The sequence below is a fragment of the Pediococcus sp. M21F004 genome (assembly GCF_051122535.1).
GTDB classification, from domain to species: domain Bacteria; phylum Bacillota; class Bacilli; order Lactobacillales; family Lactobacillaceae; genus Pediococcus; species Pediococcus inopinatus.
The window spans coordinates 230,686-285,348 of the sequence record NZ_CP177314.1; the positions used below are offsets into that span (position 1 = coordinate 230,686).

Annotated in this window: 71 protein-coding genes, 2 tRNA genes, 2 pseudogenes and 1 riboswitch (2 of these 76 cut by a window edge); of the genes and pseudogenes, 59 read left to right on the top strand and 16 right to left on the bottom strand. The window is 38.3% G+C overall.

The window, feature by feature from the left end; translation table 11 throughout:
- Together ACLHK8_RS01210 and ACLHK8_RS01215 are read left to right on the top strand one after the other, a co-directional pair.
- Positions 1-242: the end of a hypothetical protein gene (locus ACLHK8_RS01210; protein ID WP_434520347.1), read on the top strand. The gene continues 421 nt to the left of window position 1, outside the view; 242 of the gene's 663 nt are visible here — the last part of the coding sequence; its start codon lies beyond the left edge, outside the window; the stop codon is at positions 240-242.
- Complete coding sequence (locus ACLHK8_RS01215) at positions 239-490, top strand: hypothetical protein (protein WP_057775541.1); 252 nt, start codon at positions 239-241, stop codon at positions 488-490. The genes ACLHK8_RS01210 and ACLHK8_RS01215 overlap by 4 nt, the downstream gene beginning before the upstream one ends.
- A gap of 205 nt (positions 491-695) precedes the next feature.
- Here the strand turns inward: ACLHK8_RS01215 and ACLHK8_RS01220 are convergent, their stop codons facing one another.
- From ACLHK8_RS01220 to ACLHK8_RS01230, 3 genes and pseudogenes are all read right to left on the bottom strand, one after another.
- Positions 696-1,316: an alpha/beta hydrolase gene (locus tag ACLHK8_RS01220; RefSeq protein ID WP_063697237.1), complete on the bottom strand. Its 621-nt coding sequence runs from the start codon at positions 1,314-1,316 to the stop codon at positions 696-698.
- Positions 1,317-1,318: 2 nt separating this feature from the next.
- Positions 1,319-2,286: pseudogene (locus tag ACLHK8_RS01225) on the bottom strand (ring-cleaving dioxygenase).
- Positions 2,287-2,455: 169 nt separating this feature from the next.
- On the bottom strand, positions 2,456-3,091 hold the full coding sequence (locus ACLHK8_RS01230; RefSeq protein WP_057775546.1) for an NAD(P)-dependent oxidoreductase: 636 nt from the start codon (positions 3,089-3,091) through the stop codon (positions 2,456-2,458).
- 170 nt (positions 3,092-3,261) lie between these two features.
- On the opposite strand from ACLHK8_RS01230, the gene ACLHK8_RS01235 reads away from it, so the two are divergent.
- The 5 genes and pseudogenes from ACLHK8_RS01235 (at position 3,262) to ACLHK8_RS01255 (ending at position 6,890) form a co-directional block, all read left to right on the top strand.
- On the top strand, positions 3,262-3,822 hold the full coding sequence (locus ACLHK8_RS01235; RefSeq protein WP_057771976.1) for a TetR/AcrR family transcriptional regulator: 561 nt from the start codon (positions 3,262-3,264) through the stop codon (positions 3,820-3,822).
- A 49-nt stretch (positions 3,823-3,871) separates the two neighbouring features.
- Positions 3,872-4,426, top strand: coding sequence for a TetR/AcrR family transcriptional regulator (locus ACLHK8_RS01240; protein ID WP_057771978.1), 555 nt, complete (start codon positions 3,872-3,874; stop codon positions 4,424-4,426).
- Between the two features lie 105 nt (positions 4,427-4,531).
- Complete coding sequence (locus ACLHK8_RS01245) at positions 4,532-5,287, top strand: SDR family oxidoreductase (RefSeq protein WP_057771980.1); 756 nt, start codon at positions 4,532-4,534, stop codon at positions 5,285-5,287.
- A 117-nt stretch (positions 5,288-5,404) separates the two neighbouring features.
- Positions 5,405-6,253: an NAD(+) diphosphatase gene (nudC, locus tag ACLHK8_RS01250; RefSeq protein WP_057771982.1), complete on the top strand. Its 849-nt coding sequence runs from the start codon at positions 5,405-5,407 to the stop codon at positions 6,251-6,253.
- A gap of 86 nt (positions 6,254-6,339) precedes the next feature.
- A pseudogene (locus tag ACLHK8_RS01255) lies at positions 6,340-6,890 on the top strand (sugar O-acetyltransferase).
- A 78-nt stretch (positions 6,891-6,968) separates the two neighbouring features.
- On the opposite strand, the gene ACLHK8_RS01260 reads toward ACLHK8_RS01255, so the two are convergent.
- A complete protein-coding gene (locus tag ACLHK8_RS01260; protein ID WP_057771984.1) occupies positions 6,969-7,691 on the bottom strand; it encodes an SDR family NAD(P)-dependent oxidoreductase in 723 nt (240 codons plus the stop codon).
- A 94-nt stretch (positions 7,692-7,785) separates the two neighbouring features.
- Here ACLHK8_RS01260 and ACLHK8_RS01265 point away from each other — a divergent pair, with 94 nt between their 5' ends.
- Positions 7,786-8,277 (top strand): MerR family transcriptional regulator, encoded by a 492-nt coding sequence (locus ACLHK8_RS01265; RefSeq protein ID WP_082623214.1) that lies wholly within the window; start codon positions 7,786-7,788, stop codon positions 8,275-8,277.
- A 29-nt stretch (positions 8,278-8,306) separates the two neighbouring features.
- On the opposite strand, the gene ACLHK8_RS01270 is transcribed toward ACLHK8_RS01265, so the two are convergent.
- The 4 genes from ACLHK8_RS01270 to ACLHK8_RS01285 form a co-directional block, all read right to left on the bottom strand.
- Positions 8,307-9,176 carry a DegV family protein gene (locus ACLHK8_RS01270; protein ID WP_057771986.1) on the bottom strand — a complete coding sequence of 290 codons (870 nt, stop codon included), beginning with the start codon at positions 9,174-9,176 and terminating at the stop codon, positions 8,307-8,309.
- A gap of 61 nt (positions 9,177-9,237) precedes the next feature.
- Positions 9,238-9,846, bottom strand: coding sequence for a cadmium resistance transporter (locus tag ACLHK8_RS01275; protein WP_057771988.1), 609 nt, complete (start codon positions 9,844-9,846; stop codon positions 9,238-9,240).
- Positions 9,847-10,222: 376 nt separating this feature from the next.
- A tRNA-Ser gene (locus tag ACLHK8_RS01280) sits at positions 10,223-10,310 on the bottom strand.
- A 334-nt stretch (positions 10,311-10,644) separates the two neighbouring features.
- Positions 10,645-11,772, bottom strand: coding sequence for a tyrosine-type recombinase/integrase (locus ACLHK8_RS01285; RefSeq protein WP_367364930.1), 1,128 nt, complete (start codon positions 11,770-11,772; stop codon positions 10,645-10,647).
- Between the two features lie 175 nt (positions 11,773-11,947).
- Here ACLHK8_RS01285 and ACLHK8_RS01290 point away from each other — a divergent pair, with 175 nt between their 5' ends.
- Positions 11,948-12,508, top strand: coding sequence for a hypothetical protein (locus ACLHK8_RS01290; RefSeq protein WP_434520348.1), 561 nt, complete (start codon positions 11,948-11,950; stop codon positions 12,506-12,508).
- Positions 12,509-12,676: 168 nt separating this feature from the next.
- On the opposite strand, the gene ACLHK8_RS01295 is transcribed toward ACLHK8_RS01290, so the two are convergent.
- The 4 genes from ACLHK8_RS01295 to ACLHK8_RS01310 are packed head-to-tail and all read right to left on the bottom strand — an operon-like array spanning position 12,677 to position 15,030.
- Complete coding sequence (locus tag ACLHK8_RS01295) at positions 12,677-13,906, bottom strand: exonuclease domain-containing protein (protein WP_323708981.1); 1,230 nt, start codon at positions 13,904-13,906, stop codon at positions 12,677-12,679.
- A gap of 54 nt (positions 13,907-13,960) precedes the next feature.
- Positions 13,961-14,272, bottom strand: a complete 312-nt coding sequence (locus ACLHK8_RS01300) for a zinc-ribbon domain-containing protein (RefSeq protein WP_434520349.1) — start codon at positions 14,270-14,272, stop codon at positions 13,961-13,963.
- A 22-nt stretch (positions 14,273-14,294) separates the two neighbouring features.
- Complete coding sequence (locus ACLHK8_RS01305; RefSeq protein WP_434520350.1) at positions 14,295-14,729, bottom strand: ImmA/IrrE family metallo-endopeptidase; 435 nt, start codon at positions 14,727-14,729, stop codon at positions 14,295-14,297.
- The gene (locus ACLHK8_RS01310) at positions 14,683-15,030 is read right to left on the bottom strand and encodes a helix-turn-helix domain-containing protein (protein WP_434520351.1); all 348 of its coding nucleotides are present in this window, start codon (positions 15,028-15,030) and stop codon (positions 14,683-14,685) included. Before ACLHK8_RS01310 ends, ACLHK8_RS01305 begins: the two co-directional genes overlap by 47 nt.
- A 259-nt stretch (positions 15,031-15,289) precedes the next feature.
- Between ACLHK8_RS01310 and ACLHK8_RS01315 the strand changes: the two genes are divergently transcribed.
- The gene (locus ACLHK8_RS01315; RefSeq protein WP_320531857.1) at positions 15,290-15,496 is read left to right on the top strand and encodes a helix-turn-helix domain-containing protein; all 207 of its coding nucleotides are present in this window, start codon (positions 15,290-15,292) and stop codon (positions 15,494-15,496) included.
- Positions 15,497-15,515: 19 nt separating this feature from the next.
- On the top strand, positions 15,516-15,695 hold the full coding sequence (locus tag ACLHK8_RS01320; RefSeq protein ID WP_323708975.1) for a hypothetical protein: 180 nt from the start codon (positions 15,516-15,518) through the stop codon (positions 15,693-15,695).
- Here ACLHK8_RS01320 and ACLHK8_RS01325 read toward each other — a convergent pair.
- Positions 15,692-15,859: a hypothetical protein gene (locus ACLHK8_RS01325; RefSeq protein WP_434520352.1), complete on the bottom strand. Its 168-nt coding sequence runs from the start codon at positions 15,857-15,859 to the stop codon at positions 15,692-15,694. The genes ACLHK8_RS01320 and ACLHK8_RS01325 overlap by 4 nt on opposite strands.
- Before the next feature lie 58 nt (positions 15,860-15,917).
- Between ACLHK8_RS01325 and ACLHK8_RS01330 the strand changes: the two genes are divergently transcribed.
- The 5 genes from ACLHK8_RS01330 to ACLHK8_RS01350 all read left to right on the top strand — a co-directional run bounded on the left by ACLHK8_RS01330 (position 15,918) and on the right by ACLHK8_RS01350 (position 17,730).
- Positions 15,918-16,697, top strand: coding sequence for a phage antirepressor (locus ACLHK8_RS01330; protein ID WP_434520353.1), 780 nt, complete (start codon positions 15,918-15,920; stop codon positions 16,695-16,697).
- Positions 16,698-16,700: 3 nt separating this feature from the next.
- On the top strand, positions 16,701-16,925 hold the full coding sequence (locus ACLHK8_RS01335; protein WP_434520354.1) for a hypothetical protein: 225 nt from the start codon (positions 16,701-16,703) through the stop codon (positions 16,923-16,925).
- Positions 16,906-17,208, top strand: a complete 303-nt coding sequence (locus ACLHK8_RS01340; protein WP_434520355.1) for a DUF771 domain-containing protein — start codon at positions 16,906-16,908, stop codon at positions 17,206-17,208. Before ACLHK8_RS01335 ends, ACLHK8_RS01340 begins: the two co-directional genes overlap by 20 nt.
- Positions 17,209-17,210: 2 nt before the next feature.
- Positions 17,211-17,384, top strand: coding sequence for a hypothetical protein (locus tag ACLHK8_RS01345; protein ID WP_434520356.1), 174 nt, complete (start codon positions 17,211-17,213; stop codon positions 17,382-17,384).
- 79 nt (positions 17,385-17,463) lie between these two features.
- Positions 17,464-17,730: a hypothetical protein gene (locus ACLHK8_RS01350; protein ID WP_434520357.1), complete on the top strand. Its 267-nt coding sequence runs from the start codon at positions 17,464-17,466 to the stop codon at positions 17,728-17,730.
- On the opposite strand, the gene ACLHK8_RS01355 is transcribed toward ACLHK8_RS01350, so the two are convergent.
- Positions 17,727-17,954, bottom strand: a complete 228-nt coding sequence (locus tag ACLHK8_RS01355) for a hypothetical protein (RefSeq protein WP_434520358.1) — start codon at positions 17,952-17,954, stop codon at positions 17,727-17,729. The genes ACLHK8_RS01350 and ACLHK8_RS01355 overlap by 4 nt on opposite strands.
- A 126-nt stretch (positions 17,955-18,080) precedes the next feature.
- Here ACLHK8_RS01355 and ACLHK8_RS01360 point away from each other — a divergent pair, with 126 nt between their 5' ends.
- Both ACLHK8_RS01360 and ACLHK8_RS01365 read left to right on the top strand, forming a co-directional pair.
- Positions 18,081-18,275: a helix-turn-helix domain-containing protein gene (locus ACLHK8_RS01360; RefSeq protein ID WP_199875933.1), complete on the top strand. Its 195-nt coding sequence runs from the start codon at positions 18,081-18,083 to the stop codon at positions 18,273-18,275.
- A gap of 30 nt (positions 18,276-18,305) precedes the next feature.
- A complete protein-coding gene (locus ACLHK8_RS01365) occupies positions 18,306-18,488 on the top strand; it encodes a hypothetical protein (RefSeq protein WP_434520359.1) in 183 nt (60 codons plus the stop codon).
- On the opposite strand, the gene ACLHK8_RS01370 is transcribed toward ACLHK8_RS01365, so the two are convergent.
- Positions 18,464-19,174: a hypothetical protein gene (locus tag ACLHK8_RS01370; RefSeq protein ID WP_434520360.1), complete on the bottom strand. Its 711-nt coding sequence runs from the start codon at positions 19,172-19,174 to the stop codon at positions 18,464-18,466. The two genes, ACLHK8_RS01365 and ACLHK8_RS01370, sit on opposite strands and share 25 nt — an antisense overlap.
- Positions 19,175-19,372: 198 nt before the next feature.
- On the opposite strand from ACLHK8_RS01370, the gene ACLHK8_RS01375 reads away from it, so the two are divergent.
- The 11 genes from ACLHK8_RS01375 (at position 19,373) to ACLHK8_RS01425 (ending at position 24,854) form a co-directional block, all read left to right on the top strand.
- On the top strand, positions 19,373-19,504 hold the full coding sequence (locus tag ACLHK8_RS01375) for a hypothetical protein (RefSeq protein WP_323708969.1): 132 nt from the start codon (positions 19,373-19,375) through the stop codon (positions 19,502-19,504).
- Entirely contained in the window at positions 19,488-20,375 is an 888-nt protein-coding gene (locus ACLHK8_RS01380; RefSeq protein ID WP_367364917.1) for a YqaJ viral recombinase family protein, read from the top strand. Before ACLHK8_RS01375 ends, ACLHK8_RS01380 begins: the two co-directional genes overlap by 17 nt.
- Positions 20,362-21,318, top strand: coding sequence for a recombinase RecT (locus ACLHK8_RS01385; RefSeq protein ID WP_434520361.1), 957 nt, complete (start codon positions 20,362-20,364; stop codon positions 21,316-21,318). The genes ACLHK8_RS01380 and ACLHK8_RS01385 overlap by 14 nt, the downstream gene beginning before the upstream one ends.
- 10 nt (positions 21,319-21,328) lie before the next feature.
- Positions 21,329-21,760 (top strand): single-stranded DNA-binding protein, encoded by a 432-nt coding sequence (gene ssb / locus ACLHK8_RS01390; protein ID WP_434520362.1) that lies wholly within the window; start codon positions 21,329-21,331, stop codon positions 21,758-21,760.
- A gap of 16 nt (positions 21,761-21,776) precedes the next feature.
- Positions 21,777-22,652, top strand: a complete 876-nt coding sequence (locus tag ACLHK8_RS01395; protein WP_434520363.1) for a DnaD domain protein — start codon at positions 21,777-21,779, stop codon at positions 22,650-22,652.
- A 103-nt stretch (positions 22,653-22,755) separates the two neighbouring features.
- Positions 22,756-22,962, top strand: a complete 207-nt coding sequence (locus ACLHK8_RS01400) for a helix-turn-helix domain-containing protein (protein WP_434520485.1) — start codon at positions 22,756-22,758, stop codon at positions 22,960-22,962.
- A complete protein-coding gene (locus ACLHK8_RS01405) occupies positions 22,959-23,414 on the top strand; it encodes a DUF1064 domain-containing protein (protein WP_434520364.1) in 456 nt (151 codons plus the stop codon). The genes ACLHK8_RS01400 and ACLHK8_RS01405 overlap by 4 nt, the downstream gene beginning before the upstream one ends.
- Before the next feature lie 217 nt (positions 23,415-23,631).
- Positions 23,632-23,868 (top strand): hypothetical protein, encoded by a 237-nt coding sequence (locus ACLHK8_RS01410; protein ID WP_367364911.1) that lies wholly within the window; start codon positions 23,632-23,634, stop codon positions 23,866-23,868.
- A complete protein-coding gene (locus tag ACLHK8_RS01415; protein ID WP_434520365.1) occupies positions 23,869-24,132 on the top strand; it encodes a hypothetical protein in 264 nt (87 codons plus the stop codon).
- An 89-nt stretch (positions 24,133-24,221) separates the two neighbouring features.
- A complete protein-coding gene (locus tag ACLHK8_RS01420) occupies positions 24,222-24,611 on the top strand; it encodes an ArpU family phage packaging/lysis transcriptional regulator (protein WP_434520366.1) in 390 nt (129 codons plus the stop codon).
- Positions 24,612-24,797: 186 nt separating this feature from the next.
- Positions 24,798-24,854, top strand: a tRNA-OTHER gene (locus ACLHK8_RS01425).
- Positions 24,855-25,209: 355 nt separating this feature from the next.
- Here ACLHK8_RS01425 and ACLHK8_RS01430 read toward each other — a convergent pair.
- Positions 25,210-26,439 (bottom strand): IS110 family transposase, encoded by a 1,230-nt coding sequence (locus ACLHK8_RS01430; protein ID WP_057775612.1) that lies wholly within the window; start codon positions 26,437-26,439, stop codon positions 25,210-25,212.
- 428 nt (positions 26,440-26,867) lie between these two features.
- Here ACLHK8_RS01430 and ACLHK8_RS01435 point away from each other — a divergent pair, with 428 nt between their 5' ends.
- The 30 genes from ACLHK8_RS01435 (at position 26,868) to eno (ending at position 54,428) form a co-directional block, all read left to right on the top strand.
- Positions 26,868-27,128, top strand: a complete 261-nt coding sequence (locus ACLHK8_RS01435) for a hypothetical protein (protein ID WP_434520367.1) — start codon at positions 26,868-26,870, stop codon at positions 27,126-27,128.
- A gap of 2 nt (positions 27,129-27,130) precedes the next feature.
- Positions 27,131-27,457, top strand: coding sequence for an HNH endonuclease (locus ACLHK8_RS01440; protein WP_434520368.1), 327 nt, complete (start codon positions 27,131-27,133; stop codon positions 27,455-27,457).
- A 132-nt stretch (positions 27,458-27,589) separates the two neighbouring features.
- Positions 27,590-27,814, top strand: a complete 225-nt coding sequence (locus tag ACLHK8_RS01445; RefSeq protein WP_434520369.1) for a hypothetical protein — start codon at positions 27,590-27,592, stop codon at positions 27,812-27,814.
- A gap of 116 nt (positions 27,815-27,930) precedes the next feature.
- Positions 27,931-28,263, top strand: a complete 333-nt coding sequence (locus ACLHK8_RS01450; RefSeq protein ID WP_323708957.1) for a P27 family phage terminase small subunit — start codon at positions 27,931-27,933, stop codon at positions 28,261-28,263.
- Positions 28,260-29,942 carry a terminase TerL endonuclease subunit gene (locus tag ACLHK8_RS01455; protein WP_434520370.1) on the top strand — a complete coding sequence of 561 codons (1,683 nt, stop codon included), beginning with the start codon at positions 28,260-28,262 and terminating at the stop codon, positions 29,940-29,942. Before ACLHK8_RS01450 ends, ACLHK8_RS01455 begins: the two co-directional genes overlap by 4 nt.
- Before the next feature lie 23 nt (positions 29,943-29,965).
- On the top strand, positions 29,966-31,120 hold the full coding sequence (locus tag ACLHK8_RS01460; protein WP_434520371.1) for a phage portal protein: 1,155 nt from the start codon (positions 29,966-29,968) through the stop codon (positions 31,118-31,120).
- The gene (locus tag ACLHK8_RS01465) at positions 31,098-31,859 is read left to right on the top strand and encodes a head maturation protease, ClpP-related (protein WP_434520486.1); all 762 of its coding nucleotides are present in this window, start codon (positions 31,098-31,100) and stop codon (positions 31,857-31,859) included. Before ACLHK8_RS01460 ends, ACLHK8_RS01465 begins: the two co-directional genes overlap by 23 nt.
- 22 nt (positions 31,860-31,881) lie before the next feature.
- Positions 31,882-33,201: a phage major capsid protein gene (locus tag ACLHK8_RS01470; RefSeq protein WP_434520372.1), complete on the top strand. Its 1,320-nt coding sequence runs from the start codon at positions 31,882-31,884 to the stop codon at positions 33,199-33,201.
- A gap of 11 nt (positions 33,202-33,212) precedes the next feature.
- A complete protein-coding gene (locus ACLHK8_RS01475; protein ID WP_323708953.1) occupies positions 33,213-33,506 on the top strand; it encodes a phage gp6-like head-tail connector protein in 294 nt (97 codons plus the stop codon).
- Positions 33,493-33,879, top strand: a complete 387-nt coding sequence (locus ACLHK8_RS01480; protein WP_323708952.1) for a phage head-tail adapter protein — start codon at positions 33,493-33,495, stop codon at positions 33,877-33,879. Before ACLHK8_RS01475 ends, ACLHK8_RS01480 begins: the two co-directional genes overlap by 14 nt.
- Positions 33,876-34,280 carry a hypothetical protein gene (locus ACLHK8_RS01485; protein WP_323708951.1) on the top strand — a complete coding sequence of 135 codons (405 nt, stop codon included), beginning with the start codon at positions 33,876-33,878 and terminating at the stop codon, positions 34,278-34,280. Before ACLHK8_RS01480 ends, ACLHK8_RS01485 begins: the two co-directional genes overlap by 4 nt.
- On the top strand, positions 34,277-34,687 hold the full coding sequence (locus ACLHK8_RS01490) for a hypothetical protein (protein WP_323708950.1): 411 nt from the start codon (positions 34,277-34,279) through the stop codon (positions 34,685-34,687). The genes ACLHK8_RS01485 and ACLHK8_RS01490 overlap by 4 nt, the downstream gene beginning before the upstream one ends.
- A 15-nt stretch (positions 34,688-34,702) precedes the next feature.
- Entirely contained in the window at positions 34,703-35,374 is a 672-nt protein-coding gene (locus tag ACLHK8_RS01495) for a major tail protein (protein ID WP_323708949.1), read from the top strand.
- 69 nt (positions 35,375-35,443) lie between these two features.
- Positions 35,444-35,788, top strand: coding sequence for a phage tail assembly chaperone G (gene gpG, locus ACLHK8_RS01500; protein ID WP_323708948.1), 345 nt, complete (start codon positions 35,444-35,446; stop codon positions 35,786-35,788).
- 77 nt (positions 35,789-35,865) lie between these two features.
- Complete coding sequence (locus ACLHK8_RS01505; RefSeq protein WP_323708947.1) at positions 35,866-36,003, top strand: hypothetical protein; 138 nt, start codon at positions 35,866-35,868, stop codon at positions 36,001-36,003.
- 22 nt (positions 36,004-36,025) lie between these two features.
- Entirely contained in the window at positions 36,026-40,618 is a 4,593-nt protein-coding gene (locus ACLHK8_RS01510) for a phage tail tape measure protein (protein WP_434520373.1), read from the top strand.
- Complete coding sequence (locus ACLHK8_RS01515) at positions 40,615-42,363, top strand: distal tail protein Dit (protein ID WP_434520374.1); 1,749 nt, start codon at positions 40,615-40,617, stop codon at positions 42,361-42,363. Before ACLHK8_RS01510 ends, ACLHK8_RS01515 begins: the two co-directional genes overlap by 4 nt.
- A 17-nt stretch (positions 42,364-42,380) precedes the next feature.
- Positions 42,381-44,924: a phage tail spike protein gene (locus tag ACLHK8_RS01520; protein ID WP_434520375.1), complete on the top strand. Its 2,544-nt coding sequence runs from the start codon at positions 42,381-42,383 to the stop codon at positions 44,922-44,924.
- On the top strand, positions 44,924-47,935 hold the full coding sequence (locus ACLHK8_RS01525) for a hypothetical protein (protein ID WP_434520376.1): 3,012 nt from the start codon (positions 44,924-44,926) through the stop codon (positions 47,933-47,935). Before ACLHK8_RS01520 ends, ACLHK8_RS01525 begins: the two co-directional genes overlap by 1 nt.
- Positions 47,935-48,168, top strand: a complete 234-nt coding sequence (locus ACLHK8_RS01530) for a hypothetical protein (protein WP_367364894.1) — start codon at positions 47,935-47,937, stop codon at positions 48,166-48,168. The genes ACLHK8_RS01525 and ACLHK8_RS01530 overlap by 1 nt, the downstream gene beginning before the upstream one ends.
- Entirely contained in the window at positions 48,161-48,382 is a 222-nt protein-coding gene (locus tag ACLHK8_RS01535) for a hypothetical protein (RefSeq protein WP_367364893.1), read from the top strand. The genes ACLHK8_RS01530 and ACLHK8_RS01535 overlap by 8 nt, the downstream gene beginning before the upstream one ends.
- Positions 48,383-48,421: 39 nt before the next feature.
- Entirely contained in the window at positions 48,422-48,721 is a 300-nt protein-coding gene (locus tag ACLHK8_RS01540) for a hypothetical protein (RefSeq protein ID WP_367364892.1), read from the top strand.
- Between the two features lie 18 nt (positions 48,722-48,739).
- On the top strand, positions 48,740-49,048 hold the full coding sequence (locus ACLHK8_RS01545; RefSeq protein WP_434520377.1) for a hypothetical protein: 309 nt from the start codon (positions 48,740-48,742) through the stop codon (positions 49,046-49,048).
- A 2-nt stretch (positions 49,049-49,050) separates the two neighbouring features.
- A complete protein-coding gene (locus ACLHK8_RS01550; protein ID WP_367364891.1) occupies positions 49,051-49,335 on the top strand; it encodes a phage holin in 285 nt (94 codons plus the stop codon).
- Between the two features lie 11 nt (positions 49,336-49,346).
- Complete coding sequence (locus ACLHK8_RS01555) at positions 49,347-50,669, top strand: GH25 family lysozyme (RefSeq protein ID WP_434520378.1); 1,323 nt, start codon at positions 49,347-49,349, stop codon at positions 50,667-50,669.
- 188 nt (positions 50,670-50,857) lie between these two features.
- Positions 50,858-51,304: a Panacea domain-containing protein gene (locus ACLHK8_RS01560; RefSeq protein WP_434520379.1), complete on the top strand. Its 447-nt coding sequence runs from the start codon at positions 50,858-50,860 to the stop codon at positions 51,302-51,304.
- Entirely contained in the window at positions 51,294-51,746 is a 453-nt protein-coding gene (locus ACLHK8_RS01565) for an MAG6450 family protein (RefSeq protein WP_434520380.1), read from the top strand. Before ACLHK8_RS01560 ends, ACLHK8_RS01565 begins: the two co-directional genes overlap by 11 nt.
- Positions 51,747-52,234: 488 nt before the next feature.
- A complete protein-coding gene (locus tag ACLHK8_RS01570) occupies positions 52,235-52,627 on the top strand; it encodes a fluoride efflux transporter FluC (RefSeq protein WP_057771990.1) in 393 nt (130 codons plus the stop codon).
- Positions 52,621-52,980 (top strand): fluoride efflux transporter CrcB, encoded by a 360-nt coding sequence (gene crcB / locus ACLHK8_RS01575; RefSeq protein WP_057771992.1) that lies wholly within the window; start codon positions 52,621-52,623, stop codon positions 52,978-52,980. The genes ACLHK8_RS01570 and crcB overlap by 7 nt, the downstream gene beginning before the upstream one ends.
- Before the next feature lie 164 nt (positions 52,981-53,144).
- Positions 53,145-54,428, top strand: a complete 1,284-nt coding sequence (gene eno / locus ACLHK8_RS01580) for a phosphopyruvate hydratase (RefSeq protein ID WP_057771994.1) — start codon at positions 53,145-53,147, stop codon at positions 54,426-54,428.
- Positions 54,429-54,645: 217 nt separating this feature from the next.
- Positions 54,646-54,663: riboswitch (Fluoride riboswitch) on the top strand (it continues 50 nt past the right edge of the window).

The window sequence follows — 54,663 nt, forward strand, 5'->3', positions numbered from 1 at the left end:
ATTATATTGTGAATAGGTTTTATAGTCATGCTGAAACTCTTACTGGACTTGGAATTGTAAGTACTGTGTTGTCTTCTGGAGTTGCGACCGCCGTTGCAGGATCAGGAGCACTATATTTTCAGCATGTAGCCCGGCGACTAAATGCTTATAATAATTCACACCGCAAGAAACATATTTACATGGATATGAATTATCACGGTGGCGTATCTTTCACACCTTCTAAGGAGGTAAATAAGATATGAATATTGAAACAATCGTAAGTGTTGGGTTACCCGTACTTTTGATTATCAGTAGTTTTATTCCTGGAAAATATAAAAAATGGGTTTTTCTTAAATTTGGCATGTATAGATATATTATCATCGTTCCCGTGTTTGGCATCGTTTTGGCAATGTTCTGGATGGATTTACGTGCGCTCTTTCCTATGGTGATGATTTTTTCGCTGCTTGCACTTTTTTGGGATTGGCGTACGTTGAAAAGAATGAAAGGCTAATTAATAAGGTCTAAAATAGTGGTTATCAATAAAATAATAATGAATCTATACTATCACATTCGAAGTAAAGACCTTTTTTAACGGTTATATTGATCAAAATGTCACGTATGCAAGATTTTAAGAATGAATTATATTTAAAAAGTTATTAAACAAAAAACTCAGCAAACCTAAATTCACAATAGGTTTGCTGAGTTTTTATGTGCATTTAATTTAAATGGGCGGTTACCCATGCCTTAGCACTGACTAATTCAGGTTCGTTAATGTTGTGTGATTGCTCATGTTCAAAAATGGAAATATCAGCATGTGCTGTATCAAGAGTTTGCATCAGTTCATCGAAGTTTGTTTTAGAGACGATCGGATCCTGTGCACCATGTGATGCCCACAAACTAACGTTAGAAAGATCGGGTAGTGTCGTGACTTGGGTCAACACCATCGGATGAAATAACACGGACTTCTTGAAAAGAGGGTGTTTTGCTAACCAAGCATACGCGGCCACATTGGCACCATTGGAGTAACCAACCACAATCATTTTTTCCTGGTTGAGATGATACTGTTCAGAGTAGGTGTCGATAGCTTCCAACAACCAATCGGTTTCAGAATCTAAACTTTCTAGATCAAAACCGCCATCTTCAGTATGGTTGAAATAACGGGTTTGTCCGTTTTCAATCAAGTGTCCGCGAATCCCTAATTGCGGACTAGATGGGGAAAGATAACTGGCAATTTTTGAGAGATCCTCTTCATCACCACCGGTACCATGAAGCATCAGAATAGGGGCGACAGCAGGGTCTCCTGATTTGAAGAAAACATGGGCTTGTTCGTTAGCCATTGTTAATCCTCCGTTTTTTGTTCCGTATTAAAATCTACAAGGTGTCCTTCAATATCTTCACGTTGATCTTCCAAGAAAGGTGGTAATTCCAAATGAACGCCAGCTTCTTCATAAGTTTCATCTAGTAAGAATCCAGGGCCATCGGTAGCAATTTCAAAGAGTACGCCACGACCAGGACGGAAGTATTCTGACTTGAAGTAGAATCGATCCACTAACCCAGATTGGGCAAGGCGTGCTCCTTGAATCCGTTTGATCCACCAATTCAGACTTTCGGCATCCTCAGTTCGAAACGCCATGTGATGCACAGTTCCGAAACCTTGGAATTGATCTGGTAGCACAACGCTTGTTTCTGTGACAATTTGGGCGCCATGGCCGCTGTCGTGTAATTCATAAAGAGTTTTGCCATCTTCAGTATCCAATTTTGTGAAGCCCATCACTTCAGTTAAGACCTTATTTAATTGTTCGGGATAGTCAACCGTGACAAAGGAAGGTCCTAAGCCGCTGATGGCGTATTCTGCAGGTACGGGACTGTGACGATATGGATCGCCAGCCGGAACCCCATGATTAATTTCATCTGATACAAGTTGATATTGCTGATCGTCAAAATCATAGAAATAAAGGTACTTGGCTCCAAAACGCGTTTTAATTTCTTTGTGACGAACATCAAATTCGTCAAAGCGGTCTTGCCACCAGTCAAGGGCCTTGTCATTTGGAACACGGAATCCAATCCGAGTAATACCGTTTTTTCCTTGTTTACCCTTGGAATACCAGGAAAATCAAAGAATGTCAAATCTGTTCCGGCTTTTCCCATATCATCTGTAAAGTATAAATGATAGGTACGAACGTCGTCTTGATTAACCGTTTTTTTGATTAGATGTAACCCAAGAATCTCGGTCATAAATTTAAAGATCTTTGGTGAGCTAGAAGTAATCGCGGTGATGTGGTGAAGTCCCAGTAAATTTGTATTCATAATGATTGCCTCCCTTGGCTAGTGCTTTTATATTTGTTGAGCATAGTATACCAGCTTACAAAAAGTAAGTAAACTATATTTTACTTTTTTTGCCTTATTTTTTGATTTGTATAAAAAAACGCGCCAACCACCGGTGAGGGGGATTAGCGTGTTGTCCGTGATGGAGAGATTAATCATCAACGACGGTGAACTGTTGTTGAACGTGTTTAGGTGTTTCTAACTCATCAACTAAAGCTGCGGCAAAATTACCAAATGAAACTTGAGATTTGCCATTTTTATCGGTCATAATTTCGTTAGTTCCAAGGCGATACTTAGTCTTATCACCAGCAATAAAGTCACTTTGTGGGGTCATAACAGTCCATTTCACATTATCAATCCATTGTAGAAATTGTAGTTCATGAACTTGTTGCAGGGGAGTATCGATCCAAGGTTGTCCAGCAAATGTTTTTAAAATGTCGTTGATCTGGATCGTACCATCAGCTTTGATTAAGGAACTTGCTCCAGAGATGAATAATAAGTGGGTATGCTCATCCTCACGGAAGAAGCTAACTAGTTTTGTTGCAAGATCCAAGTTTAGATAGGCTGGTTGGATCGCAGATGCGTTAACAATCGCATCAAAACCGCTCAGGTCCGCTTTGGTAAGTGAGAGGGCGTCTTTTTCGATGACCTTTATATCATCACCAAGCATTTTTTTAGCCTTAGCTGCATTCCGAACAATGGCCGTGACTTCATGACCACGATCCTGTGCTTCATTAAAAACAACGTTACCAAAGTTACCGGTGGCACCAATAATTCCAATTTTCATAATAGTTCTCCTTATAAGTTTGATATCTCAGTCACAATCGGAAACTCGTTATAATTATATTGATTGATGAATATCAAGATTTTATGATAAACTTAGTTATTAAGTTTAACAAGAATTATAAACTTAGTGACTAAGTTTAGCAAGCCATTCAGCTCGAATTGGAGAAAATAATGAAAAAAAGAATTTTAAATGAAGAACGTGTTGTGGAGGCTGCTACCGAACTTGCAGCAAAAAGCGGTTTTGAAACAGTTACTTTAAGTCGGGTTGCGAAACGTCTAGATATTCAGCCTCAATCCATGTATCGCTATACAAAAAATACCGAAGACCTGCGAGCTAAGGTTTTTGCGAAAAGCATGCAAGAATTGGTGGACCAGCTTTATCAATCTTTAATTGGATTAAGTGGAGCAGCGGCACTTATCCAATTAACATACACTGTGGCATTTGATAAATATAGTGATGTCATTCCCCATGATTTTGCGGCGGTATCCAAGTATTTAAAGTACGTAGATGTCGCGACACAATATCACCGCTTATATGACATGTTACCTTTATACCTGGGACAACTTACGCGTGATGCTGAGACGATTCGGCGTGGGACCGCATTGCTTTCTGACTTCATGCTCGGAGAATCAGTCAATTCGCATGATAATGATGGAAATAGTATTGAAGTGAGACAGGCTGATTTTAAAAAGAGCGTAGCACAAATCTTGATGATGTTAGAAGAATCATAAACAAAGGAGATTAAGAGCTGTCAAAGCAGGAGATGGCTCACTACATAATATGGCAAAAATGTTTTTAGATGCGCAATTTAAAATTGATAAACGCAAACAACAAACGGAATCAAAATTAATTCAAACACTCAAGCAAAAATGGCAAGAGGGCATCGGTTTTGATCAAATTGAAATCAAAGCATTATGTGAAAGTGCAGGAGTTTCAAGAGCGACATTTTACCGACATCATCAAGGAATTGAAGATGTTGTGATGGTTCAGTTTCTAATGGCCATTTCTGAATTTGAACAGAAGATAGATGCGTTAAATCGGGTGAATTTTGAGAACGGCAGTATCACAGTTATTGATGTGATATATGCAAATCTAGATTTGATTAAAATGGTTAAATGGAGTCATATGCAAGCTAAGATTCAGGATTTATTTGGCGGAACAGCGTTGAAAATCCTAATTTCACGTGATTATTCAAAAGAAGCTAAGAATTTTATTAGTGAATATTTGGGTACGGCAATCTTCAATTTTGCGCAACAAATTGCTGACGCAAAAGAACCCATGCCCAAAGCAGAGGCCTTGCGATTGTATCGATTACTATTACCCAACAGGTTGTGAGACATAGGCCCCTTATTTGTTTTATTACACTGGTTATTAAATTCTAAAAATGTGTTAGGATATTTTTGAAAGAATTTTGATTTTAAAAATGGAGGATTTTTAAAGATGGCTGATAACGAAGAAGTATTAACTTTAATTACCGGGGCCGATAAGGGCGTTGGTTTTGAAACGGCTAAGGAACTCGGACAAAAAGGTCAACACATTTTGCTGGGTTCACGCAATATTGAACGTGGAGAAAAAGCAGTAAAAAAGTTGACTGATCTGGGCGTTAAAGCTGATCTCATTCAACTTGATGTGACTGATCAAGAGAGTATCAAAAAAGCAGCAGACAAAATTCAGGCTGAATATGGTCGGTTAAATGTTTTAATTAATAATGCGGGAATGACCAATGATGCCCATCAAAAAGCTTCAGAAATCTCAACAGCAACAATTCGTGAAGAGTTCGATGTTAACTTCTTTGGCTTAATTGATACTACGCAAGCAATGGTGCCACTATTGAAAAAATCTACCTGGGCTAAGATTATTAATCTTTCAAGCAACATGGGCTCTTTGGGATTGGCTAGTGATCCGCAGTCCCGTTTTTATCAAGTTAGTTCAGTCGGTTATCAATCTTCTAAGGCAGCCGTAAACTTTGTAACAATTGACCTCAGCAAAGAATTAAAAGAATTTGGAATCACCGTGAATTCTGTTAATCCTGGTTGGACGGCTACGGGATTTGGTGGTCGTTCAATTGATAGCCCTAAGATACCGGGGATGCAAGATGTTGAAGAAGGGGCAGCTCGCGTTGTTAAACTTGCCTCTGACCCAGATGATAAAACTACCGGTACCTTTACTGAAAACGAAGGAACTTTACCCTGGTAGCTTTGAAGTAGCAATAGCTTATCAAACATGTTTCGATGCTGAAAGATGTTTGATGGCTATTTTTTTAGTTTAGATTTATTATGAAAAGACAAACAATTCTGAAAAGAGGCAACCTAAATGTTTCAAGAGATTCAACCACATATTTTAGATATTCAATATCTGCCTAAAGAAATTACTCCGTTGGATTACGTGGTAATTTTAAATAAAAATAAAATTCTAATGCGGGATGTCGACGGTGTTGCTCAGGTACCGACATTTCAGAAAATACAAGAAAACTATGGCAAAGAGTTCACGCAGGCAGACTACTTGTTATCAATTGAAGGCCGCAGCTTCTTCTTTTTTGATATAGAACTCAAAGAGAAAACCGATTTTAGGTTCCAAAATTTGAATGTGTTGAGAACACTGCAACCCAAATGGTTAGCTTTTGCCACCGCCACAGCAGCCCATTTGGCAAATTGGTATTTACAAACTCGTTTTTGTGGGCATTGTGGGCATCGCTTAGTTAAAGGAACCAATGAGAGAAAGTTAGTTTGTCCATCATGTCACGCAGAAATCTTTCCGAGAATTTCGCCAGCCATTATTGTGGGTGTAAAGAAAAACGACCAATTGTTATTAACTAAATATGCTGTTGGCTATAAACGATACGCGCTAATCGCAGGATTCGTTGAAGTTGGGGAGACCCTTGAAGACACGATCAGACGAGAAGTTTTTGAAGAAACAGGGTTACAAGTTAATCACATTCAATACTATAAAAGTCAGCCGTGGGCATTTTCCCAATCTGTTTTAATGGGATTTTTTGCCGATAATGTGGGTCCGGATGCTTATACAACCGAAGAATACCATTCTGATGAAGCAGAATTGGCAATGGCAAAGTGGTTCGATCGTGATAAGCTTCCGCAAGATGATACAACCCTTAGCTTGACGAAAACGATGATTGAAGCGTTTCGTAAGGGTGAAATTAAGTAATAGTTAAAGCTAATGAGAAAAACAATCCCTTAATTGCTGGACTTAAACCAGAGTCTAAGTGCTAACATGGAATATGAGGTGATATGATGACTGAATTGGAAAAGTTAGAGGCTGGCGAGGAATATTATTTTTTAGACAGTGAGGTAGCTAAGCGAAAGGCACGTGCTGCTCATCTATGCGAGGAGTTTAACCAAATTTCTGCAAATAATCCCGAAGCGCAAACTAAAAAATTAAAGAAATTTTTGGCTCAACTGGTAAGCGAGTGTCAGTCCAAGCAAATTTTAATTGTGACAATGGCAAAAATATTCATGTGGGTGAAGATTTTCTAAGTAATTATAATTTAACGATTTTGGATATTGCACCGGTCACGATGGGTCATAACGTGATGATTGGACCAAATGTAGATATTTACACGGTTAATCATCCCATGACTCCAGAAGGGCGCCGTAAATATTTGGCCCAGGCTTCACCAGTCACAATTGGTAATGATGTGTGGATCGGTGGCAAAGTGTCCATTATGCCGGGGGTGACAATCGGCAATAACGTGGTGATTGCTGCCGGAGCAGTCGTTACGAAAGATATTTCAGATAACACATTAGTTGGTGGTGTACCGGCCCGTAAAATTAAGTCTTTATAGATAGAAAAGTAGCAAACTCCAGATTTGAGTTTGCTACTTTTTTTGCAAATTAATATTTAACGTTATTGGAGGCAAGCCTCAGTTCAACGATCCGAGAGTTCTTTGTTTGTGTACAAACACTGCCGCTGCTTCTGGATCACCGGCTTCGTGATGGGCGCCTTCAGTATTAGCGACAATAAATTGTTTGAATTGCTCGTAGTCTTTAATTTCAGGTAGTACTTTTTCTGAGGAGCGACCGGCCCAGTCGGTTCTAAAACCACTTGGTTCGACCAACATTACTTTGATACCAGAATTTGCAACCTCTTTGGCGATTGCCTCGCTAATGCCTTCAACTGCATACTTGCTTCCATGATAAAACGAAAGGGTAGGAAAAGAGAACAGGCCACCAATTGATGAAAAATTTACAATCACACCCGATTTTTGTTTACGCATGGTGGCTAATACACTACGCGTCATATCCACTAGTCCCCATACGTTGACGTCAAACATATATTTGACGGCATCGCGATTACTTTCTTCAAAAGTCCCAAAATACCCAATACCAGCATTATTAACTAAAACATCAATGGAACCAAAAGATTTTAAAGTTTGTTTGACAACTTCTTCAATTTCCGCTGGCTTGGTGACGTCTAAAGTTAGCTTTTTGATCTGACCCTGGTTAAACTTGTCTAAATAGGCTAGCTTATCAACATTTCGGGCAGTGGCTACTAAGTTTATATTTGGTTTTTTTGCCAGTAAAGTTGCTAAGTTTCGACCAAAGCCTGTTGATGTTCCTGTGATTAACCATGTTTTATTTGCCATAAAAATTATCTCCTCATATTTATAATTTCTTAATTCTCTGTTATCATACGACTTGAACCCGGGTTTAAGTCAAACATGAAATGGAGATAATATTTTGAATTATTCAATTGGAGAAGCAGCAGAAAAAATGGGAACCACCACATCGGCACTTAGGTATTATGATAAAAAAGGATTGCTTCCTTTTGTAGATCGAGATGCCGCTGGCAGACGTAAATTTAAAGATAATGATTTTAATTTTCTTGAAGTGATTAATTGTTTAAAAAAGAGTGGCGTACCTATCAAAGACATCGGGAACTTCATTAGTTTATGTTTGCAAGGGGATGGGACACTCCAGGAGCGATATGATTATTTAGATCAAGAAGAGGGCGCTTTAGAGGATAAAGTTCATGAAATGCAAAGCCAATTGGATTTTTTGAGATTTAAAAAATGGTACTACAAAACTTCTGTAGAAGCAGGAACCGAAGATATTCACTTTACGCCCGGAACAAAATTTGTGGATCCAACCACGCATGATCAGTATCGGGCAAAATTGAAAAATTCTAGTGATATTCGGGAATTAATTGACCTAAGATCAAAAAAAGACTAGCAATATGCTAGTCTGGATAATCGTTAAATTTATTTACGTTCTGAATTACCTAAGGAGAAGACTGCCACACATCCTAAACCAGTGTGGCTAGCAATGGTTGGTCCGATATGCTCAATTAAGACCTGAGCTTCAGGGATGCTTTCATGAATATGATCGCTAACTAGTTGAGCAGCCTCATCAGCTTGACTAGTTGCAATGACGATGCGGGGATTATCCCGGTTTGCCAACGTTTCAAGCGTATTGTCTGCCAGTGCTTTTAGTGATTTTCGTCGCGAGCGGGCTTTGCTAACCACTCGCAAGTAACCCATCGTATCTACATCCATTACTGGTTTGATATGGAGGAGCGACCCAACAGCAGCTGATGCCCGTGAGACTCTACCACCGTGATACAGATAATTCAGATCATCAACTGTAAACCACTGGCGATAACGCAGGCGGTTTGTTTCTAACCAGTCAGCTAGTTCAGTAATGTCCATGCCAGCTTTTTTCTTGTCAATTGCATCAAGTACCATTAATCCTTCGCCACAGCTAGCGGCAAGAGAATCCACTAAAAATATTTGAGCATCGGGATACTCTTGTACTAGCATTTTTTTAGCATTTTTAGCGTTATTAAAGGTGCCACTTAAACCAGATGAGAAACCTAGGTATAAAATAGGAATTTGTTTTTTTACATAAGGCTTGAAAAACTCAACAAACTGACCAATGTTAATTTGGGCTGTTGAAGGCATAACGCCCTTATCAATTTGTTGGTAAAAATGATTAAGATCAAATTTATGTTCTAAATCATCAGTATAGTCCTGGCCGTCGATATCCACATGCATTGATACGAAGCCAACATGATTATCTGCAAGAAGTTGGTAGGGTAAGTCAACGCCTGAATCTGTTAGTAATTGATACATGATATACTCCCTTGTTTTACGTTTATGATTTTCATTTTACGCCAATCCGGATTACTTAGCATTATATTAATGATAGAAATTTAGTTAAAGTGCCGCTTTCTACCATAATGTACAGGCCAATTAAAATATAAACTGCCGCCGTCAACCAACGACCATATTTTTCCAGAATGCCCGCAATTATCGGGACTTTTACTAGGCTGTACCCAGCAATAAAGAATAGGGTTAGCATGACTAAAAAGGTAAGCAATACAATGACTATGGCAGATGGGGAAAGGGTCACAAAAAATGGGACATAAATCCCAATATTGTCTGCACCACAAGTTGCAATTGTAATCGTAGCGACGTTCAACATTAAGCCCCGGTGACTGGATAGGGTTTCATGAACAATGTCATCCGTATCTTCTTCACCTTTTATTAAGAGCTTAAGCCCCATAAGAATTGGAATGATACCCAGTATTCCGAGTACCCATTCGGCTGGTACAAGGTGGAGAATGAAGGCCAATATCAAAGCGGCCAAAACTAAGGTCCCGGTTCCCAACAGATCGCCTAAGTAAACGGCCCATCGCTGTTTGTGAGATCGTACCTGGCTAAAAATAAGCATTAAGATGATCAAGTAATCGATACTTGTCGATATGTAGGCTGTGGCACCAGATAAAATGATTTTTCCCATTGTGGAGATTCCTTTCGTTTGAAGCAGAAAATGATAACAGTATTTCCATTGTAACTTACTTGTGAGAAATTTTTAAATTTGCTTTTTATGGACTTATCAAAAAAACTTTGACAGTTTAAACTGAATTGGAGCCTTTAGTTCTAAATTTAGCTGCAGACTGTGCGATTGCCCGATTGGTCAGAAATCTTTTTTTTAAGTGTGGCCACATATGTGGTAAGTTTGATCAACGAGCCATCTTTTGATACTAGGGCAAGTGGCGGTTTAGATAAAACAGGCAGTGAAGGGAACAAGCCCAGTTTTATTAAAGTAAGTAAAAAAATGTTGTCATAAGATGTCCAATCAGGACAAATTATGGCAACACTTTTCTATTATTTTAAGGAGAGTACAGGAATTGAACCTGCGCGCCGGTATAAGCCGGTTCGCCGGATTTCGAGTCCGGTGCATTACCACTCTGCCAACTCTCCAGAATTTACTAAATAAGTATACCAAAAATCTGGCATATTGGCAAAAAGCGTTTTTTTTAAATCTTCATTTCAAGCTTGTCTTCATACAGGCAACAGCTGCTTAGGTTCAATTCCTGTACTCTCCTTTATAGAATGATATAGAAACTTTTTAAAAATCAGAAATGCCTTTATACCAGCGTTTCTGATTTTTTATTATCATAAGAAAGTACTAGAAAACACTAGAAATTAAAAACATTTTGCACAAATTTTGCACAAGCTGAAACTCTGTAAGGCAGATGGGTGTGCAAGTTTAGCAATTAAAATTTTTGTGTTTTGCACAAAACGGGTATTTTCGTTAATTGATGTCTTTTTTTATTGCTTTTTCTAACGGTAGGATATCTTGAAGAGAGTTAACGATTTGAGTATCCGTTTTAGCTTTGTACTCATCAATCAAATATGCATATATTCGTCCCGTGACTACCATATCGGCATGGCCTAGTCGTTTAGATATGGCGTACAAATCAATGCCTTGTGAGAGCAAGTACGCCACATGTGAGTGACGACATGAGTGGAAATGAAACCCTTGACGCTCAATGTTATTTTCAACCAACGCTTTTTTTAATACAGTGTTGACAGCATTCGAAGTTGGTATGGTGTGATATTGATTTGCAAAGACACGTCCTAACTTGTCATCCTTTGGTAGTTCATTCAGTAAGCCTATTAACCAGTCAGCAATACGAATAGTTCTGTAGGAAGTAGCATTTTTTAACGGCTCAAAATTCTTAGAAGTTTCGTTCCATGACTGTTTTAAAGTAAGAGTTCTAAAATTGAAATTAATATCTTCCCATTTCAAGCCACCAACTTCACCTGGTCGCATGCCTGTTAACAACGCAGTTATAATCATATATTTAGATGTAAAATGAAAATTACGAGTTGTATATAAATATTGCATTAAACGTTTTAGTTCTTCCACGTTTAGATATTGAATTTTGCGTGTACGCTTTTTATCAAAAACTATTGATGTGTGTTCTACAAAATCTTTTTCAATTAATCCATCGTAGACAGCATCTTTAATGCTGGCATGATAGAGTGAATTCATCTTAGAAACTGTTGATTTTGCATGCTTCTTACCATAGTTTTTCATAAATTTTTGATAAATACGACGATCTAACTCATCTAATCGAATGCCAGGTAAGTACTGCTTAAGAATGTTGTATGCTTGCACGTAGGTTGCTCTAGTTCGTTCACGCACACTTGATTCCTTGTATGTTTCGAACCAATCCCAAAAGTAAGTTGTGAAGTAAGGCGAGATATTACCAGTTAGTTCGTCTCGTCCAGACTTGAGCTCATATTCATTTGCAAAATCAATTGCCTCAGCTTTCGTGCGTGACCGTTGCGTTTTTGTTCTATATTTTCCACTGGCGTCCTTATACGAAACCCTAGTTAACCATTTACCATTTTTATCTTTTTTAATACTTGCCATATTGAGAACCTCCGTTCGCTTTAACCGTCTGTCCTCAAGTGCTAAAATGAATAGCGAAAGAGGACTACAGAAATGTAATCTTTGGGTTAAGCACATTCGACTTCTTGGCGGGAGAGAATGTGCTTTTTTAATGTTATAATTGTTAGTGAAAGTAATTCATCAAAGGAGAAATAAAATGAATAATATTATCTATATAGTCCCGGGTTTCATCTCGTACATTTTATTACGCCCATTTGGCTTGTTTAATTTTTATAACGAAACTGATAGACAATTAACGTTGATCATTCTTTCCGTCATTAATTCTGCACTGAGTACAGTAATTAGCAAGTTCTTGTTTAAAGGTAATAGCATTTGGATATTACTGCTAACTTCTCTTGTAATCACCATTTTTTATTTTGGAATATTTACGTTATACAATAAATTTTCACAGGCTATTGCGAACAAGTTAAACATGAGTCTTTACGATAATCAAGGAACAATGGAACATATACTTTCCGAAAATTTCAAAGACGGAAAAGAATTGTTTTTAATTTCTTTTGATTTTGAAGGCAACTTTATTTCATCAGGATATGTTAAGAATATTGACGACAAAGGGAATCATCAAGTTGCTTTAAACGGCCAGGACGAAACAATATACTCCGTAGATGAAGCACGTGATTTATATAAAGAAAATGATTTGAATTCAATCATTGTTGATTATAAAGACAGAGTGAAGTCGTATGTAATTATTTCTTAGGCTTAGGGCTAGGTTTAACCGACTTCGTTTGTGGTTTACTAATGGATCTGTTTTCTGCGTTTGGGACATCTTTTATAGGCATCACACGAGTTTCTTTTTCACTCATTAATATCACTTCCTTTCGTAGCACATCCTTTAAACTTGCCGGCAGGGGATGTGCTTTTTTTATTATGCAGTTTCTTGTTTAGATTTATTTAATGCCATTTTTTCAAAATCATCTAGTGAAATAATTTTAGTCACATCAGATGTCATAGCTTTTAGTTCAGAACTGCTATGTTTGCCATCCACTAAGTTAGTGGCAATTTGAGTTCCGTCTATCAAATAATTAGTTAGCTTAGTGACTGTTTTAGTGTATTTACCACCATGCTCAATTATTTCCTCTGCAATTTCATCACGACCTTTTTCTATAAATTGTCCAGTAATAGAAAAGCGTAACCCAACAAGTGTTTTTTCAAATTTAGAATAATCAGGCTCAACTTGATCCAATCTATCATCACGTAAATTTTGATAAACTATAGCATTAGTCTCACAGTCATTTAACGAATTATGAGATCTATTTACGATTCCATAATATTCTTTTAAAGTTGGCAATTTATGATTTTTTAATTTCGGTAACTTGTTGTTTGACAGCGGGTAAGTATCCAATGCATAAATGTCCTGAACTGAAAATCCTTTAGCTATTAAAAATGGAATATCAAATCTATAGATGTTATGACCGACAAGTGGTAGGTCTTCAATGAAGTCTGTAAATTGTTGAATTACTGTTTCAGTTTCTGGAGCATTTGTGACCATTTCATTTGTTATACCTGTTAAAAAAGTAATATTCTTATCAAGCATTTGGTGAGGATTTACATAAGTATTAAACTTTTCAACTAGTTTATCGTTACGATATTTTACTGCTGAAACTTGTGTAAGTTCATTTTCGTAACGATTTAAACCAGTAGTTTCAATATCAAATACCACAAAGTCAGTTAATTTACGACGTAGTTTGTGCACTGTTGGCACAACTCTTTCTCTGACTGGAATTGAGACAGTATTCTCAGTTTCAGTGTTATTTGATTTTGGAACTTCAATTTTGCTTAAATTATTATCAGTTATTACCTGGTCTTCAGTAGGTTCCTGACTTGAAGAATTAACATCCGGTTGATGAACTTCTTCAAAATTGGCATCCTGTGTTTTATGTACTTCAGGTTTAGAAACATTCGGTTTATTACTCATTTTTTTATCGTATCCATACCAGACAGCAGTTCCTATTGCAACAACAGCAATAAGCCACCAGTATTTCACAGCTAAAGTTATTGCATAGATAATAGCAATAGCTGGTATTACGAATTTTGCCAATCCTCCCAATAATTTATATGCAGCGTAAATCAATATAATAGCAACCAATAAACCCATGTCATAATTCCTCCAAAACATTTTATTTTTAATGGCTTTGAGATTGGCTTTTTTTTAAAAATATCTAGCTAATCCAATAACGCCACAAACGATTCCAACCACTAATAAAGCAAAGCCACTATCTTTGGTAGACTTATATTTATATAGTTGATATCCACAAATAATGCTACCAGCTATAGCAATAGGGCCACCTAAAATTGAAATGGCAGCACAAACATAGCCAACGATTATATATGACCATTTACCATGTTCAGTATAAGTATCATTTTCAAAATCTATTTTTGCTCCACAATTGGGACAGACTTTAGTTGATGGCTCCACAGGTTCGTGGCATTGCGGACATAAATAACTTACTTGTTGTTTCATAATAAACTCCTCCAAATTACATTTAAAATTGACTAACTACATAATCTCCCAGCCAAGCAGGGACACGGTAGAAATCCATGAAATTAATGACACTGGTTGGTTGCTCGATATTTAAAAGTAATTTAACTGCATTATGATGTGCTTTTAATTCTTCACCACGCTTGCCAAGCTCTGAAAAGTTGTAAACACCTTGAAGCTCTTTATCCCCATACAAGATATGACTAATTTCGTGTGCTAATCTATATAAGTAACTAGAACGAGTGTCAAAGTTCGTATTCATAATAATCACATTAATACTGGTAATTGCAGTATCGGGAGTAGCACTTTCTAAATCATCAGCCTTACAGATATCAATACTATTATTTGTAGCTAAGTTAGTTAGATAATCTTCGATTTCATTTTCATCTGAATTATTTATTTTTCTTCGCCTCTCTTTGTGCAAGGACATAGCGGGCATAATCCAATATCTTCTCTTTCTCGCTTTCAGGGATGTCCTTACCATCAAAGGCAAGAATTATATCTTTATCTAATAGATCTGCATGCTTAGCTGTTTTGGTGGAAGCATCATTCGTTTTACCCAATAAGTAATCGACAGACACGTCTAAAACTTTTGCTACTGCCTGCAAGTTATTAAAACTAGGCTCTTTAGTTTTCCATGAATAAATTGTGTTTGTACCTAAATGAGCTTTATTATTCACTTCAGTTAATGAAAAACCTCTTTTTTTAGAAATTTTTTTAATCCTGTCTAACGGCGTCATATCAAGGATTCTCCTTTGGCTGACGAAGCTAAATATTAGACTAAGTATAAAAATCTATTGACTATTTTTAGACTAAGGCTTATATTTAATTCATCAAGTAATTAAGCAATAAAAAACAAGCCTTCAAAAACATTACTTTGGCGAGCAAATGTTGATAGATAAGGGTTTTACTTGCTTATTTATTATGCCTTCATATTAGACTAAGTCTAATTAGTTGTCAATAACTTGATGAATAAATAACAGAAAGGGATGAAATTAAATGACAGAAGAGGCAATGGTGGCAGGTGCTAAAGCAATTAAAAGCAAAATTAAAGTTGCTTTGATCGAACGAGATATGACACAAGTTGAGCTTTCAAATTTGCTTAACGAAAATCAACAAGTGGTCAATCGGGCAATTGCTGGGGATCCAACGCCAAAATCATTAAGTATTAGAAAACGTATTTACAAAATTTTGGATATCAAGTAGCTAGGAAGGGATGAAATAAATGAAGTTAACAATTGAAGGAACACCAGAAGACATAAAAAAAGTACTCAACACTATTAGTGGTAGTGAAGAGCACAAAGAGCTAACTGCTAAAGAAATTTATGAAGCATCCATTAGTCAACGACTTTCAAAAATGAATGATCAGCAGATCAAAGAATGGTTTCAACAAAACGTACTTTAAAAGTTTTGTTTTTCAACCCATTTTAAAGCCTCTGTATAAATCACTTTATATGAATCTAGTAAAGATGGTTTAGCACCAATTTCTTCTCCATAAGATTTAAGACTAGAAAATTTGTCTTTAAGAATTAGCAGAGTTAAATCATGTGCACGTTGTTCATTAGTCATTATTATCACCTCAAATATATTGGAATATTTAAATTATAAACGAAAGAAGGTATAAAAGATGAACGAATTACAACAATTTACAAATGGATCGATTAGTTTACCAGTACGTGTAACTATTGATGGAAATATTGAATTTGATGCTGAACAAGCCGCTGTTGGGCTGGGAATTACTACTTTTGCCACAAGTGGCAAAAAGTATGTTAGATGGGAAAGGGTCAGAAAATACCTATCGTGCCCACAATTGGGCACGGGTGATTTCATCACTGAGCCACAGTTTTACAAATTGGCAATCAAAGCAAACAACGAAACGGCCGAGAAATTTCAGGATTGGGTAACACAAGAGGTTTTACCATCAATTCGTAAACATGGTGCATATATGACCGATGAAAAAATTGAGGAAGCATTGCTTAATCCAGATACAATCATCGAATTGGCCACAAAGTTAAAAACGGAGCGCTCTGGGCGTTTGATCGCTGAACAGCAGGTAAAAGAATTACAGCCTAAGGCCGATTACTATGATCAAATTTTAGCAAATAAAGGTTTAGTAACGACAACTTCAATTGCTAAGAATTATGGAATGACGGCAAATGAGTTAAACAAATTATTGCATGATTTCAAAGTTCAGTTTAATCAATCAGGAAGCTGGTATTTGTACAGCAAGCATCAAAGCAATGGATATACTCATACAATTCCAGTGCCATATACACACAAGGACGGTCGCAAAGATATCAAGCCCCAAACTAAGTGGACACAAAAAGGACATATCTTCATTTACGAGTTGCTTAAAACGCACGATATCTTGCCAATGATTGAACAAGAAACTATCAAGGAGGACTGAAGCATGGAATTTGAGAATGTAAAGGCAGCGTTAAAAGATGCAATTGATATTGCTAGTGGAACGGACCTAAAAGTAAAAACTGATGACGGCGAGTTTCGTGTGGCAACAGTTAAGGATGTTCAGGAATTAATGAATGAACGGCTGTATAACATTGCTGATTTGTTAGGCATGAGTGATCTATATTTGGACGATAAAGTTGGTGATAGTTATGACCGAGCTAACAGTTAAAATCCCAATTCCTGATTTTACCAAGGTGTTGTATGACCAGGCACAACAGTCAATCATTGGTCAGTCCTGGACGATTACCGACTTGCGTAAATGGCTAGGTGGCAAGTCGGTTACATGGATTAAATCAAGCATCTTATACAACCCCAAATATAGCCATGAGATAGCTTCCATGGAGGCTAAGGGACAAATACATGGAAGTAGTGGAAAAGGCAATGCGTGGCGTTTTAAGGCTACTGCAATGGCCGAATTTATTGAAAAGCATTATGAAGAATTGGAGTGGTAATAATGGCAATTTTAGGATGGGTAGTGTTTTGGATGATGATTGTGACCAGCGTTGTAGGTATTAGTTACCGAATTGGTAAGGACGCGGGGATTCAAGCTGAGAAGGATCGACACAATCAAGTGTTTTTCAGTAATAATGAAAAATTCCAGTATGAACAACGAATGAGGTTGAAGTAATGACAATTTGGTTATACGGCATAGTTGTTTTAATTGGGTACATTGCTTTGATTTGTGTGCTGAAGGGAGGTGACAAGAAATGAAATTAGTAAAAATTGAAAATAAATGGATTAATCCGGATGCAATTGAAGTGATTGATAAGCTTGATGGCATAACAGTCCTCGTTATGCGCAGTAACAATACCATTACTATACAACAGCCTATAGAAAAAGTGCTCCAAGCTATTGAAGGTAGCCAGGAACACTTAGATGATAAGCAATATTTACAACTTAAATCTGAAATTGATGAAGCAAAAGGATACATTGCATCCCTTCAAACAGCAATTAACAGTTTTAAAAGTAACTAATGAAATACGAGATGTATACCATCTGCATGCGTTTTAACGTTGTAACCATTTTTAGTGCCTTCATCAATTATTTCTTGAACGCTCATTTCATACTCGTTTGGATTAATTGTTGCACTTGGCTGTTCACCCTTTATCTGAACTTTAAAGGCTGATTGTAAAACATTGTCAAGATCTTTCCAATTTTTTAAATTGTTTTGCTGATTTGATTTTGGACTTAATCCCATTTTATATCACCTCGGTTAATTGAAATTGATTCTTAATACAACCTAATTTTACTATAAAAGCAGATAATACACAACATAATGTGTATTTTAAAAGTTAGTGTCACATATGTAGTAGTGGAGGGAACCATGTGGAAGAAAATTGAACAGGTATTAAACGACAAAGGAATTAGTGCTAACCAACTATCTAAGTTAGCTGGATTTAAAAATAATTCAACAATTTACGCGATTAAAAATGAGCAAATTAAGAATCCAAGTTTTGAATTAATGGAAAGAATAGCTGACGCACTTGATGTTAGTTTAGATGAATTTCGAAGTAAATAAAAAGATGCGATACATGAGGAGAACAAAAAAATGAACAGACCAGGCAAAGAAGAAGTAATGAAAAAATTGCAAAATAAAAATCCCTACAACGTAGAGATTGAAAAAGTGATTCATATTACCACTAGAGCTGGAGACGGATCAGATGAAAATAGGGTTCGGCTAGTTGAACACTACTATGATAAAAACGGTCACTTACTCTTTGAAACCGAATGATGGCCACGTCCGGCCGGTGGATTTGCAATTTTGAGTTGGAGATAAACCGAGTTAATTAATATGTTTAGGTAAATTTTTACTTCATCAAGATTTTGTCGAGCATCAAAATCATCGGGACGGTTCCAGTGAGTGAAATCATTTCCAAATTCTCTAACAACATCAGATGAATTAAATGCTGCAACGTCATTTTTAAAAAAATGAGCAATCGCGTCGTTCAATTTATATCTGGCAATTTTTTCTTTTGATTCGTGAGGATCTGAATATGCCAATGCCCAATCCTTAATAAGCACCTCTAAGGCGCCACGATAGCCCATGCCAGCCAAATCAAAAAAGCCGTTTTGTTCAGCGTTAGATGCGCTGTTGTAGAGCTCTATAAACTTTGGAGAAACATCTTTGATAAGCTTATCAAACTTGTGTTTTGAATTTTGGGGATATGAAGAAAGTAATTTCCAACTGCTAGAATTGCTCGACTCTTTTTTGATTAGAACATAAGACCATCCACCACAAGATGGGCACGTACAAGCGATCATAGCGACATGTTTTCCGTCAGTGTACGTCTGCTTACATTCTAATCTAAATGTTGGATTATTACCTACACTACAAAACGGACACAAGCCGGGAATTTCTATTTTAGATTGATGGCTCCCAAGTTGAGGATTAAAGTAGTTTGCAAATCTCGTTTCCATAAAATTTACCCGCTTTCTTATATTTAATTTAATTGTACTTTAAATGTTTTTAAATGAAAGCTTGAAATTAGATAAATTTCGTGAAGGAAAAGGGATGATTAAATGTTCCGAGCAAAATAAAAAAGTCCGTACTGGCATACGGACTAAGGCAAATAAAATACAACCGAATTATAACACAAAGTGCGAGGAGGACTAACAATGAATAATGTGACACAAGCAGAACGGGATGCTATCCAGCGTATGGACGACCAAGTTTATGGCGACGAAGCTGAATCACACTTCGAAGATGAAGAACGGGAAGAGGACGATGCTGATGAAGATTCCATTTGAATATACTGGTGGCATGGGCAAGGAAGAGTGGTTGTTGCACCGCCGTAAAGGTATTGGTGGTTCGGATGTAGCAGCAATTCTAGGCCTGTCGCCATGGGTATCACCCTATCAAGTCTGGGCGGACAAGACTGGTAGAGTTCCGATTGATCTGAATAGTAACGAGTTTGAGCATTGGGGCACAATTATGGAGCCAATTCTGGCTAATGAATTTGAAGAACAATCTCACAAAAAGGTATTTCGTCAGAATAAGACATTCTACGATCCTAAGCATCCGTTTCTTCGAGCTGATATTGATCGTGATGTGACTGGTGAAGAGGGCTTCCTAGAGATCAAAACGGCCATGGAATATAAATCGGATGCCTGGGCAGATGACCAGATTCCGGCGCCTTATCGATTGCAGGTTCAGCACTATATGTACGTTTTAAATCGACCATATTGTTATTTTGCATATTTGATTGGTGGTCACCGTTTCGGAATTAAGCGGTACGAACGCGATGATGAGCTGATTAATCAGGTTGAACCGCAATTAATCGAATGGTGGGATAAACATATCATTCAGGACGAGGCACCTGATCCAGATGGTAGTAAATCCACTACGGAAATTTTAAAGCTTATCTATCCCAAATCAGAACAAATTCAGGTTGAACTTCCAAGTGGTTGGAATGCAAAACTACAACGACGTCAGGAATTAAAAGACAATATCAAAATTATTGATGAAAACACTAAGAGAACAGAAAACGAGTTGAGAGTGGCAATGGGTGTTGGTGACACTGCTGATACAAAGAATTACCACATCACTTATCGTTCAAACAAGAATGGTAACCGCATGCTACGAATTACTGAAAGGAAGAACTACGATGGCAAACAATAACGATTTAATGAACGCAACCAATGGATCAAGACAGGTACAAAAGGGCAATGTTCAATCTGCAACGATTAAAGGTCTAATGGAATCGCCAGCAATGCAAAAAAAGTTTGGTGAAGTTCTAAAAGGAAAAGCCAAGGGATTTACTACCTCCGTTTTAAATCTGGTTAATTCTGATTCATATCTGGCCGATGCACAACCAATGTCAATCATTACCGGGGCAATGGTAGCTGCTACTTTGGATTTACAAATTGATAAGAATCTTGGTTATGCCTATCTAGTTCCATTTAACACTAAGAATAAGGCAACTGGTAAATGGGAGAAGAAAGCTAATTTTGTACTTGGGTACAAGGGCTACATTCAGTTGGCACAACGTTCCGGACAATACAAATCAATTAACTTGGTTACGGTATACGAAGGACAAGTTAAGTCTTGGAATCCACTCACCGAAGAGCTAGATTATGATCCGGAGGGAAAGGTTAGTGACAAAGTAGTTGGTTATGTGGGTAGATTCCAGCTACTTAATGGTTTTACCAAAACAACCTATTGGACATGGGATGAAGTGGAAGCACACCGAATTGCCAATAATAAAGAACGTGATAAGCAAAAATTGTCTGGCGTTTGGAAAACCAATTATGATGCTATGGCACAAAAAACAGTCCTACGGTCATTACTTTCTAAGTGGGGAATCCTTTCCATTGATATGCAAACGGCAGTTAAAAGTGATGAAACAGCTAGTGTCATTGATGATTCTGATGAATTAGTAAAGGACCCAACGGTTCTAGATAATGTTGAGGAAGAGGATGAACCTGCGAAACAAGAGGATGAGTCAAAAGATGTTCCAGATAATGTCAATGCTGAAACTGGTGAGATTAAGGACGACAAAACTTCTGCTAATTCTACTGTACTAGATGGATTCAACGAAGCAATGAAAGATACTGCAAAGTAGGTGATTGATTATGATAAATCGAACAGTTCTTGTTGGACGCTTAACCAAGGATCCAGATTTACGGTACACCAATAGTGGTACTGCAGTTGCTAGTTTTACATTGGCAGTCAATCGTCAATTTACGAACTCAAAAGGAGAACATGAAGCTGATTTCATTAACTGCGTGATCTGGCAAAAGGCAGCAGAAAACTTCTCAAACTTTACGCATAAAGGCTCATTGGTTGGAATTGATGGACGGATTCAAACTCGTTCTTACGAAAACCAACAAGGTCAACGTGTCTATGTGACTGAAGTTGTAATTGAAAACTTTTCACTGTTGGAACCTAGGTCGCAATCTGACAAAAGCCAACAAGCTAGTAAGAAAAAAACTCCGTCAGCTAATCAAGATCCGTTTGCCGGTAGCAATCCAATTGATATTGATGAAGACGACTTGCCATTCTAAGGATGAGGTGAATTAAATGTCTGACGGAGGTTGGATTAAGCTTTATCGGAAAATTCGTAAGTCCTTCGTTTGGACTAATTCCGATCAATTAAAGCTTTGGCTATTAGTTTTGATGAAGGCAAATCATGAACCAAATAAATTTTTGTTTAATGGAAAAGAAGTGGCAGTGGACAGCGGACAAATGGTCACGGGGCGCGACACATTAACGATTGAGTTCAATGAAGGGGTTCGACGTGGACAACGAATTTCTGCCACTACGCTATGGAGGTGGATAAATGATTTTAAGAATGCTCAAATGTTGGACATCAAATCAAGTCCCCAATATAGCGTCATAACAGTATCGAACTGGACAACCTACCAACAAAGTGAACAACAAGTGGACAACACTTGGACATCAAGTGGACATCAAGTGGACACAAACAAGAATGAGAAGAAGGAAAAGAATGATAAGAATGTAGTAGTAGGTGACTCAAACAATCCAGTCAATATCTGGACAGACCTTTGGGGATTCCCTAATGCAATTGCTCAGCAAGACTTAACAGAATGGCGTAATCAGTTTGGTGATGAATTAGTGAATTATGCTATAAATTATGCGGCCAGAAGGAACGTTCAAAGTTATGGAGCTGATAAATATTTGTTCAAAGTATTTGATGGATGGTCTGACTTAAAAATTACGACAGTAGAACAGGCTAAGAAAGAAGCTGAAAAACATGAACAGCAGCAGTCAAATCGTCGCGGTGGATTTATAAAAAATCAGATTCGAGAAAAAGAATCGTTACCGGATTGGGCTGAGAACCAACCGACTGAAACTAAACCAATGGATCCAGATGCTCAGGCTAAATTGCAAAAACGTTTGGAAGTTTTACGGAGGAGAAATGATGAAAGAACGTAAAGAAATTGGGATTGGTGAACCGGTTATTGTTGATCATGAACTTTGGTTGGCCGTCTCTATTCAAGGGTCACATATGAATCTAGTAAAGATGGAGGAAGAACAGATGAAAATTAACTTAAATGACGAAGATTACATGGAAAGTCATGAAGCAAGTATCATGTGGGGGAAGCAAAAAGATTACGTGCGTACCATTTATAACAAATATCCTCAACGGTTTCCAAAGGGCACAATTCGTAAGTTTGGCAAACAATTGATTGTGACACGTGAAGGTATGGAAGCTGTCACTGGTGTGAAACGGAGTGAGTTATGAAGGGACAAATGTCGGCAATTAACCGAAAAGGACGCAAAGTTGAGATTGATGGCTATAAATTTGATTCTCAATGCGAAGCGGATTTTTATAGTCGCTATGTAAAGAATTGTGGGTTAGATTTTGATGTTCACCCCAGGTTTGATTTAGTAAAGCCGTTTGCATTGAACAGTATGAAGTTTCGAAAAGTGGTGTACACACCGGACTTTGTTGTTTATGACAAAACAGGAAGCATTTTACATGTGTATGATGTTAAGAACGGGTTTTCGGTTTACGACCTAGATACCGGAGTGCAACTTAGATTCAAAATGTTTGCGAAACACTATCGGTTTCCAGTAGAAGTTGTAGTGCCTCGCGTTCATTATTTCAGAACTAAAATTTTTGGAATTACTAAGCAGCATAATGAACCTGTAGAGAAGACAAATCTGAATTACACGGTAGGTGATTTAATTTGACTAAAGATCAAATAACATTTAGAACCGCATTTATTAAGCAATTTGAAGAACATAACAGTGATTTATTTGGCACCATTCTATGGTGGCGTAATCATGGTAAGTATATCTATATGCATCAGAGAGAAGCGTTTGATGCGTACAAGAATCTAAGCGTTAAGGAGATTAATCAAGTAATCCGCGAAATTTTATTACCGTTTTAAAATGGGAGGAATTTAAAATGAATGAGCTAAAAGATAATAGTTTTAATTTGTTTGCCAAGGTCAAGAAGGTAGGATTTGATGACAAAGGTGCACAAGTCACCTTAACGATTGACGAGGAAGATTACTTAGACGTAGTCAATCAGTTAGTTATGACGTCTGGCACTAGTGTAATGGTCAAATTCACGCCTAACCAAACCGAGCTTGATACAGACGGCGAATCCGACGGACAAACGGAATTAATTGAGGGTGAGTAAATGACAGAGAAAATGAATGATAAAAATGCAGTAAAACCTATGAACCGGCAATTGGATGCCGCCACGATAGGAGAAGAAAAAATGTATGTATTAAAAATCAAAAGTAGTGGTGGTTATTATGGTCAAGACAGCTATAATGCCAAAAAAAAGGAAGCCGATCGGTTTTATACAAAAGAAGCCGCTTTGAAAAAAGGGACGTTGCTAGCAGCTAGCTTAGCACCAATGGGTGTACCGTTTGAGTATGCCGCTGAAAAGGTCGATTAGATGGCACAAAAAAGCATCCCTAATATTTAGGCATGCCAATACTCTCACTTAATTATCCAACATCTAATTATATCACGGGAGTTGATGGCATGGGGAAAGTGGAGCAGATTGCTGAAAACAAATTGAAGCAGTGTAGAAGGCTAATGCGTATCGCTGGTAAGCGACTAACCGATTTACAGTCACCAACTATCAGTGATATGCCAAGTACGCCGTCTTATGGCAATCGAGTTGAAGAACGGATTATTGAGCAGACAAATGCACAGTACGAACTGGACGAGATATACAGAGCTATCACGTGGCTTTCCGACACCGAGCAGCAGTTACTAGTGGCCAAATATCTTGACAGAAATAAACCGACAGATCGCATGATTATGATTGATATGAGAATTGATGAGCGAACGTTTTACAGGCTACATAATACGGCATTGAGAGAGTTCTCAGAATCGTATCGAGCCGGTTCGTTATTCAAATGTTTGTAAAAAGTGTCAGTTTTTTGTCAGTAAATTGTCAGACTTTTGTCAGTATTTTGGCAGGGAAGTACAGATTTTACGTAGTATATTGGTATTATCGAAAAGATTAAGAGATGTGCATGAGATAAGTTCATTGGCTAAGTAAACCTCCTTTCTAAATAATTTACAATTTTAAGTTGCTTAATCTTTTCGGGCGCTGTCGTCGTTTAATTGGTAAGACAGAAGATGCGGGTTCGAATCCCGTCGGCAGCATAAATAATTTAAAGGAGTGATGCCGATGAAGAAAGGCAACCATTTTTACGTTAGTTAAATACATTTGAGACCAGGTGGTAATTGTCGAGTATATTGGCCGTATGCTACAGTTGCCTGGTCTTAATTATATCGAGTGGCGGAATAGGTAGACGCAGAGAAAGCGCGGTGCCGCATCATGAAGTTTCGTACTAGGTGACTTGGCTACTGATCATGATAAGCCTTGTGGTAATAAGTCAAGTATGTAAAAAGCTTTGTTTTTATTATTTAATCAGTTCTTGAGAGTATAGCTTCCCCAGCCCACTAAAACAGTTAATTTAGCGGGTTAAGAAGGGACTCAGTATCGTAAACTCGAAAGCTATACCACTTTGGGTGGTATATAAAATTGATGGTTTCTAAGCAAGACTTCCACCAATCTTACAAGCTTTCGTGCCGTCAAGACAATAGCTCGACGATGACGATACTTGGGTACCTCTTCATATTTTTTGTGGTAATAGCGTTGGTAAGTAACATCATAACGTCTTATCGAGTTGGCAGCTTCAACTAGATAATAACGAAGATATTGATTACCCTTACGAGTTCGTGGTGTAGCTTGACGAACGCTTGTGCCTGATTCATGTGGTAACCAAGCCAGGCCAGCATACTTGGCAATATGACTTTCATCGGGAAAACGTTCAATTTGACCAATTTCTGCCACAATACCAGCCGCATAAACTGGGCCAATACCGGGAACACTAGTTAAACAATTGATATCTGTGATTTGAGTAGATATCTGTGTAATTGTTTTATCCAAAACTTGGATTTGTTTTTTTAACATCCGAATTTCATTCGCATAGACCGCCAAAATTTCATCAACAGAATCTGTTACGACTTTTGATAGGCGATAAGAAGAACGGGTTGCTTTCTTAATAGCTTTAGCAACGGCTTCGGCATCACCAAACTTACCGTGAGCTAACTGTTGAAGATGGGTGACTAATTCATCAAGAGGTAGCGCCGCTGCCTCGTCCAAGGTTAACTCTTCATCAGTAATTAGGGTCATCATAGTTGAACCAAAAACGGATGTTGGCAGCTCCCGTTCTAACGTATTACAACGATAATAAAGATTATTCAAAAAATGATTTTTAGAATCAGTCATTTGTTTAACCAAGTGATAACGTTCCCGTGTTAGACGTTGCAAAGCCACATAGTTTTCTTGGCGAGCAACTGAAGTTCCCAGTGGTTTGATCCGTAACAAATCAGCTAATTGTTTGGCATCAATCGCATCCGTCTTACCATCATCAAATAACTGGCTAAAATGATGTGACGTATAGGGGTTAATGGTGATAACCGATAAGCCTAAGGCTTGTAACTCGCTATCTTCGGCGAAAAAAGTCATCGGATGAAAATTATAGACCGAGGTGGCTTCCATACCAACAGTTATCTTTTCATAATGGTGGGTTTTAGTCTCAGTTAAGATTACCTGTTTAATTTTAACGGCACCATTAAGATCATTAGTAGTTTCATCTTGAAAACGGCAATGTTGATCAGAATCTAAAGCACAAAAGTCTAATTTATTTTTACCAACATCAATACCTAAATATAAATTCATAGGATAGGACCTCCTTTCACTTTGAATTAATTGGATAAGCTTAGGTGCTGCGTGATGTTCCCTAATTCCAACTCTAACGGGCATCCTCGCAATATAAGAAGACTAGATTAAAAGATTCAGCTGCGTGTCACGCGAGTGAACACGAATCAAATTAATCGCTACAGCTTGTGGTTTGCGGTGTTTCGAATTGTCTGGGCGGCGCGCTTATAACGTAGATAATCTACAGGAGATGAAAGCCTATACCAGTTGGACCTAAATCCAATGAACAATTAGAGAATATCACGCAACATCTAAGTAGGGAATAGTAAATAACAAAGTTTCAAATTATATAATACGAGTAGTATGTGTGGTGCAAATCCACACCTCGATATCGGTTTAAGACATACAATCATTTGATTGTGTGTCTATTTTATTTGGAGGCAATTGATATGAGAAAATATGCAAGAAGAAATTACAATCATTTGCGAGCAAAAGAAAGTAAACATGTTCAAATTAGCATTGATGACATTAATGAGCCACCTAAAATATTTGTAGATGGCAAAAATATTAGGGGAGCACTCATTTCTATTGATTATAAATATAGGACCAATGATGAAAACATTCAGCCTCATTCTTTCGAAGTAGCTTACTACAAACATGGTGATGATACTTATACTAAGCGAACTATTGTTGAATCGAATTTATATTAATCATGCAAACTAAATTATCGTGGCAAGAACGGCGTGACTTTTACAACTCTGTCAGATGGAAGCAGATGCATGATTACATCTTGGACAGGGATAACCATGAGTGTCAGTGGTGTAAAGCAGATGGCAAGGTAACGACTGATGCAGATAGTATCTTGGAAGTAGACCATATAAAAGAACTTGAGTACTATCCAGAGCTTAGACTTGAGCCAAGTAACTTACGGACACTATGCAAGAACTGTCATAACAAGCGACATCACAGGTTTAATTACTCAAGTCATAAGCATAAGGCCAAACCAAACAAGTGGAGTAAAGATGAGAGGTGGGATTAGTTTGAATGGAATGCTGTGTTTGCTACTACATCATAACTATTTCTATGTTGGCATGATGGGTAAGAATGGCAAGCGGTATAGATGCTATCACTGTGGTAGATGTGGCAAACAAATGATTAAGGAAGTGCTGTTATGAAACTTAAAACAGATAAGACTAAGCAGGTAGTTGTGTACGTGGTCATGAGAGACCAACAAGCCAACGTGCTGTTCGCTCATAGAGTGTACTTTAACGAGAGACGTGCAAAAGCTTATTGTAAACGCATGAATGCAGACGCAACGTTCACCGGTTTCTACTACATTAACAAAGCAATTTTCTTTGATTGGCAAAGTTTTTTAGAAAAATTTTCCAAAAAATAATTTTAAAATGGCCCCCGGGGTCAAAAATTTCCCAAAAAAATTAAAAATGGGAACCGGTGGGTAGGACTCGACTCCGGAAAAAGTGTTAAAAATTTATCTCACGAGGGGGTGGGTGTGTGACGCAGTCAAAAATGGAACAATATTTTAAGGAAAATAGCGATAAGAATAATTTATTTCAGCAAGAAAAAATCAGTCGATATTTGGATTTGCGAAAACTTTATAACAAGCTGAACAAGTCGATAAAAGCCGATGGCGCTGTGATTTCTGTGGAAAATGGCAAACAAAAATTTGTGAAAGTTAATCCGGCGGTTTCCGAGAAAGAAAAATTGAATACGCAATTATTAAATCTCGAAAAAGAACTATATTCATCAATCGAAATGAGCAAAATAAAAGCTAGAAAAAGCGTCCATAAAACGCCCCCTAAGGAAGATAAAGGTGGTCTAGTATGATTCATCAAAAGTATGTTGATGATTACGTTAGCGCCTACCGGAGCGGTCAAATAAGGCTCAATAAAGAACGAATCATGCTGATTGATTATCTAAAGAAATATGTGCTTAGTAATGACGACTTATTTTTTAATGAAGAAAAAATTCATGACTGCATTGCCTTTACAGAAAAATGGTTTTTCCCAACTGTTGCTTACCAGAGATTTTTAATAGCATTCGTTTTTTTATATGATTCAAACACGGATGATGTTTATTATGATGAACATTTTTGGGTTCTCGGTCGTGGTGCTGGTAAGAATGGAACGATTAGTTCACTTAGTGCATTTCTTATCAGTCAGTTAAACGGCATTTCTGGTTACAATGGTTCGATCGTGGCTAATTCAGAAGAGCAAGCTAAAACTTCGATTAACGAGATCTACAATGTTATTCAATCAAACGAAAAAATGCAGGAATCATTCAATGCTAATAAGTCCCAGATTGAGGTACCACTTACGCATTCAGTTGTGACTTATCAGACATCGAATGGAAAAACTAAGGATGGATTGCGTGACGGCTTCGATGTTTTTGATGAAATTCATATGTATCCAGATGACAAGGGTGTACAAGTCTATGAATCAGGACTTGGTAAAGTTCCAGAATCAAGACAGTTTGAAATTGGTTCTGACGGTTATGTGCGAGATGGCTATTTAGACGCTAAAAAAGAAATTGCACTGCAGGTTATGCGTGGAGAGCTTCCACCAGATACAATGTTTCCATTTTGGTGCAAATTGGATAATGAAGATGAGATTGATAACCCAGATATGTGGGAAAAAGCCAATCCTATGCTAGCCAAACCCTTGACATCATATGGAAAAACATTGTTTCGAAAAATTAAAAAGCAATATATTAAAATGCAATCTGAACCTAGTATGCGTGAAGAGTTCTTGACCAAGCGAATGGATCTGCCATTGAAAGATCCAGAAAAATCAGTGGCGCCTTATGAGCAGATAAAAGCAACGAATGCTCCCATTCCGTTCGACAAATTAGAAGGACACGAAGCAATTGGATCGGTAGACTTCGCAAGCATTCGCGATTTTACCGCCAATGGCTTAACTTTTAAATTACAAGGTAAACAATATTTTCTATCGCATCAATTTGCACGAAAAGGTTTCGTAGACAAGTATTATGGCTATTCTGCCAATCCTAATGATCGTCCTCGTTCTGCTGCTCCTATTGCTGATTGGGAAAAGCAAGGATGGATAACCGTGTTAAACGAATCAACAATTGATCCACAAAAGGTGGTTGATTGGTTTGTTAAGCAACGAGAAAAATACATCATTAAAAAAATAGTAATTGATAACTTCCGGGCTGATTTGCTTCGGAAGTTTTTTGAAGATGCAGGTTTTGAAGTTGTCATTGTTCGTAATCCAACTGCTATTGATGGTTTGTTAGCACCAAGGATTGAGAACGGTTTTGCTAGCGGAATGTATGTGTGGGGAGATGACGCCCCATTACGTTGGAATATGCAGAATGTCCTGGTTACCATTGATTCTAATGGCAATAAGAAATTCGGAAAGAAAGAAGAAATCAGACGTAAAACGGATGGCTTTAAAGCCTTTGAGTATGGTCAATATCTTGTTGATCAGTTGCCAGATTATGATATCAATGAATCTTTAAACATGCTGGATTCAGTTAATTTCTAGCAAGAAGGGAGGTGTGAAAATATATGAGTATAATTTCAAGCTTCATGGATCTGTTTACTAGGCGTAAAGATTCTAGCTTTATTTATGATATTGATCTATTTCAAGATACGGCGAATCGGGCGTACATGAAACGACTCGCAATTGACGAGGTTTTAAACTTTGTTGCACGTGCAGCGAGCCAAACTGAATTTCAAGTTATTCAAAACAAAGTGCCAGTCAAAAATGATATTTATTATCATTTAAATGTTCGGCCAAACACAGACCAATCAGCCACTGATTTTTGGAAAGATGTTGTTTACAAATTACTTCGTGATAATGAAGTTCTAATTATTCAAGATGACAGTAAGGATTTGCTGGTTGCTGATTATTTTAGTCGTACTGAACGAGCTGTTTATCCAGACACATTTAGCGATGTTCTTGTTAAGGATTACCAGTTTAAACGAACATTTAGCATGGATGAAGTAATTTATCTGACCTATTCAAACGACAAACTGGATAACTACATTACTGGGCTGTGGGGCGATTACGGTAAGCTGATTGGTCGCTTGTACGATATTGAAATGCGTAATAATCAGGTTCGAGCAACGGTGGCAGTTGATACTACTACTGGTACGCAAGAGGAGCAAACGCAAAAGCTTCAAAGCTTTATTAACAAGATCTATAAATCTTTTAACGAAAATTCGGTGGCTATTGTGCCGACCACACGAGGCTTTGAGTATAAGGAAGTTTCAGGCGGCACGGGTGTTAAGAACTTGGCATTCTCGGAAACTGACAGTGTTAAGAATGCGTTCATTGATGATGTTGCTAGTTTGGTTGGTGTTCCATCTGCATTAATTCATGGAAGCAATGTAGAAAATAAGGAAAATATGCAGCTGTTTAATACCTATTGTTTACGATATATTCTCAAAATTATCAGGGATGAATTGAACGCTAAATTTGTTGAACCGGAAGATTTGATGAATGAAAAAATGCATATTAAATCTGTCGGGATTGATCGGCCAAGCATTGTGGATATGGCTGAATCAATTGACAAACTTGGATCATCTGGAATGGTCACACAAAATGAAGTTCGTGAAGCAATCGGATTACCGCCAAGAGCTGACGGAGATCAAATTGTGATGACTAAGAATTATACAACGAAGGGAGGTGAGAATGATGACAATGAAAATCAACGTTAAAGGCCCAATTATTAGCAATAATGACAAGTGGATTTATGACATGTTGGGGATGGATAGTACTGCACCCAAAGATGTTTTAGATAATTTACCCGAAGACGGAACAGATGTTGAAGTCGATATAAATTCTGGCGGTGGTTTAGTAGATTCTGGAAATGAAATCTATACGGCGCTTAAAGCATATACTGGTAAAGTGACAGTTAACATTGTTGGTATGGCCGCTAGTGCTGCATCACTGATTGCAATGGCTGGTAACCCAACACGAATTAGTCCAGTCGGTCAAATCATGATTCACAACGTGGCTGGCGGTTGGGTTGGTGACTATCGTGACCAGGCCAAGCTGTCTGAAATTTTAAAGCAGTCCAGCGAAGCGATTGCGAATGCTTATCAATTGAAAACGGGATTATCAATGGAAGACTTGCAAGAAAAGATGGATTACGAAACATACTTAAATGCTGATCAAGCAAAAGAACTAGGCTTTGTAGATGAAATTATGTTTGAAGATCAGGTTCAGTTGGTGGCAGATGGTGGCTCTGGATTATTGCCAAAAACCGCAGTTGATAAAATCAAAGAATTGATTTCTGATAATGCCAAAATTGCAATGGATCAGGCTAACAACACTTTACAAGCAAGCGAGGAAACGTCCAATACAGTTGCACTGGTTAAACGTGTGAATGAATTAGAAAATTTAATCAAGGAAAAAGATAGCGAGCAGCCAACATTTAAGCCGTTCGCTTTTTAAATACAGAAAAGAGGAAGAATTTATGACTATGAATTTTAATAATGATGCGATGACTAATTTTACTGAAAAGCGAAAAGCTTATGCTGAATTGGTTAAATCAAACGCATCTGCTAGCGAACAGCAACAAGGTTTTACAGATATGATGGACGCTTTAAGTACTGATACTTTAGCTGAAATCAAGAAACAAGTGAATGTTCAAACAGAGGATTACTTAAACGCTAAACAGCAAGATCCAAAAATGTCTATGGAGGAAACGAAATTCTTCAATGAAATCTCCACAGATACCGGTTTTAAAGAACCTAAGATTCTACCGCAAACTACAGTTACAGAAGTATTTGATGATATGGTTCAAGATCATCCATTCTTGAAAGCGATTGGTTTGGTAAACCAAGGGGTTAGTTTGAAGATTATTCAATCTGATGCTTCCGGTGTCATTGCTTGGGGCAAGATTTTTGGTGAAATTACCAGTCAATTGGACGCTAAATTTACTGAAACAGAGGCGACTCAATCTAAGGCAACAGCCTTTATGGTATTACCAAAAGATCTTGAGGAATTCGGCCCTGCATGGATCAAGCAATACGTTGTTACTCAGATTTCAGAAGCATTCGCTGTAGGTGCTGAACAAGCATTTCTAACAGGGGATGGTAATGACAAACCAATTGGTTTAAATCGTCAAGTTCAAGAAGGAGTAACCGTTACTGGTGGTGTTTATCCTGAAAAAGCTTCTGCGGGGACTTTGACTTTTGCTAACACCAAAACAGCTGCTAAAGAATTAGCCGGTGTGATTAAGAAATTGTCTGTTAAGGAAAATGGACATCCAGTTGTCGCTAAAGGCAAGACAGTTCTTGTTATGGCTCCTGGAGATTCATTAGATGTTGAAGCACAGTTCATGGTTCAGAATTTAGCTGGTCAATTTGTAACTGCAATGCCTTTTGGCTTAACAACAGTTGAATCTGAATTTGCGCCCGATGGTAAAGTGATTGCATTCTTACCTGATCGTTATGATGCATTTCAAGCTGGTCCATTAAAGATTATGCCATATGACCAAACATTAGCTATTGAAGATATGGACTTATTTACCGCTAAGCAATTCTTCTATGGAAAAGCTAAGGATAATAATGCAGCTGCTGTTTATGATTTGTCACTTACCGGTTCAGGCTCTGGCACTAATCAAACAACAACTGGTGGTAACACAGAAAGTACATTCGATCCTAAAGGCAATGTAAAACCAACTGATACGAATACTATTGCCGAAATCACTGCATGGTTAGACGCACATTCAATTGATCACACAGGTAAGACAGCTAAAGCAGACTTGTTAGCATTAGTTCCTGCTGAATAGGGAGTGATTTGATGAGTGAAGAAACTGGACTACTTGATGAATTTAAAGCACGAAATCATATTTTTCACGATTCAGAAAACGACAACCTAAATGATATTCTTAGCAAGTCACAAGTGGCGATTAAACGGCTTGTTGGCTCTGATGATCTTGCTAAACCACAAATTGCTGAATTAGTCCTGGAGCGTTCACGATATGTTTACAACGATGCTTTGGAATATTTTAACGATAATTTTCAATCCGAATTGATTGGTGTTTCGTTGGATAATTATTCACCAGAAAGCGGTGATGATAATGTTTCAGACTAGCTATAAACGGCCGAGTACAGGTAGTGGAGATTTGAGAACGCCTGTTGGCTTTTATCGTAATGCTCCTAATGATGGACCAGAACCAGGTGAAACAGTTCTAAAGCAACTCTATGAATGCTATGCACAAGTTTATGCGCCAAGTAATAAGGATCGTCAAATCTTAAATGATCATGATACCAGCCGAGCTGTCACTGTTAAGATTCGTGATTCACGTGGTCAGTATGTAGCTGACAATGATGATGTCTGTGTGATTGATGACTATCGTTATATCGACAGTAAAGGCAGCAATATTGTTTGGAATGTCATTGATGTACGTCCTGATTTTGAAGACGACAAATTTGTTGTGATTGTTTTGGGGGTGGTTACGTCTTGAGTGTGGAAATTAAGGGCATGGATGAAGTGCTCAACAAACTATCTGAAAAACTTAGCGATCGTGCTTTAAGCCGTGCCGAAAACGCTGCTTTGAAGCCAGCTGGGGAACTTGTCGAAAAAGAAGTTAAAGGCGCTGTTTCTGCCTTCGCAGATACGGGTGCTGAAACTGATGAAGTTGTTGTGGGTAAGGCGCATAAAGTAGCTGGCGAAAACATCATTCGTGTTGGTTGGAATGGTCCAAAGAAACGCTATGCCATTGTGCATTTGAATGAGTTTGGATACACAAGGAATGGTAAGCATTTTACACCACGTGGTTTTGGTGTTTTGCAAAAGACTTATGATGCCGTTAAGCCACAATATAAATTGGTTATTATGGATGGATTGAGGTCGAAACTGCTATGAATAATAAAGACATGCTATCCATTATTTATAATCAGTTGCTATCAAATGATGAGATTAACAAGATGACGCTTGAAACGAGCGGTCAGCACCGGATCAAATATTATGATTACCCGGACACTGCCAACCAAAATCAAGCGTTTATTGTTATTGAACCGTTAGAGCCACCACAATCAGCTAAGAGCGGTAGTGATCAAGAATTATCTTTGAAATTTACGATTCAAATTAATTGTGAATCTAAGGTTAGATCAGAGGTTAAGCAATTACAGTATTTGATTAAACAAGAAATGAAAAAATTAAATTATGGTCAGATGACCGGTGGACTGGATGAATATTTTCCAGATACCGGTCGTTTTGTAGACGCAAGAAGATACCGTGGGACAACTAGTCTTTACGATGTGAATTATTAGAAAGAAGGAAAATATATGTTTGTTGGATATAAACGATTGAAAATTACACCATTTGATGAAACCGGTAAGGCCGGCACAACCATCATTGTGCAAGGTGATCCACATAAAGGTGCCACTGTTACTGCTGAAATCAGTGGATTAGCAAAAGATCCGGTTAAAGTTGCTGGTTCTGACATTGATTATTACTTGTCTCGTCAAGGTTTAGGGGATGCAAAAGTTGCATTAGGAATTCTTGATTTACCAGAAGAAACAGCTGATTTATTATCTGGATTCAAAACTGATGAAAATAAAATCAGTTATGGTGGTGCAGATACTTTACCACCCTATTGCTCTGTTGAAATGGAATCTGTCGAAGATACTGGAGAAACTGCATTAGTTGGCTTCTATCGTAGTACATTCACACGTGACAAGATTGACATGAATACACTTGATAGTTCTAAATCGTTCACACCAGAAGCAGACTCTTGGACTCTCACTCCAATCAGTTCTACCAGTGAAGGTGTGACTAATGGTGAAGTTATGCAGAAATATGTTGGTAAAGATGCTGCCGCAATTACAGCATTTGAAAAACAGTTGTCAATCACAACGGAGAATTCATCAACCACTAACTCTGGCGCTTCAAGTTCTGCACCTGCATCATCAGGTGCTAGCAGTGCGGCTTCAAGCGCAGCGTCTGGAGCTGAATAGGTAAAGCATTATTAGGCAAGGTTAGGGCCGTTCGTCCAGGCCTTGCCTTTTTTATTTGGAGGGAAAATTATGGCTAAAGAAATTACGATACAAATTCTCAATGAAAAGGGAAATAAACAGACATTTAAGCAGAACTTTATTCCTGCGTCTAAGGTTATTCGAGCTCTGGATTTGATTGAACAAAATAATTCAGAGCGACCAATGAGAGATGTTATCGCAGAACGACTTAACTTTATGGTTGAAGTTTTTGATAATCCAAAAATTACCGAAGAGACGTTGCTGGATGGAATTAACGGTATTGATTTGATGAACACTTTATTCGATTTTATTTGTAACGTTGCAGGTGTGGACCCAAAAGCGATGCTGGCGATGGAAACGGAGTCACAATCCAAGAAGCAAGACGACAAGTCTTAGCGGCAATTGATGCGATTGTTGAAACTCGCCAGGGATATACATTAAGCAGCGTTTTAAACGACGTTGATTTTGACACATTGTCAGAAATTATTGGGGCAAGCCAGACTGATAAGTCACAGCAAACCAAACACGGTGTGTCTGTACGTCCTGGTCATTTTGGAGTTGACCCAGGTAACGCACCAGTAATGAGTTTAAAAGATTTTGCAAAACAATAATTAATGAAAGGAGGATAAAAATATGGCAGATGAACCATTAGGAAGAATGGTTATTGAGTTAGGACTTGATCATTCTGATTTTGGTAAAGGACTACAAGGGGCTAAGAGTGAAGTTAAATATGCCATGGCTGACATGAAGTCAGCTATGTCCGTGATTGGACAATCTGGGAATAAGCTAGATGTTTTGGGTGCCAAAGCTAAGGGCTTAACGTCTGTGATGAGTGCACAGCAGAACGTTGTTCAGAAATTAGGCAAGTCGTATAACGATTCGTTTGTGAATGGTAAAGCTACTGCACAGACAGGAAAATTAGCTACACAGTTGCAAAATGCGAATGCCAAGTTAGCTTCTTTGGCTACTCAATATAAAAACAATGCTGCCGCCATGGCTAAGGCACGAGTTGAAACGACTGGTTTCACAGGTGGTTTAAATAAGATTAGTAAATCCGCAATCACCGTTGGAACGTCAATGAGTAACATTGGTTCTAAGATGACCAGTAAAGTGTCAGTTCCAGTAGTTGCTGGATTGGCACTTGCGACTAAGGCAGCTGTTGACTTTGATTCACAGATTCAACAGATAGGGCCACTACTAACAAATGGTGGTGCTGTTACTGCTAAATTCAAAGCACAATTAGACGAGATGTCGACGGCGTCTAAGAATTGGTCTAAGACTTATGGTGTTTCAACAACCGAAATTAATAACGGCATGGCTGAATTAGTTCGTCGTGGGTATACAACTGCACAGGTACTTGGCTCTATGCCAGCAATTCTTAATGCTACTAAGGCTTCTGGTGAAGACATGGGAACTGTCATGAATGCGACGGCCTCTATTGTTGAACAATTTGGGCTTAAATCTAGTTCAACAGCTGCGACATTGAAGAACACCACTATGGTTACTGATGCATTAACCTATGCTGCTAATGCAACGGCTAGTGGTTTTGGTGATATGTCTGATGCTATGAAGTATGCTGGCCCAGTTGCTTCTAGTTTAGGACTATCTGTTCAACAAACTGCCGCTGCTATTGGTATCTTAAGCAACCGTGGTATTGAAGGGCAGAAAGCTGGTACTGGTTTACGTGGAATTTTAACATCATTGGTTAAACCAACTGCTATGGCTCAAGATGCTTTTAAGAAAATGGGGATCAGCACAAAAGAATTGCAAAACGATTCTCATGATTTGCCACAATTAATTTCTGATATTACTAAAGGAACCAATGGTTGGAGCAAGGCTGAACGTGGTAAAGCTTTAGCACAGGCTTTTGGCAAAGAAAATCAAACAGCTATGAATGCACTGGTTTCAGCTGGTTCGAAGTCACTGCAGGACTTAACTGACAAAACTAATGCCGCTGGTGGTGCAACCAAAAAAGTTGCCGATCAAATGAACAATACATCGGCAAATAACGTTAAGAAATTAACAGCTTCGTTGCAGGTGTTAGGAATTGAGATTGGCGAGAAACTAGTTCCAAAGTTATTACCACTTGTTAATGACGTAACTAAAGCTGTAGATGGATTCTCTAATCTTGATGATTCAACCCAAGACACAATTATTAAGTTTGCGTTGTTAGCTGCAGCTGCCGGACCAGTTTTAAATGTAGTTGGAAAATTAACTTCTGGGTTCGGTTTAGTTGGTAAAGGAATCGTTGGAACTGTAAGTAAGTTTGAACAAATGCGTGCTAAGTCCCAAGCCGCTAATGAAGTGATGACATTGCTACAAGGTGGTACCAAGAGCCTAGGCGGTGAATTAAAACTTGTTCAAGGAAGTGCAGCGAGTGCTACTAGTTCATTGAGTGCTGTAAATGGCACAGTCTCAAGTGTCAACGGGACAGTTGCAACCGCTAAGACTGGAATGAGTTTGTTTGGTACAGCTTTGACAACAACCGAAGCGGGAGCTGGTGTACTTGGCAGTTCATTGACAGTTGCAGGTGCAGCACTTGCTGGTGTTGGAGTAGCTGCTGTCGCTGGTGCTGCAATCTGGTATGGCTATGGAAAATCAGCAAGTGAATCAGCACAAAGAACTAAAGAATGGGGTTCTGATATCGGTGCTACAGCTTCTGATGCTGCCAATGATTTCGGTAGTTTTGAAACTAAAGCTTCTACTGCTTTGACAGATTTTGGGAATGATGCCAAGAGTACAGCTAAAACTGTGCAGACTGCATTTAAAGGCATGGTTACTTCTGCAAGTAAAAATGTAGATAAAACATACAGTAATGCAAAAAAAGAAGCTGATAAAGTTGGTGGTGTTGCTGGTGCGGCTATCTTGAAACAGGCCGAAAAAGAGCATAGTGCTAACGAAAAACGCATTACTGATATGCAAAAAACGGCAAAACAGGTTGATACAATTACTTCTGAATCTGCAAAGACAGGTGTCAAACTGACTTCTGATCAGGTCACCACAATTGGTAATTTGCAACGTAAGATGGCTCAAGATGAAATTGAAACTCTTAATCTTAAGTCAAAGCAAAAGAAAGCCGTGTTAGCTGCTGAACTTGGTGAAACAACCACTATGACCAAGAAACAGCTTGCAAGTACTGAAAAGGCAATTGGTGATGCGTCATATAAAGAAATGGATGCTTATAACAAGCAAACTGGAGAACTTCACAAAGCCCAGAAAAAAGGCAACATTTCAACAGCAGCAATGAATGCCGGCCTAGAAGTCTTACAAAAGAAACATAACGCCACCATGACACAGCTTGGTGAAGATTATATTCGTACAGGTAAAGCTCAAGGCAAGAGCATGTCGCAAATTGTTGAGGATATGGCACAGAATGGCTTCACAGATGTACAAGCACAAAAGTCTATGAAAGCTTATCTTGCTAGTTTGAAGCAAACAGCAGGATCAGCAATTAGGATTACTGGCGATATGAGTAAATCTACTAGATCTGCAGCTGAATCATGGAACAAGATGGTTCTTGATCCTAAGACCGGGAAGGTTAAAACCAATGCACAAGAAGAAGTAGATAAAGCTGCCAAGTCCAAAGACAAATGGAACTCCATGATGTTGCTTCTTAAAAAAGGAGAAATGAGTTCTAACGCAGCTGCTATGGTTGGAGTTGCTGCAGTCCAAACGGGTAAGTGGAATGGCTTAAGTCTCAAGGAAAAGCAAGCGATGATTCGTTCTAAAGGCGGGGACGACCTTGCTAAACTTATCACTGACGGTAAGCAATGGAACAAATTTACACCAACCGAAAAGAAAGCAATCATTAGCGCTAAAGGCGGATCTGAATTACTCCAAGTAATGACTAGTGCCAAAACTTGGAATAAATTAACGCTTACTGAAAAGAAAGCTGTTATTAAAGATAACGCCACGGCAGTCATGAAACAGGCCAATATCAATCTTCAAAAATGGAATGATTTAACGCCACGTATGAAGACGGTTATGGCAACTGCTAAAGGCACCTCTGATGTTGCTAAAGGCATAAAGAGCGTTGAGAATTGGAATAGTCTTCCAACTAAAGAAAAGAGACTGCTAGCTAATGATTCAAATGCAACCGAAGCACTCAAAAGGGCTGGAGTTAATTACAAACAATATCAAAACTTGCCTAAGAATGTCACTAAGAATTTGTTGGCAAAGGACAGTGCGTCCAAAAATGCCAGTAAGGCAAAAATCTCTGTTGGTAAGTATGGTCAGTTAAAGGTTTCTAGCAAGAGTCTTAAAGCGATTGATAAGGCTAGTGGGCCATCAAACAAGGCAACTAATGCTGTTAAAACATTTAGTGGATCGAAAGTAACAACTAAGAGCTTGACTTCTAAAGATAAGACCTCTTCGCCAGTCAATACTGCTCGGGGAAGTTTAACTCGTTTTAATGGAACAAAAGTTTTATCCAAAACTGCTACTGGTCATGATAAAACATCATCACCATTGACGAGTGCTAGAAATTCGCTGACCAGATTTAATGGTACTGGAATGACAGCTAAAACGGCTCTTGGTCATGATAGTGCCAGTCAGTCAATGGGAACAGCACGTACTAGTGTGACACGATTTAATGGAACTCCAATTTCAAGTAAAACTGCTCGTGGTGTTAATGCGGCTAGTGGTCCAATTGGAAGTGCAATTAGTGCAGTAAAGAATTTTATGTCATTGCCTAGTCTAATTTCTAAAACCGTTCAAGTTATTCACAAGGTGATTACTGGTAAAGCTACCGGTTCAATGGGAACTGATGGGAATCCAATCATGGTTAATGACCAGGAAGGACCAGTTTTCCGTGAATTAGTTAAGTATCCGGGAGCTGCTCCCTTTATTCCTCACGGCAGAAATGTAATCCTGAATGCTCCTAAGAATACGAAAGTTATTCCTGCTGGGTTGACGGCGCAAATGTATAAGATACCACAGTATGCGAAAGGAACGATCAGTCCTAGCTCGTCTGTCTTACAAGCAGCTCAATTGGTTAACGACGCAACATCAGTTACTCCAGTTAGCAATCCTGTTTCGATAGATAATGGTAATTTATTGCAGCAGATTATCGCCAGTTCACAACAGCAAAGCGAGTTATTAAAAACTCTGATTAATGCTGTTGGCAGCATTCGCCTAACAGACAAGATGATTGCAAATGCAAATCAAAGGTATACAGCCACAAATTTAAAATTAAGTAATTACGGAAAGGGGATAACCGGTTTATGATAACAGGTCAAGGCGAGTTTATTTTTGATGGGATTAATTCCCGAACCGATTTAAATATTGTTACGGCTCAAATATCAAAGCCGATAAGTCCAGAAATAACTAATTCTTCACAGCCAGTGCCAGCCAGATATGGTGTGATTAATTTAGGTAATTCATATGGAGCCAAGACGGTAAATATCACAATAACAGTGATGGCCAACACTAGAGAAGAATTAGCGGAAAAGTCACACAATTTGGCTAATGCATTTATCAGACCGAACGATGAAGGCGCTGTGTATTCTATGATTTTTCCGGATGAACCAGATGTTGAGTACTATGGAATATTTACAGAAATTCCAGAGTTAACGCCGGTGCAAAAGGGTGTGTGGGATTCCACCACAACACTCAAGTTCTACATGCCTGATCCACGTGGCTATATGCCACAACAGACGGTTCAAGTAACCGAGAATCCATTTGTATTTACACCAGATGGAACGGGAAAAACTGCACCAGTTTATAGATTTACGCTTCACAAAGACATAAACGAAATGGGAATGGCATTATCATCTGATGACAATGAATATGTTGATGTTGGTATGGATCAGTCTGTAGATGACGATGGTAATATTGCTGACAATGAGCCTTTAATGGTTAATGATCCTTGTAATACGTTATCGCAAACTAGCTGGGTAGCAGTTTCAACTGCACCGTTTCCAATTTCTGGAACAGTAGCTGGCAGTTTTATGTCCAATGCAGAATCAATATCCGTCAAACGTAGCCCTAACAATACGAGTGCTATGTTTGATTATGGCAATGTTGCTTACAATGGGTGGACAGGACCAATGATGGTTCATCAGTCGTTAACGAATACGTTAAACGATTTTGATCATGTGTTTCGAATGCACCACGAAAAAAACTATTATCGTGGAATGTCCAAATCAGAAGTGTATTGGATGAACGGTGACCAGAAAAGTGTGGCACGTTTTTTGATTCAAGATCAACAACAAGGAGATGCCACAAAATTATATATTTATTTTGGTCCATCCAATCATGAGAAGAAAATATATGCAGGAACTCTGGAATTAAAAAACAAGAAGAATAAAAAAGATACTGTAACAGTAACTAAAAAAGGAAAAAAGGTCACATATACTGGTAAAGGTAAAAAGAGAAAAAAGAAAACTACGACTATTTATTATCCAAAGAAAATAAAAATTACTGACTATGAAAACACTGATTACTACAATAAGTGTGAATTGCAATTTCATACAAGAAAAATTGGTAGAAGAATTGTCTTGGATGTAAATAAAGTGGATATTAAGACTGGCAAGACCGGTAGTTATATTATCAAACATAAGGTAATCAACTTACCAGCTGACAGTAATTTCAATTATTCAACTATGGCTTATCATCCAGCTAAACATAATATTACAGAGGATAGCACTAACCCTAAGACTAATAAGCCAAATAAATTATATAACTATGGCTGGAATTCAATTAGTTCTTACACGGTCCATGCTATTAATAATGGCGGAAACACTAAAGCCGTACCACATGTGATTGCACATAAAGATGACCAGATAGTGATTGATTGTGAAGAAAATCAAACATATTTGATCAGTGGCGCAAGTGTTACATCTTTAAACAAAGAAATTTCTTGGGGATCAACATACCCGTTATTACAAGGCGGAAAAGCTGAGAGCATTGGTTTCAGTCCTGGAATTGAAGATGCAGATATAGAATTCGACTATAGGCCAACCTATAGATAGGAAAGGAGGTCTATTTTTTGTATGTAATTTTAGACAAAAATTTAAATAGGGTTGGCATGCTGACTGTTAGTGGCGGCTTTGGAACATGTCCTTTTTGGGGGGATTCTGTCGAAGTTCAAATTGCTGATCAGAGTAATAGTCCAACATTAGATGATCAAAGTGAATCTTTCAATACCGTTGATCCCAACGCAAATACAAAGAATTGGAATCACACACTGTCATCAATTTACGTGCCATATGGATATCCAGAAACCGAGGAAATTGTCCAAGGAGCTCATCTTGCTTATAAGGATAAAACCAATAATCATTGGTATGTAATGAGATTGACCGACATTAAAGACGTTATTGACGCTTCTGGTACACATTACAAATCTTGTGTTGGCGTCAATTTGGCGATTTGGGATTTAATCCACACTAAATTAGATGATCTTAAGGCGCCAATGGCAAGCTGTGAAGATGCTTTCCGAGCATTGCTTGCCAAGACAAGCTGGACGATTGGCACAGTTGAAGAGACCGGTGGTACAGCCTCGATTACATTTTCAAAGTCAGAGAACGCACAGGCAAAATTACAGGCATTATGTCAAACATATGACTGTGAAATTGACGCATATATGGAGTTTGATTCTGCTGGGCAACCAACAACTAAAACTTTCGACATCGTGCATGAGCTAGGCGTTGATGATGGTGTTCCGGTAACATATGGCGATGAACTAGTAAGTATGGAGCGAGTAAGCACAGATGAGAACTTGTTTACACGGCTATATCCATATAATTCAAATGGTGATGGTATTGAAGATGTGAATAACGGTGTTCCATATGTAGAAAATGTTGAAGCTAATGATGAATACAATACTCGAATTGTAGGCGTCGATGGCCCGAAATTCCTTGAAGGTTCCATAACTTCTAAGTCGATCGAAAACCATAGTGCTTTAAGAGATTGGGCGAAAGGTATTCTTGCAAAGTTTGATCATCCAAGGATTAATTACTCAATTCAAATTAGCAGTAATTTTCAAGCGGGATTAGGCGATCACATTAGAATTAAAGATATGGAGATGTTACCTAAAGCAGCTGTTGATGCACGTGTTATTCAGAAGACAGTCTCGCAAGCCGACCCAACACAAAATCAAGTGATTGTTGGTGAGTTTGCAACAGTCAATGTCATAACACCGAATCTCATTGCTCGATTGCAAAATCAGATTAATAGTCGGATGCAGAATCTAATTAATGACATTAAAGATGGGAAGAAGGTTGCCGTTATCCATCTGGTCACACCAACCGGTGCTAACTGGACAATGGCAGAGGACTCTAAGACGGTCATTGCTAAGGTGTTTGTGGATTCGACTAACCTGAATGCCTATCTGTCACCGTCTGCATTCATCTGGCAAAAAACTGATCCAATAACTGGTGTGCATGATACGGCATGGGAAGATAAGCATGTTAACGATGGTGCACAGATCACGTTAGATGATGGTGATGTGGGGACAATCACTTGCAAGATTGATGGTGAATTTCTTAAAGCTGAGGCCGAAATAGTAATCGAAGAAAACTATACACAGGTTTGGTCGTATAATTTTAAAAACAGTTTTAAGGATCCATGGGGTGAAGGCATCTATAAAGCACCCCAGTATGTCCACATTGATAATGACAATGGTTTTATGATTTTCTCGTCTGGTTATGACAATGATGCAGCTAGTACAAAACAACGTGGTCCAACGTCTGATACTAAGTATCACCGTTTTAAACTTGATGGTACGTATATGGATTCAATGGTATTACAAGGTGGCGGTCATGGTAGCAGTTTTGGTTATCGTTTTGTGGACGGCATGCCTGAAATATGGACAACCATTCAAACTAAGAGTGACGGCGATTTCTTGGGACGTGTTAAATATCAGCCAAACACGGTTGTTAAACTTGGTGATAAATCAGTCATTAATATGTGTAAACTCAAAAACTTTAAACGAATTTCTGTAGATTTTGAACATGGCTGGGTGCTTGCAGTAGCTGCTTCAAATGGGGCTGTAGAAGTTACATCTATGGATAACGTTAAAGCTAGAAAATGGACACCAACATACAAGTTCAACACATCTGACTATGACTTCAAACAATGGAATGGCGACTATGTTGACGGTGATCATGAATTGCAAAGTAATGATATTTATTTTCCTTATGTATTCCTCAATGCTGGACATTATAACAATAGGGATAAGCGACTATCAATCTGTGTCAATGTGGTTACCGAATCACTAGTCTTTAGGCATACTGACACACCAAAAATGTTACCAGACGGCTTGATTGTTGATCCGGTTACTGATGCATCAATGCCGTTCGAGCCAGAAACAATTGCTTACTATCCGAATAATGGCAGTCCATATTTGTTGCAGGGGTTTGATTATCACAGAACTAATGATACTGGATCAGGAACTAGCGATAGTCTAGCCACACTATGGAAGACGGACTTAATTATGCGTGATGATTCCGGTGATGTTACGGATATAGACGAGACAGCCAATGATGATACCGCTGATGGTGCTGATAGCGTTGATGAAGGAGGTGAGACTTAATGAGTAACCAAATTATTGCCGAGGCTAGTATCGATGTTAATAAAGCACCACGACAAGCTGAAAATGCACAGCAAACCGCTGATAAGGCGTTTTCTGGCGTTGGTAAAATTAACGATCCTAATCAATTGGGCCCAGCTGAAAAGCAAACACTAAGACGCAAGTACCAAACTGATAAGCTTGCCTACGATATGGACATTAAGGTGCTAATGGACGCTGGATTACCAACAGCCGGACTACAGAACACTATGAACGCCTTGGATAGCTTTATCACACCTTACTTTAAAGATATGGGTAAAACAGAAACGGTAGATAGAGACCGGCTTAATCAGGTCTTTAATGACTTTGATACGGCGGATAAAAACTCAAGCAACGCCTTTAACAGCATGGTTTCTAACGCCGCTAAGGGTGCGAAAGAAGCTGGAGCACAAGCAAGTGCTGCTGCTAGTGATGCTAGTGTCCAAGCTAGCGTAGCGGTAAGCAATGCCAATGCCGCACAATCAAGTGCTATGGCAGCAGCTAATCAAGCCGGTTTTGCCAGCGATACAAGTGTACAAGCAAGCCAAGCTGCAAGTAGTGCAGTAGCTAGTGCAATGAATGCTCAAAGTGATGCTAGTTCTGCAGTAACCCAGGCATCGTCCGCCGCAGCTGACTCTAAAGATGCCAAGCAAATTGCTGGAGCAGTTAGTCAGAGTTATAAGATATTAACAGACGGATCGACTATGACCATTGCTGAGTTACAGGGTGGTCTAGCTGCTAAGTTGACTAAGACTGATTTGGATGGATATTCTACCCAGACGTGGACTCAAAATCAGATTAAAATGACTGCCGATGGAATTAATGGCACTATGTCCAGTATTAAGGGTACTGTTGACGGGCAGACAACCAGTATTAATACCTTGCAAGCTGACTCCAATGGGTTTAAAGATCAATTTACGACAGTCAACGATACTATCGGTCAACACACAACTGATATTGGTACTTTGCAAGCATCATCTAAAGAATTGAGTTCTAATTTTAGTTCTTTGAATACTGACAACAACACTAACAAGAATGATATTAGTCAACTCAAGCAGACTGCCACGAAAGTCAGTAGCACTTTAGAAACTGTTCAGACACAGGTACAAGATAGTTCAGTCGGAACTAACTTGCTAGTTGGAACAAGTAGAGATTTAAAGACCGCACCAGATTCATCTGGTAGCACTTGGGGTGGTAGTCTTCACAATTTTAGTTCAGACGAGCTAAGCATTTTAGCAAGTAACCAAGTCACGGCAAGAGTTTTTATTCACAACACAACGACTCACACTGTTAATTTGGTGATATGGACTGATAAGGGTAACTTTGGCGTCGGAACAGGTGTCCCTGCTGGTACCGATGGATATTCAACAATAACTGCCTATAACGCTACCTCTAGTAGTACATGCGGAGATATTGATATTAGAGCCTATGCAGAAAACGCCGCAATTAGCGGGGTACAATACAAGGAACTTAAATTAGAAAAAGGCAGTTTAGCTACTGATTGGTGTCCTAATCCGGCAGACAATGCAACTGTCACGGCTCTTACGCAGGTTAAACAGACGGCTGACAGTGCACAAACACTAGCAACCAACAACCATGACGATATCACCAAATTACAAGTTACGGCCAAAGGTCTACAATCTACCGTTAGCGACAAGGTATCTAGTGACCAACTAACGCAGCTTAGCGGCCAACTGACCAATAAAATCACCACAGCTAGCAATGACGCCAGCAGTAAGATGGTACAGACGATCAACAGCGCCGGAGTTGGTTTCAAGAATCCGGATGGCACTACGTATACTTTTAGCCTGTCGGCTGGTGGCACGGCTTTACTAGACTTCAACAAAATCATGTTAAATGGCCAGACCAACATCAAGGCCGGTACGATTGGTACCGCCCAGATTGCGGACGCCACCATTACTAACGCTAAGATTGCTAACTTTGATGCCAGCAAGGTTACTACTGGTATCCTAGATGCTAGTCACATCAATGTTGACCAGTTAATTGCTAATGGCATTAATGGTAAAACTATCACTGGTATAACCGTTAATACGCCAACATTAAATCTCGGCTTAAACGGTCAATTCACTGAATCTTATAACTACACACAAGATACCAGTTGGTTTTTACCCAAAAAGGCTAGTGGCGATGTAACATTTAATCATGGCGTCATTGAAGATCAAGGCACTATGCAAAGTTATGTAAATGGTACTTGGGGAGCTATTAATGATAGTTCCGTGTTCACGTCTGGCATGACAAATAATGTTTGGACAGAATATGCGCCGGGTTATTATAAAATTGATATGTATAAGCAAGGTAGTACAAGCAACGTTCTGCAAAGAACCTATGCAGATCCAACTGGATATTACTATACCGACGCTGCTGGAGACAAGTCTTATCTGGGTAATGTTTTACAAACACCTCAGGTCCAAACTGGCAGCTTATTTTCCACAACTTTAAATCAAATGCCAGGTGATTTACGTATGCGTGTTGTTGCTAATGGAAGCGACTGGGGTTTGCAGGTTGGCTCGTATTCAGGCTCCGAAGCCGTTTTAAGTGATTTTATTTACAATTTCACATCGTCACGATCATCTAACGTCTATATCACTGCAAACGGTCATTTATCTAGGTCAACATCTGCAAGCAAATATAAATACAATATTAAGCATGCTATTGATGAGGATAGTTTGGCCGATAAGCTGTTAACTATGCACGTCTCAACTTGGAACGACAAACACGCCGTTGATAGTTATGCACAAACCCTAACAGACAATACCAAAAGTGAAGACATTTCAATCAAGGACAACTATGGTTTGATTGCAGAGGACTTACGTGATGCTGGGCTTGACATGTTTGTTGAGTATGGCAATAACCATACGATCGAAGGAATTGAGTATGATCGTGCATGGCTTCCTTTATTACCAAAGATGCGACAAATGAACGATAAAATTAATGAATACGAGCTAAGAATTTCTAAATTGGAGGCAAAAAAATAATGAATGATTTACAAATTGGTACTATCTCTATTGCAGATAATAATGACCTAGGCAATAGCGGTGTTACTATGCGCCAAATTAATTATCTAGCAACATATGATGATCACACACATCTGGAAGGCTTTATTCTAATCAATGATAATGACTTCACGGCTATGTCAATGAATGATGTTAAAGCTCAAATTAAAAAATCAATTGTCACAAATTTAGGAGGTACCGTAGCCAATGGCTAATAAAAATAATCATGAGCAAATTAAGCAAGAGAACGAGTCACTTAAGCAACAGGTTGCACAGTATCAAAATAAGGAACAGGTTACCAATGTTGAAATCTACAATTTAAATCAGCATATTATGGAGCTTGAACGAACCAAAGCTGATTTACAGGTCACCATTACTATGGCTCAACAGCAACTTAAACAAGCACATGAAACGTCAACTAACAAATAGCTGGCGTTTTTAATACACAAAAATTAGGAGGAAAATATTATGAGTTTAAAAACATCTCAATCAATTCAATTTACAGGCGCTTCCACTGTTGGCGATAAACAGGTTGCTACGTTTGCTACGAATATTGCCGCCGGTCAAACATGCTCAAATGTATCTATGAACATTTCTGATCAGGCAACTTATGATGCCAACAAAGCTGAGGTACGTAGCGATCGTGACGACTTCCAAGATCAAGCTGATAAGTTACAGGATAATTTATATTTGCCTGATGGCACAAATGATTCTAGTGCAGCAACTAGTTCCAGCGCTGCATCATCTGCTAGTTCTGCTGCTGAATAATATATAGGAAGTGACAATATGGGACCACATTATTTTTTCGGACTTTCGTGGGGTGAGTTAAGTGCCATCATTGGCATTATTGTAATCTTAATCGGCTTGTTTATATGGCTAGCCAATATCGCGATAACTAAGCCTATGCAGTGGTCCAATAAGCTGCTACAGAATTCCATTGATCAGTTAACCAAGCAGGTCGAAGGAATTGGGAGCAATGCCAAGAATGTGCACAGGGAGCACGATAGACGGCTGAATGACCAGGATAAGCACTTAACCAGACATGACGAAGAAATCAAAACACTATTCAAAAATCAGAAACTACGGAGGAAATAAGCATGAAGAAAATTAATTGGCGTGATGGAAAATTATGGGCTAGTCTGATCAGCCTGGGAATCGTATTGATTCAACAGTTATTTGTGGCTTTTGGATTTAATTATCCCGTTGACTGGCAAAATGTGATCGGAATTGTTAATACTGTGTTAACGATTCTGGGCATGGTAGGCGTGTTGTCAGACGTTACTACGGTCACTTATCCATCAGATAACCGCGAAAATGCGACAGAATCCACGTCTCAAGCAAGCAAAACGGTTGAAACGCAGCCGAATCGTGATCAGAAATAGGAGGCGTAAAGTTGAAATTAAAAAATAAAATAATTCTTGTGATGGTCACTTTTTTAGCGGCTTTTTCTTTTGGATTAAATTCCAAAGCATCAACTGTGCCAAAACCAGTTGGTGACTTTTCTGAATGGCAAGGAAATTTCACGGCTAGTCAAGTCCAGAAACTCAAATCACAAGTATCATTTGTTATTTTGCGAGTGCAGTACGGTAGCAACTACCGTGATAAGACGTTTGCTCACAATGTGGCGTTAATGACTAAGTACAAGGTGCCATATGGCGTCTATAGTTTCGGTCAATTTACTTCTGTATCTGATGCAGCAACCGAGGCTAAGGACTTGTATAACCGGGCTTCAAAGGCTTTGTTTTACGTCAATGATGCGGAACAGCTGACAACCGCTAGAAGTGTCTATAACCAGGCCAATATTCAATGGTACAAAACTTTAAATAAATTGACCAATAAACACATCATCTTTTATTCATATCGTGGTTTCCAGCAAAGCTATGCTCCAACCGCTTATAAGTATTATGACGCTTACTGGTTGGCCGCTTACCAGAGTTCCGTACCAAGTCCACAAAACTATCACTTGTGGCAATATACAGATGCACATTATTTTAGTTCTATTGCCAAATCAACTGACGCAAGTACGATTATGCGATCTCTAAAACCATTGAGTTGGTGGATTGGATCAACTAATGCTTCTAAGCAATCGACCAAGATTTATAAGTATGGTGGTATTCAAAAGAACTGGCAAGTTATGATTAAGTCGTCTGCTACTCACTGGTACAATCCAAGGACTAAGATTCCAGCGTCTGTCAAAAGTCCTACTTATCGAGTACAATCAACTCAAAAGATTACGTACTCTAAGTCTAATGAGGCTGTGTTGCTATATCGCAATGGCAAAGCAGTAGGTTGGGCGTTAGCTCAAGATATTAGCTCCTATTATAATGCCAAGAGTGTTAAGGCACTTAAGTTTAAGACTAATGATTACAGCTATAGCAAGCCTAATTTGACAGGCAGGAAATGGTATCACAAAAAGGGCACTGTCCTTCGAGGTAACACCTACTTCAACGGTCGTTTCTGGGTATTCAAAACTGCAAGTGGCGTTTACACTAGTTCCAACAAGTCTCTAAAAAGCTATGTGTCTGTAAAGACCCCTGCTAAGAAGACTACTGCCAAGAAATCTAAAGCTAAGGCTACCTATTACACAGTTAAACGTGGTGATACGGTAAGTGCTATTGCAACTAGATATGGTACGACGCCCGCTAAAATAAAATCTCTAAGCAAACTATCAAACGTAAATTATATTTATGTAGGACAAAAACTTAGAGTTAAATAGCAACAATTTCCATTTTGGAAATAGTGGTTAGTGCAAAATCTGCACTAACCACTAACTATAGCCTCACTGTCTTAATTGGTGGTGAGGCTTTTTCAATATATAGAAGAACATAATTCTTTATGACAACATCTAGTGATTGACAGACTGTGATAGAATTAAAATAGAAAGACGATTTGGGGGTTAAAAATATGAAAACATATTCTGTTTTTGAGGTTGCTGATTGGTTTTTGACCAAAAGTTCAATGACTCCAAAGAAATTGCAAAAACTGACTTATTACGCGGAAGCGTGGAGCCAAGCATTAATGAAGCAAAGTTTGATGAGCAATACAGCATTTGAGGCATGGGCGCATGGCCCAGTTTCACCAGAGTTGTGGCAAGAATACCATTCTTATGGATGGACTGAGATACCGAAAAAGAAGAAAAGTATCATTGATGATCCACAAGCAAAGGATTTGCTTGAATCGGTTTGGGTAACCTATGGGAAGAAATCTGCTAATGAATTAGAAGCGTTGACACACCAAGAATTACCGTGGAAAAATGCTCGAATCGGTTTAGATGATGGTATGCCTTCAAATACAAAAATTAGTCCAAAAGACATGGCCAACTACTACCTGAGCATTTATAATGGTGATTAAAATGTCACATAAACTAACAGCATATAACTCTACCACTTCGAAAGTTAGTGAATTAACTTTACCAAAGAGTGCAAAAGCAAAAGCAATGCCTCTAACCAGTGATAAAAGATCATCGGTAAAATTTAAGCTGGTAATTGATCACACTCTTGAGAATGGTTATACTTTCAAGAAATTAAGCCCGGCAGGTCTTAAAAATTTTAGCAAGTTTCTAATAGATACCGTGGGTAAGGGATTAAGCATTACAGAGACCGAAAAACTTTATTTAAGAACTGATGGACCAAATGGTGCAAAAAATGAGGAAAAAATAAATTCGGTTTTACGAACCACTTATCATTTTGGTAATGGTGGACATAATGAGTTTAGAATTCATGGGTATTATGAAAATGATTGCTTTGTGGTCCATCGAATAGATCCGAAGCATAAGTTTAGATTTGATAATTAGAACTAAATTTACAAGAAGCCCCGCTACCTTAATTGGTGGCGAGGCTTTTTTGATGTTAAGGAACTACTTTTAAAAATTGTCTACTTAATAAAATAAGCGTAAAATTGTAATATGCTTAATTTGATTTGGAAAAGCTGATATTATGCAAAATAAAATGGCTATTGCATTATGTGTGATAACCACTAGCTATAGCCTCACTGCCTATATGGTGGTGGGGCTTTTTATGTGTGTAAAAAAACAAGTTTGAATTATCAAACCTGCTTTTATTCATTTTAGTCTTGGGGACATTTTGCACAAATTTTGCACAGTATTCATTTATCCTTACAGCCACGTGGGGTGTTAATCCTGTACTCTCCTTATTTATCCTGTTTGTGCCTGTTTTATGAAATTTTGAAAACCAGCATGAAAATAACGTTCTTTTCAGAAACCAAAAATTTTGGTAAACTATTAACTATGATTTTAAACGGTTTAGAAAAGAGATGTCCTAAATGGATGAACTAGTTATTGGGATTTTTGCGTTTGCAGGTGGTATTTTACGTTATGGGCTCGATCAACTGATTCCATTTGGAGATTATTTTCCTGTGCCGACACTATTTATTAATATCATCGGTAGTTTTCTATTGGCTTTAATAACAACCGCGTGGAGTTTGAATGAACGTATTTCAGCGAGGTTAACTTTGGGAATCGGAACCGGGTTGATTGGGGCATTTACCACTTTTTCATCATTTTCATTAGAAATCTTTGATCTATTAGCTAATCATCAATACTTATTGGGATTTGGCTATGCAGCCTTGAGCTTGATTAGTGGCATCATTGGTGCGTGGCTGGGAATTCTTCTTGGTGAGAAGTTACATCCAAGGGAGGACAAATCAGAATGGTGACAGTGAGCTTGGTTGGAATCGGTGCAAGTTTTGGGGCAATTTTGCGTTATGAGATGACAAAATATATAAAAAAACGGGTCCCGTCTTATTTTCCTTTTGGAACCTTAATAATTAATGTTTTAGCCTGTTTAATATTGGGCATGTTTGCAACATTAACGTTAGAAACTGGCAATCTGTATGCGTTGGGTGGCGTTGGCTTTTGTGGGGGCCTTTCAACATTTTCAACCTTGAGTTTTGAAACGATAATTTTAATTCAAGAGCGGCGTTATTGGATTGCAGTAGAGTATGTCTTAGGTTCTTTAATTGTGGGAATTACTGCAATTAGTTTTGGTGCTTTCATTTTTAACATTTAAATTTGCAAAATTAAAAAACCTGAACTATACTGATCTTGTAAAAACTTAAACGCGATGACGTTCGCGTTAATATTATTTTCGGATAATTGATGACGTCTGCCAAGCTTATTTAGCTATGGCAGACGTCCTTTTTTTCGAGGTAAAATATGAGGAGGATTTTTTATATGTCAGTATATATTGATCAGGTTAAAGCAAGAGAGATTTTTGATTCTCGAGGCAATCCAACTGTTGAAGCAGATGTCATTTTATCAGATGGCACACTCGGCCGTGCCGAAGTACCATCAGGTGCCTCAACTGGTGAACTTGAAGCTGTTGAATTACGTGATGGCGGCGATCGTCTTCAGGGTAAAGGTGTCAGCAAAGCTGTTAACAATGTAAATACTGAGATCAACAAAGCCTTGAAAGGTGTTTCACCATTTAACCAAGGCAATGTTGACCAAATTATGATTGATCTTGATGGAACTAAGAATAAGGCTCGTTTAGGTGCTAATGCTATTCTCGGTGTTTCAATGGCAACTGCCCGTGCTGCTGCCAATTTCGAAAAGATTCCTTTGTACCGTTATCTTGGCGGTGCAGACCTTGAATTACCACAAACATTCCATAATGTTATCAACGGTGGAGAACATGCTGATAATGGTATTGATATGCAAGAATTCATGATCACTCCAGTTGAACGAACAAGCTTCCGTGATGGTTTTGAAAAGATTGCTAACACATATCACACATTGAAAAAAGTTATTGAAGATGCTGGTTATCAATCAGGACTAGGTGACGAAGGTGGATTTGCACCTGACTTGAAGTCTTCTGAAGAAGCATTGACAATGTTACATGAAGCGATTCAAAAAGCAGGTTACACACCTGGTAAAGAAATCGCGATTGCCTTTGACGCTGCAGCTTCATATTTCTACAACACAAAGACAAAACAATATGATTTTGAAGGAACTCATAAATCAGCTGACGAAATGGGTCAGTATTACGAAGGTCTTCTTAAGAAGTTCCCTGAAATTATTTCTATTGAAGATCCATTCAGTGAAGATGACTGGGATAATTTTGAGAAGTTTACTGCTAAAATGGGTGACAAAGTTCAAATCGTTGCTGATGATCCTGTCTGCACCAACCCTGAATTAATCACTAAAGCTATCAAGAATGGCTTGGCTAACTCAATTTTAATTAAGCTTAACCAAATCGGTACTGTTACTGAAACTCTTGAAGCTGTTCGTTTATCACGTAAGAATGGTTACACAACAATGATTTCACATCGTTCTGGTGAAACTGGTGATACCTTCGTTGCTGACTTTACAGTTGCTACCAACTCAGCTCAATTAAAGGCTGGTGCTCCTGCACGTTCAGAACGTGTTGAAAAGTACAACGAATTATTACGAATTGAAGAAGACTTAGGCAAGAGTACAAGAATTGCTCGCTTCCCTAATGACGTTGATTTTGACTAATCATTAAGTAATCAATGCCAAATTTATCTTAAATTAGTATCTCCTCCTGAAAAAGATACGTGCATAAATATCAGTAATAAGAGGGACGGTAGCACCTTGGTGACAAGCTTTTAAGTGCTAACAGAGTCTTTTGGACTCGAGTAAATTTGGCGGCTACCGAAAAAAGGCGATACAAATATTTTATATTTGTATCGCCTTTTTTATAAATTAAAATCAATTCATATGCGGCGATGAT

What these genes read in the sequence shown, in the direction of transcription:
- ACLHK8_RS01415 (WP_434520365.1), top strand. Translation starts at nt 23,869, where the DNA reads ATGACAGAGAAAATGAATGATAAAAATGCAGTAAAACCTATGAACCGG.
- ACLHK8_RS01295 (WP_323708981.1), bottom strand. Translation starts at nt 13,906, where the DNA reads ATGGGTTTATTGGTTGCTATTATATTGATTTACGCTGCATATAAATTA.
- ACLHK8_RS01480 (WP_323708952.1), top strand. Translation starts at nt 33,493, where the DNA reads ATGTTTCAGACTAGCTATAAACGGCCGAGTACAGGTAGTGGAGATTTG.
- ACLHK8_RS01490 (WP_323708950.1), top strand. Translation starts at nt 34,277, where the DNA reads ATGAATAATAAAGACATGCTATCCATTATTTATAATCAGTTGCTATCA.
- ACLHK8_RS01290 (WP_434520348.1), top strand. Translation starts at nt 11,948, where the DNA reads ATGAATAATATTATCTATATAGTCCCGGGTTTCATCTCGTACATTTTA.
- ACLHK8_RS01285 (WP_367364930.1), bottom strand. Translation starts at nt 11,772, where the DNA reads ATGGCAAGTATTAAAAAAGATAAAAATGGTAAATGGTTAACTAGGGTT.
- ACLHK8_RS01230 (WP_057775546.1), bottom strand. Translation starts at nt 3,091, where the DNA reads ATGAAAATTGGAATTATTGGTGCCACCGGTAACTTTGGTAACGTTGTT.
- ACLHK8_RS01330 (WP_434520353.1), top strand. Translation starts at nt 15,918, where the DNA reads ATGAACGAATTACAACAATTTACAAATGGATCGATTAGTTTACCAGTA.
- ACLHK8_RS01530 (WP_367364894.1), top strand. Translation starts at nt 47,935, where the DNA reads ATGAATGATTTACAAATTGGTACTATCTCTATTGCAGATAATAATGAC.
- ACLHK8_RS01245 (WP_057771980.1), top strand. Translation starts at nt 4,532, where the DNA reads ATGGCTGATAACGAAGAAGTATTAACTTTAATTACCGGGGCCGATAAG.
- ACLHK8_RS01380 (WP_367364917.1), top strand. Translation starts at nt 19,488, where the DNA reads ATGAAGATTCCATTTGAATATACTGGTGGCATGGGCAAGGAAGAGTGG.
- ACLHK8_RS01340 (WP_434520355.1), top strand. Translation starts at nt 16,906, where the DNA reads ATGACCGAGCTAACAGTTAAAATCCCAATTCCTGATTTTACCAAGGTG.
- ACLHK8_RS01545 (WP_434520377.1), top strand. Translation starts at nt 48,740, where the DNA reads ATGGGACCACATTATTTTTTCGGACTTTCGTGGGGTGAGTTAAGTGCC.
- ACLHK8_RS01460 (WP_434520371.1), top strand. Translation starts at nt 29,966, where the DNA reads ATGAGTATAATTTCAAGCTTCATGGATCTGTTTACTAGGCGTAAAGAT.
- ACLHK8_RS01565 (WP_434520380.1), top strand. Translation starts at nt 51,294, where the DNA reads ATGGTGATTAAAATGTCACATAAACTAACAGCATATAACTCTACCACT.
- ACLHK8_RS01435 (WP_434520367.1), top strand. Translation starts at nt 26,868, where the DNA reads ATGAGAAAATATGCAAGAAGAAATTACAATCATTTGCGAGCAAAAGAA.
- ACLHK8_RS01375 (WP_323708969.1), top strand. Translation starts at nt 19,373, where the DNA reads ATGAATAATGTGACACAAGCAGAACGGGATGCTATCCAGCGTATGGAC.
- ACLHK8_RS01540 (WP_367364892.1), top strand. Translation starts at nt 48,422, where the DNA reads ATGAGTTTAAAAACATCTCAATCAATTCAATTTACAGGCGCTTCCACT.
- ACLHK8_RS01355 (WP_434520358.1), bottom strand. Translation starts at nt 17,954, where the DNA reads ATGGGATTAAGTCCAAAATCAAATCAGCAAAACAATTTAAAAAATTGG.
- ACLHK8_RS01525 (WP_434520376.1), top strand. Translation starts at nt 44,924, where the DNA reads ATGAGTAACCAAATTATTGCCGAGGCTAGTATCGATGTTAATAAAGCA.
- ACLHK8_RS01215 (WP_057775541.1), top strand. Translation starts at nt 239, where the DNA reads ATGAATATTGAAACAATCGTAAGTGTTGGGTTACCCGTACTTTTGATT.
- nudC (WP_057771982.1), top strand. Translation starts at nt 5,405, where the DNA reads ATGTTTCAAGAGATTCAACCACATATTTTAGATATTCAATATCTGCCT.
- eno (WP_057771994.1), top strand. Translation starts at nt 53,145, where the DNA reads ATGTCAGTATATATTGATCAGGTTAAAGCAAGAGAGATTTTTGATTCT.
- ACLHK8_RS01495 (WP_323708949.1), top strand. Translation starts at nt 34,703, where the DNA reads ATGTTTGTTGGATATAAACGATTGAAAATTACACCATTTGATGAAACC.
- ACLHK8_RS01260 (WP_057771984.1), bottom strand. Translation starts at nt 7,691, where the DNA reads ATGGCAAATAAAACATGGTTAATCACAGGAACATCAACAGGCTTTGGT.
- ACLHK8_RS01345 (WP_434520356.1), top strand. Translation starts at nt 17,211, where the DNA reads ATGGCAATTTTAGGATGGGTAGTGTTTTGGATGATGATTGTGACCAGC.
- ACLHK8_RS01410 (WP_367364911.1), top strand. Translation starts at nt 23,632, where the DNA reads ATGAATGAGCTAAAAGATAATAGTTTTAATTTGTTTGCCAAGGTCAAG.
- ACLHK8_RS01510 (WP_434520373.1), top strand. Translation starts at nt 36,026, where the DNA reads ATGGCAGATGAACCATTAGGAAGAATGGTTATTGAGTTAGGACTTGAT.
- ACLHK8_RS01360 (WP_199875933.1), top strand. Translation starts at nt 18,081, where the DNA reads ATGTGGAAGAAAATTGAACAGGTATTAAACGACAAAGGAATTAGTGCT.
- ACLHK8_RS01275 (WP_057771988.1), bottom strand. Translation starts at nt 9,846, where the DNA reads ATGGGAAAAATCATTTTATCTGGTGCCACAGCCTACATATCGACAAGT.
- ACLHK8_RS01365 (WP_434520359.1), top strand. Translation starts at nt 18,306, where the DNA reads ATGAACAGACCAGGCAAAGAAGAAGTAATGAAAAAATTGCAAAATAAA.
- ACLHK8_RS01475 (WP_323708953.1), top strand. Translation starts at nt 33,213, where the DNA reads ATGAGTGAAGAAACTGGACTACTTGATGAATTTAAAGCACGAAATCAT.
- ssb (WP_434520362.1), top strand. Translation starts at nt 21,329, where the DNA reads ATGATAAATCGAACAGTTCTTGTTGGACGCTTAACCAAGGATCCAGAT.
- ACLHK8_RS01550 (WP_367364891.1), top strand. Translation starts at nt 49,051, where the DNA reads ATGAAGAAAATTAATTGGCGTGATGGAAAATTATGGGCTAGTCTGATC.
- ACLHK8_RS01445 (WP_434520369.1), top strand. Translation starts at nt 27,590, where the DNA reads ATGAAACTTAAAACAGATAAGACTAAGCAGGTAGTTGTGTACGTGGTC.
- ACLHK8_RS01220 (WP_063697237.1), bottom strand. Translation starts at nt 1,316, where the DNA reads ATGGCTAACGAACAAGCCCATGTTTTCTTCAAATCAGGAGACCCTGCT.
- ACLHK8_RS01465 (WP_434520486.1), top strand. Translation starts at nt 31,098, where the DNA reads ATGACAATGAAAATCAACGTTAAAGGCCCAATTATTAGCAATAATGAC.
- ACLHK8_RS01305 (WP_434520350.1), bottom strand. Translation starts at nt 14,729, where the DNA reads ATGCCCGCTATGTCCTTGCACAAAGAGAGGCGAAGAAAAATAAATAAT.
- ACLHK8_RS01315 (WP_320531857.1), top strand. Translation starts at nt 15,290, where the DNA reads ATGACAGAAGAGGCAATGGTGGCAGGTGCTAAAGCAATTAAAAGCAAA.
- ACLHK8_RS01515 (WP_434520374.1), top strand. Translation starts at nt 40,615, where the DNA reads ATGATAACAGGTCAAGGCGAGTTTATTTTTGATGGGATTAATTCCCGA.
- ACLHK8_RS01370 (WP_434520360.1), bottom strand. Translation starts at nt 19,174, where the DNA reads ATGGAAACGAGATTTGCAAACTACTTTAATCCTCAACTTGGGAGCCAT.
- ACLHK8_RS01535 (WP_367364893.1), top strand. Translation starts at nt 48,161, where the DNA reads ATGGCTAATAAAAATAATCATGAGCAAATTAAGCAAGAGAACGAGTCA.
- ACLHK8_RS01400 (WP_434520485.1), top strand. Translation starts at nt 22,756, where the DNA reads ATGAAAATTAACTTAAATGACGAAGATTACATGGAAAGTCATGAAGCA.
- gpG (WP_323708948.1), top strand. Translation starts at nt 35,444, where the DNA reads ATGGCTAAAGAAATTACGATACAAATTCTCAATGAAAAGGGAAATAAA.
- ACLHK8_RS01240 (WP_057771978.1), top strand. Translation starts at nt 3,872, where the DNA reads ATGGCAAAAATGTTTTTAGATGCGCAATTTAAAATTGATAAACGCAAA.
- ACLHK8_RS01350 (WP_434520357.1), top strand. Translation starts at nt 17,464, where the DNA reads ATGAAATTAGTAAAAATTGAAAATAAATGGATTAATCCGGATGCAATT.
- ACLHK8_RS01395 (WP_434520363.1), top strand. Translation starts at nt 21,777, where the DNA reads ATGTCTGACGGAGGTTGGATTAAGCTTTATCGGAAAATTCGTAAGTCC.
- ACLHK8_RS01560 (WP_434520379.1), top strand. Translation starts at nt 50,858, where the DNA reads ATGAAAACATATTCTGTTTTTGAGGTTGCTGATTGGTTTTTGACCAAA.
- ACLHK8_RS01440 (WP_434520368.1), top strand. Translation starts at nt 27,131, where the DNA reads ATGCAAACTAAATTATCGTGGCAAGAACGGCGTGACTTTTACAACTCT.
- ACLHK8_RS01335 (WP_434520354.1), top strand. Translation starts at nt 16,701, where the DNA reads ATGGAATTTGAGAATGTAAAGGCAGCGTTAAAAGATGCAATTGATATT.
- ACLHK8_RS01470 (WP_434520372.1), top strand. Translation starts at nt 31,882, where the DNA reads ATGACTATGAATTTTAATAATGATGCGATGACTAATTTTACTGAAAAG.
- ACLHK8_RS01420 (WP_434520366.1), top strand. Translation starts at nt 24,222, where the DNA reads ATGGGGAAAGTGGAGCAGATTGCTGAAAACAAATTGAAGCAGTGTAGA.
- ACLHK8_RS01235 (WP_057771976.1), top strand. Translation starts at nt 3,262, where the DNA reads ATGAAAAAAAGAATTTTAAATGAAGAACGTGTTGTGGAGGCTGCTACC.
- ACLHK8_RS01320 (WP_323708975.1), top strand. Translation starts at nt 15,516, where the DNA reads ATGAAGTTAACAATTGAAGGAACACCAGAAGACATAAAAAAAGTACTC.
- ACLHK8_RS01270 (WP_057771986.1), bottom strand. Translation starts at nt 9,176, where the DNA reads ATGTATCAATTACTAACAGATTCAGGCGTTGACTTACCCTACCAACTT.
- ACLHK8_RS01310 (WP_434520351.1), bottom strand. Translation starts at nt 15,030, where the DNA reads ATGACGCCGTTAGACAGGATTAAAAAAATTTCTAAAAAAAGAGGTTTT.
- ACLHK8_RS01430 (WP_057775612.1), bottom strand. Translation starts at nt 26,439, where the DNA reads ATGAATTTATATTTAGGTATTGATGTTGGTAAAAATAAATTAGACTTT.
- ACLHK8_RS01405 (WP_434520364.1), top strand. Translation starts at nt 22,959, where the DNA reads ATGAAGGGACAAATGTCGGCAATTAACCGAAAAGGACGCAAAGTTGAG.
- ACLHK8_RS01570 (WP_057771990.1), top strand. Translation starts at nt 52,235, where the DNA reads ATGGATGAACTAGTTATTGGGATTTTTGCGTTTGCAGGTGGTATTTTA.
- crcB (WP_057771992.1), top strand. Translation starts at nt 52,621, where the DNA reads ATGGTGACAGTGAGCTTGGTTGGAATCGGTGCAAGTTTTGGGGCAATT.
- ACLHK8_RS01385 (WP_434520361.1), top strand. Translation starts at nt 20,362, where the DNA reads ATGGCAAACAATAACGATTTAATGAACGCAACCAATGGATCAAGACAG.
- ACLHK8_RS01455 (WP_434520370.1), top strand. Translation starts at nt 28,260, where the DNA reads ATGATTCATCAAAAGTATGTTGATGATTACGTTAGCGCCTACCGGAGC.
- ACLHK8_RS01325 (WP_434520352.1), bottom strand. Translation starts at nt 15,859, where the DNA reads ATGACTAATGAACAACGTGCACATGATTTAACTCTGCTAATTCTTAAA.
- ACLHK8_RS01300 (WP_434520349.1), bottom strand. Translation starts at nt 14,272, where the DNA reads ATGAAACAACAAGTAAGTTATTTATGTCCGCAATGCCACGAACCTGTG.